The organism is Rhizobium sp. A37_96 (assembly GCF_053521765.1).
In genome coordinates this window covers 106,496-164,166 of the sequence record NZ_JBNWDS010000008.1, presented here as the reverse complement: position 1 = coordinate 164,166, position 57,671 = coordinate 106,496, and the positions used below count along the sequence as shown (strand labels likewise).

Annotated in this window: 50 protein-coding genes (2 of these 50 running past the window's edge); 36 read left to right on the top strand and 14 right to left on the bottom strand. The window is 60.2% G+C overall.

From position 1 onward, the window contains the following. A protein-coding gene (locus ACQZ6J_RS20795) for a type I secretion system permease/ATPase (protein ID WP_449085442.1) crosses the window boundary here: on the top strand, positions 1-1,376 show its 3' portion. Its footprint begins 364 nt before the window's first position; the window shows 1,376 of its 1,740 coding nt (coding positions 365-1,740); the start codon falls outside the window, past its left edge; its stop codon occupies positions 1,374-1,376. Beyond that, the gene (locus ACQZ6J_RS20790) at positions 1,373-2,683 is read left to right on the top strand and encodes an HlyD family type I secretion periplasmic adaptor subunit (RefSeq protein WP_449085441.1); all 1,311 of its coding nucleotides are present in this window, start codon (positions 1,373-1,375) and stop codon (positions 2,681-2,683) included. The genes ACQZ6J_RS20795 and ACQZ6J_RS20790 overlap by 4 nt, the downstream gene beginning before the upstream one ends. 112 nt (positions 2,684-2,795) lie before the next feature. On the opposite strand, the gene eglC is transcribed toward ACQZ6J_RS20790, so the two are convergent. Both eglC and ACQZ6J_RS20780 read right to left on the bottom strand, forming a co-directional pair. Continuing rightward, complete coding sequence (gene eglC / locus ACQZ6J_RS20785) at positions 2,796-4,232, bottom strand: endo-1,3-1,4-beta-glycanase EglC (RefSeq protein WP_449085440.1); 1,437 nt, start codon at positions 4,230-4,232, stop codon at positions 2,796-2,798. 404 nt (positions 4,233-4,636) lie between these two features. Further along, the gene (locus ACQZ6J_RS20780; RefSeq protein WP_449085439.1) at positions 4,637-4,966 is read right to left on the bottom strand and encodes a hypothetical protein; all 330 of its coding nucleotides are present in this window, start codon (positions 4,964-4,966) and stop codon (positions 4,637-4,639) included. 787 nt (positions 4,967-5,753) lie between these two features. Between ACQZ6J_RS20780 and ACQZ6J_RS20775 the strand changes: the two genes are divergently transcribed. The 4 genes from ACQZ6J_RS20775 to ACQZ6J_RS20760 all read left to right on the top strand — a co-directional run bounded on the left by ACQZ6J_RS20775 (position 5,754) and on the right by ACQZ6J_RS20760 (position 11,164). Further along, positions 5,754-6,857, top strand: a complete 1,104-nt coding sequence (locus ACQZ6J_RS20775; protein WP_449085438.1) for a porin — start codon at positions 5,754-5,756, stop codon at positions 6,855-6,857. Positions 6,858-7,280: 423 nt separating this feature from the next. Beyond that, complete coding sequence (locus tag ACQZ6J_RS20770; protein ID WP_449085437.1) at positions 7,281-8,066, top strand: sugar dehydrogenase complex small subunit; 786 nt, start codon at positions 7,281-7,283, stop codon at positions 8,064-8,066. Positions 8,067-8,068: 2 nt separating this feature from the next. Continuing rightward, entirely contained in the window at positions 8,069-9,715 is a 1,647-nt protein-coding gene (locus tag ACQZ6J_RS20765) for a GMC family oxidoreductase (protein ID WP_449085436.1), read from the top strand. A 3-nt stretch (positions 9,716-9,718) separates the two neighbouring features. Further along, positions 9,719-11,164 carry a c-type cytochrome gene (locus tag ACQZ6J_RS20760; protein ID WP_449085435.1) on the top strand — a complete coding sequence of 482 codons (1,446 nt, stop codon included), beginning with the start codon at positions 9,719-9,721 and terminating at the stop codon, positions 11,162-11,164. 209 nt (positions 11,165-11,373) lie between these two features. On the opposite strand, the gene ACQZ6J_RS20755 is transcribed toward ACQZ6J_RS20760, so the two are convergent. Then, positions 11,374-11,814, bottom strand: a complete 441-nt coding sequence (locus tag ACQZ6J_RS20755; protein WP_449085434.1) for an Lrp/AsnC family transcriptional regulator — start codon at positions 11,812-11,814, stop codon at positions 11,374-11,376. A gap of 160 nt (positions 11,815-11,974) precedes the next feature. Between ACQZ6J_RS20755 and ACQZ6J_RS20750 the strand changes: the two genes are divergently transcribed. The 5 genes from ACQZ6J_RS20750 (at position 11,975) to ACQZ6J_RS20730 (ending at position 18,314) form a co-directional block, all read left to right on the top strand. After that, positions 11,975-15,022: an aminotransferase class III-fold pyridoxal phosphate-dependent enzyme gene (locus ACQZ6J_RS20750; protein ID WP_449085433.1), complete on the top strand. Its 3,048-nt coding sequence runs from the start codon at positions 11,975-11,977 to the stop codon at positions 15,020-15,022. Between the two features lie 364 nt (positions 15,023-15,386). Then, entirely contained in the window at positions 15,387-16,172 is a 786-nt protein-coding gene (locus ACQZ6J_RS20745) for an ABC transporter substrate-binding protein (protein ID WP_449085496.1), read from the top strand. Positions 16,173-16,235: 63 nt separating this feature from the next. Continuing rightward, complete coding sequence (locus ACQZ6J_RS20740) at positions 16,236-16,883, top strand: amino acid ABC transporter permease (RefSeq protein ID WP_449085432.1); 648 nt, start codon at positions 16,236-16,238, stop codon at positions 16,881-16,883. Between the two features lie 10 nt (positions 16,884-16,893). Further along, the gene (locus ACQZ6J_RS20735; RefSeq protein WP_449085431.1) at positions 16,894-17,553 is read left to right on the top strand and encodes an amino acid ABC transporter permease; all 660 of its coding nucleotides are present in this window, start codon (positions 16,894-16,896) and stop codon (positions 17,551-17,553) included. Then, positions 17,550-18,314, top strand: a complete 765-nt coding sequence (locus ACQZ6J_RS20730; RefSeq protein WP_449085430.1) for an amino acid ABC transporter ATP-binding protein — start codon at positions 17,550-17,552, stop codon at positions 18,312-18,314. Before ACQZ6J_RS20735 ends, ACQZ6J_RS20730 begins: the two co-directional genes overlap by 4 nt. Positions 18,315-18,622: 308 nt before the next feature. Here ACQZ6J_RS20730 and ACQZ6J_RS20725 read toward each other — a convergent pair whose 3' ends face one another. Continuing rightward, positions 18,623-18,940, bottom strand: coding sequence for an ArsR/SmtB family transcription factor (locus tag ACQZ6J_RS20725; protein WP_246725830.1), 318 nt, complete (start codon positions 18,938-18,940; stop codon positions 18,623-18,625). Between the two features lie 161 nt (positions 18,941-19,101). Between ACQZ6J_RS20725 and ACQZ6J_RS20720 the strand changes: the two genes are divergently transcribed. From ACQZ6J_RS20720 to ACQZ6J_RS20700, 5 genes are all read left to right on the top strand, one after another. Then, positions 19,102-20,325, top strand: a complete 1,224-nt coding sequence (locus ACQZ6J_RS20720) for an MFS transporter (protein WP_449085429.1) — start codon at positions 19,102-19,104, stop codon at positions 20,323-20,325. Positions 20,326-20,784: 459 nt separating this feature from the next. After that, positions 20,785-21,345, top strand: a complete 561-nt coding sequence (msuE, locus tag ACQZ6J_RS20715) for an FMN reductase (protein ID WP_449085428.1) — start codon at positions 20,785-20,787, stop codon at positions 21,343-21,345. A gap of 58 nt (positions 21,346-21,403) precedes the next feature. Continuing rightward, positions 21,404-21,580 carry a hypothetical protein gene (locus ACQZ6J_RS20710; RefSeq protein ID WP_163988630.1) on the top strand — a complete coding sequence of 59 codons (177 nt, stop codon included), beginning with the start codon at positions 21,404-21,406 and terminating at the stop codon, positions 21,578-21,580. A gap of 65 nt (positions 21,581-21,645) precedes the next feature. Beyond that, the gene (locus ACQZ6J_RS20705) at positions 21,646-22,230 is read left to right on the top strand and encodes an RBBP9/YdeN family alpha/beta hydrolase (RefSeq protein WP_163988886.1); all 585 of its coding nucleotides are present in this window, start codon (positions 21,646-21,648) and stop codon (positions 22,228-22,230) included. A 112-nt stretch (positions 22,231-22,342) separates the two neighbouring features. Beyond that, positions 22,343-23,002 (top strand): peroxiredoxin, encoded by a 660-nt coding sequence (locus ACQZ6J_RS20700; RefSeq protein ID WP_163988632.1) that lies wholly within the window; start codon positions 22,343-22,345, stop codon positions 23,000-23,002. Positions 23,003-23,065: 63 nt separating this feature from the next. Here the strand turns inward: ACQZ6J_RS20700 and ACQZ6J_RS20695 are convergent, their stop codons facing one another. Further along, the gene (locus tag ACQZ6J_RS20695) at positions 23,066-23,968 is read right to left on the bottom strand and encodes a LysR family transcriptional regulator (protein WP_449085427.1); all 903 of its coding nucleotides are present in this window, start codon (positions 23,966-23,968) and stop codon (positions 23,066-23,068) included. 195 nt (positions 23,969-24,163) lie between these two features. On the opposite strand from ACQZ6J_RS20695, the gene ACQZ6J_RS20690 reads away from it, so the two are divergent. Beyond that, a complete protein-coding gene (locus ACQZ6J_RS20690) occupies positions 24,164-25,198 on the top strand; it encodes an aldo/keto reductase (protein ID WP_449085426.1) in 1,035 nt (344 codons plus the stop codon). Between the two features lie 82 nt (positions 25,199-25,280). Here ACQZ6J_RS20690 and ACQZ6J_RS20685 read toward each other — a convergent pair whose 3' ends face one another. Further along, positions 25,281-26,312 (bottom strand): aldo/keto reductase, encoded by a 1,032-nt coding sequence (locus ACQZ6J_RS20685; RefSeq protein WP_163988635.1) that lies wholly within the window; start codon positions 26,310-26,312, stop codon positions 25,281-25,283. Between the two features lie 257 nt (positions 26,313-26,569). On the opposite strand from ACQZ6J_RS20685, the gene recX reads away from it, so the two are divergent. Both recX and ACQZ6J_RS20675 read left to right on the top strand, forming a co-directional pair. Continuing rightward, positions 26,570-27,109, top strand: a complete 540-nt coding sequence (recX, locus tag ACQZ6J_RS20680) for a recombination regulator RecX (protein ID WP_432444384.1) — start codon at positions 26,570-26,572, stop codon at positions 27,107-27,109. Positions 27,110-27,212: 103 nt separating this feature from the next. After that, a complete protein-coding gene (locus ACQZ6J_RS20675; RefSeq protein WP_449085425.1) occupies positions 27,213-27,788 on the top strand; it encodes a DUF922 domain-containing Zn-dependent protease in 576 nt (191 codons plus the stop codon). Between the two features lie 55 nt (positions 27,789-27,843). Here the strand turns inward: ACQZ6J_RS20675 and ACQZ6J_RS20670 are convergent, their stop codons facing one another. Both ACQZ6J_RS20670 and araD read right to left on the bottom strand, forming a co-directional pair. Beyond that, complete coding sequence (locus tag ACQZ6J_RS20670) at positions 27,844-28,569, bottom strand: ribonuclease activity regulator RraA (RefSeq protein WP_449085424.1); 726 nt, start codon at positions 28,567-28,569, stop codon at positions 27,844-27,846. An 18-nt stretch (positions 28,570-28,587) separates the two neighbouring features. Continuing rightward, a complete protein-coding gene (gene araD, locus ACQZ6J_RS20665) occupies positions 28,588-30,324 on the bottom strand; it encodes an L-arabinonate dehydratase (protein ID WP_163988642.1) in 1,737 nt (578 codons plus the stop codon). 212 nt (positions 30,325-30,536) lie between these two features. On the opposite strand from araD, the gene ACQZ6J_RS20660 reads away from it, so the two are divergent. From ACQZ6J_RS20660 to nadC, 5 genes are all read left to right on the top strand, one after another. Continuing rightward, the gene (locus tag ACQZ6J_RS20660; protein WP_163988644.1) at positions 30,537-31,229 is read left to right on the top strand and encodes an FCD domain-containing protein; all 693 of its coding nucleotides are present in this window, start codon (positions 30,537-30,539) and stop codon (positions 31,227-31,229) included. A 108-nt stretch (positions 31,230-31,337) separates the two neighbouring features. Next, entirely contained in the window at positions 31,338-32,240 is a 903-nt protein-coding gene (locus ACQZ6J_RS20655; protein ID WP_163988646.1) for an NUDIX hydrolase, read from the top strand. A 69-nt stretch (positions 32,241-32,309) separates the two neighbouring features. Further along, a complete protein-coding gene (nadA, locus tag ACQZ6J_RS20650; protein WP_449085423.1) occupies positions 32,310-33,281 on the top strand; it encodes a quinolinate synthase NadA in 972 nt (323 codons plus the stop codon). After that, positions 33,278-34,819, top strand: coding sequence for an L-aspartate oxidase (locus ACQZ6J_RS20645; protein ID WP_449085422.1), 1,542 nt, complete (start codon positions 33,278-33,280; stop codon positions 34,817-34,819). The genes nadA and ACQZ6J_RS20645 overlap by 4 nt, the downstream gene beginning before the upstream one ends. A 1-nt stretch (position 34,820) precedes the next feature. Then, the gene (gene nadC, locus ACQZ6J_RS20640; protein WP_449085421.1) at positions 34,821-35,678 is read left to right on the top strand and encodes a carboxylating nicotinate-nucleotide diphosphorylase; all 858 of its coding nucleotides are present in this window, start codon (positions 34,821-34,823) and stop codon (positions 35,676-35,678) included. A 41-nt stretch (positions 35,679-35,719) separates the two neighbouring features. On the opposite strand, the gene ACQZ6J_RS20635 is transcribed toward nadC, so the two are convergent. Together ACQZ6J_RS20635 and ACQZ6J_RS20630 are read right to left on the bottom strand one after the other, a co-directional pair. Further along, positions 35,720-36,496 carry an SDR family oxidoreductase gene (locus ACQZ6J_RS20635; RefSeq protein ID WP_449085420.1) on the bottom strand — a complete coding sequence of 259 codons (777 nt, stop codon included), beginning with the start codon at positions 36,494-36,496 and terminating at the stop codon, positions 35,720-35,722. Between the two features lie 218 nt (positions 36,497-36,714). Then, positions 36,715-37,575, bottom strand: a complete 861-nt coding sequence (locus ACQZ6J_RS20630) for a MurR/RpiR family transcriptional regulator (RefSeq protein WP_449085419.1) — start codon at positions 37,573-37,575, stop codon at positions 36,715-36,717. Positions 37,576-37,811: 236 nt separating this feature from the next. Between ACQZ6J_RS20630 and murA the strand changes: the two genes are divergently transcribed. The 11 genes from murA (at position 37,812) to ACQZ6J_RS20575 (ending at position 52,183) form a co-directional block, all read left to right on the top strand. After that, a complete protein-coding gene (gene murA, locus ACQZ6J_RS20625) occupies positions 37,812-39,068 on the top strand; it encodes a UDP-N-acetylglucosamine 1-carboxyvinyltransferase (RefSeq protein WP_449085418.1) in 1,257 nt (418 codons plus the stop codon). After that, positions 39,065-39,955, top strand: a complete 891-nt coding sequence (locus ACQZ6J_RS20620) for a BadF/BadG/BcrA/BcrD ATPase family protein (protein WP_449085417.1) — start codon at positions 39,065-39,067, stop codon at positions 39,953-39,955. The genes murA and ACQZ6J_RS20620 overlap by 4 nt, the downstream gene beginning before the upstream one ends. A gap of 270 nt (positions 39,956-40,225) precedes the next feature. Next, the gene (murQ, locus tag ACQZ6J_RS20615) at positions 40,226-41,149 is read left to right on the top strand and encodes an N-acetylmuramic acid 6-phosphate etherase (protein ID WP_163988660.1); all 924 of its coding nucleotides are present in this window, start codon (positions 40,226-40,228) and stop codon (positions 41,147-41,149) included. Between the two features lie 81 nt (positions 41,150-41,230). Then, a complete protein-coding gene (locus tag ACQZ6J_RS20610) occupies positions 41,231-42,751 on the top strand; it encodes an ABC transporter substrate-binding protein (protein ID WP_449085416.1) in 1,521 nt (506 codons plus the stop codon). A 129-nt stretch (positions 42,752-42,880) separates the two neighbouring features. After that, positions 42,881-43,840: an ABC transporter permease gene (locus ACQZ6J_RS20605; protein WP_449085415.1), complete on the top strand. Its 960-nt coding sequence runs from the start codon at positions 42,881-42,883 to the stop codon at positions 43,838-43,840. After that, a complete protein-coding gene (locus tag ACQZ6J_RS20600) occupies positions 43,840-44,679 on the top strand; it encodes an ABC transporter permease (RefSeq protein ID WP_449085414.1) in 840 nt (279 codons plus the stop codon). Before ACQZ6J_RS20605 ends, ACQZ6J_RS20600 begins: the two co-directional genes overlap by 1 nt. Then, positions 44,676-46,415, top strand: coding sequence for an ABC transporter ATP-binding protein (locus tag ACQZ6J_RS20595; protein WP_449085413.1), 1,740 nt, complete (start codon positions 44,676-44,678; stop codon positions 46,413-46,415). Before ACQZ6J_RS20600 ends, ACQZ6J_RS20595 begins: the two co-directional genes overlap by 4 nt. Before the next feature lie 21 nt (positions 46,416-46,436). After that, positions 46,437-47,456 (top strand): serine hydrolase domain-containing protein, encoded by a 1,020-nt coding sequence (locus ACQZ6J_RS20590; protein WP_449085412.1) that lies wholly within the window; start codon positions 46,437-46,439, stop codon positions 47,454-47,456. A 10-nt stretch (positions 47,457-47,466) separates the two neighbouring features. Beyond that, positions 47,467-48,582, top strand: a complete 1,116-nt coding sequence (locus tag ACQZ6J_RS20585) for an anhydro-N-acetylmuramic acid kinase (protein WP_449085411.1) — start codon at positions 47,467-47,469, stop codon at positions 48,580-48,582. 108 nt (positions 48,583-48,690) lie between these two features. Then, positions 48,691-49,641: a transglycosylase SLT domain-containing protein gene (locus tag ACQZ6J_RS20580; RefSeq protein WP_449085410.1), complete on the top strand. Its 951-nt coding sequence runs from the start codon at positions 48,691-48,693 to the stop codon at positions 49,639-49,641. 271 nt (positions 49,642-49,912) lie between these two features. Next, complete coding sequence (locus ACQZ6J_RS20575) at positions 49,913-52,183, top strand: FdhF/YdeP family oxidoreductase (RefSeq protein ID WP_449085409.1); 2,271 nt, start codon at positions 49,913-49,915, stop codon at positions 52,181-52,183. A 98-nt stretch (positions 52,184-52,281) separates the two neighbouring features. Here ACQZ6J_RS20575 and ACQZ6J_RS20570 read toward each other — a convergent pair whose 3' ends face one another. The 4 genes from ACQZ6J_RS20570 to ACQZ6J_RS20555 form a co-directional block, all read right to left on the bottom strand. Then, positions 52,282-53,661: an aspartate aminotransferase family protein gene (locus ACQZ6J_RS20570; protein ID WP_163988691.1), complete on the bottom strand. Its 1,380-nt coding sequence runs from the start codon at positions 53,659-53,661 to the stop codon at positions 52,282-52,284. Between the two features lie 31 nt (positions 53,662-53,692). Next, a complete protein-coding gene (locus ACQZ6J_RS20565; protein WP_449085408.1) occupies positions 53,693-55,189 on the bottom strand; it encodes an NAD-dependent succinate-semialdehyde dehydrogenase in 1,497 nt (498 codons plus the stop codon). A gap of 119 nt (positions 55,190-55,308) precedes the next feature. Continuing rightward, a complete protein-coding gene (locus ACQZ6J_RS20560) occupies positions 55,309-55,803 on the bottom strand; it encodes an Lrp/AsnC family transcriptional regulator (protein ID WP_449085407.1) in 495 nt (164 codons plus the stop codon). 360 nt (positions 55,804-56,163) lie between these two features. Then, positions 56,164-56,757: an amino acid synthesis family protein gene (locus tag ACQZ6J_RS20555; protein WP_449085406.1), complete on the bottom strand. Its 594-nt coding sequence runs from the start codon at positions 56,755-56,757 to the stop codon at positions 56,164-56,166. Between the two features lie 167 nt (positions 56,758-56,924). Here ACQZ6J_RS20555 and ACQZ6J_RS20550 point away from each other — a divergent pair, with 167 nt between their 5' ends. After that, positions 56,925-57,671: the beginning of a helix-turn-helix domain-containing protein gene (locus tag ACQZ6J_RS20550; RefSeq protein ID WP_449085405.1), read on the top strand. 1,059 nt of this gene lie beyond the right edge of the window; only the first 747 of its 1,806 coding nucleotides appear in the window; the start codon lies at positions 56,925-56,927; the stop codon falls past the right edge of the window.

Below are 57,671 nucleotides of genomic sequence, written 5' to 3'. Positions count from 1 at the left end.
TCCGCGATCTCGAGCAGATCCGTTCGTTCCTCTCCGGCAACGGCTCGACGGCGCTTTTCGATCTGCCATGGGTGCCGTTCTATCTGATCCTGTGCTTTCTGTTCCACTTCTGGATCGGCTTCACGGCCTTGTGCGGGGCGTTGTTGCTCGTCAGCCTTACCGTCCTTGCCGAAATGCTGTCGCGTCGACCGGCTCTCGAAGCGGCACGGTCTTCGGCACTCCGTCTCGGGTTTGCCCAAGCAGCGCGCCGGAACTGGGAGGCTGCCATCGCCATGGGATTTGCCGGTCGTCTCACCGCGAAATGGGCAGCGATGAATGATGAGTATCTTGGCCATCAGGCGGCCGCGAGCGCCGTTGCCGGAGCGTTGACCATCGCTGCCAGGATGGCGCGCATGATGCTTCAATCCGGGGTTCTCGCCGTCGGGGCGGTCCTCGTCATTCGCCAGGAGGCGACGGGAGGCATCATCATCGCCAGTTCGATCCTTGTGAGCCGAGCCCTGGCGCCCGTCGAGCTCGCGATCGGACAATGGAAGGGGTTTATTGCCGCTCGGCAGGGCTGGACGCGACTTGCGGCGCTTCTTGAGGCTGCGCCGGCAGAGCGGCCGACCTTCGCGTTACCGCCGCCGTCGCGGGAGCTCAGCGTGGAGAACATCAGCGTTGCATCCCCCGGCGGTCGCGAGCTCATCCTGCGGAATGTCTCGTTCAAGATATCAGCCGGAACGGTGCTCGGAGTGATCGGTCCGAGTGCATCGGGCAAATCGTCTCTGGCGCGAGCGATTGCCGGTCTATGGCCGATTGCCATCGGCACCGTGAGGCTCGATCGTGCCGCTCTTTCGCAGTGGGATACCGACGAACTCGGCGCACATGTCGGCTATCTGCCGCAGGATGTGGACCTCTTTGACGGCTCGATTGCCGAGAATATTTCACGTTTCGCGGCAGAGATGCGCCCGGAGCCGATCATCGCCGCAGCGAAGGCAGCAGGCGTCTACGACATGATCGTCAAGCTTCCCGAAGGCTTCGACACCAAGATCGGTGAGGGCGGATCGCGGCTTTCGGCCGGTCAGAGGCAGCGCATCGCCCTGGCGAGAGCACTTTATGCCAATCCGTTTCTGGTTGTGCTCGACGAGCCGAATTCGAATCTGGATGCGGAAGGTGAAGCGGCGCTGACGGTGGCCCTTGAAGGAGTGCGGGAGCGTGGGGGGATTGCGATCGTCGTTGCCCACAGACCAAGCGCCCTGGCGGCTGCCGATACGGTCATGATCGTTGCCGGTGGTCAGATTCAGGCATTCGGCCCCAAGAAAGAGATCCTCGGGCCGCCACCCAAACAGGTTGGAATGGCACATTTCGCAGTCGCCGGCGGGGAGACGCGTGGATGACAGCAAGGGTTTCACCATCGACCGACCGCGCGATCCGCCGCCTGTCCCTGCTGGTGGTCGCTGCCATCCTGCTGTTGTTCGGCGTCATGGGCGGCCTTGCAACGGCGACCAGGATTTCCGGTGCCGTGATTGCCTCGGGCAGCCTCGTCGTGGACAGCTACGTGAAACCGGTCAAGCATCTGAAGGGCGGAATCGCCCGTGCGATACTTGTAAAGAACGGCGATCACGTTGCCGCGGGCCAGGTGCTGGTTCGCCTTGACGACACCCAGACCAGGGCAAATCTTTCCATCATCCGCAAACGGCTCGACGAGCTCTCTGCCCGTACCGCGCGTCTGGCATCGGAGCGTGACGGCAAGAGCGACATCGCTTTTCCGGAGGATCTGCTTTCGTCGGCTGGAAGTGCAGATGTCGCTTCTATTCTGGCCGGCGAACGGCAGCTCTTTCGTGATCGTCAGGCATCGCGCGAAGGTCAGAAATCGCAACTGCATGAGCGCATTCAGCAGCTGAAACAGGAGATCGAGGGGCTCGTGGCGCAGGAGCAGGGCAAGCGTCGGGAGATCGCCCTGATCGGCAAGGAGCTGGGCAGTCTTGAAGGCCTGCTCCATCAGGGCATTATTTCGGCGACAAAAGTCTACTCCCTGCAGCGCGAAAGCGCCTCTCTGAACGGCGATCTCGGCAATCTGGTTTCATCCATCGCCCAGACGCGGGGCAAGATTGCCGAAACCGAATTGCAGATCCTTCAGGTCGATGCCGATCACAGCTCGGAGGTTTCCGATCAGCTACGTCAGGCGGAAAGCGATCGCGGCCAGTTTTCCGAGCGGTTGATCGCAGCCGAGGACGATCTGAAACGGATCGACATCAAGGCGCCGCAGGCGGGCATCGTCGATCAGCTGAGCATTCACGCCGAGGGCGCAGTCGTCTCGCCGGCCGAGGCAATCCTGCAGATCGTTCCCGACAAGGACGCGCTCGTGGCGGAGCTGAAACTGGCGCCGCAGGATATCGACCAGATTGCCGTCGGGCAGGCGGTATCGTTGCGCTTTCCTGCCTTCAATCAGCGAATAACGCCTGAACTGAACGGGCATGTGGATACCATCTCCGCGGATCTGGCGACGGATCAACGCTCTGGCCAGAGCTATTATGTCGTGCGGGCAAAGGTGACGAAGGGGGAGTGGGAGAGGCTCGGACGACTGGCGCCACTGCCCGGCATGCCAGTGGAAGCCTTCCTGCAGACGGGCAAGAGAAGCGTTCTGGCCTATCTGACAAAGCCGATGACCGATCAGATCAGGCGAGCTTTCAAGGAGGATTAGGGCAATTCCGGGTGCGCCCGGCGCTGTTGTCCGAAGTGGCGCACCGGTTACGACAAAGGGGCGGTCCGCAAGACGGCCGCCCCTTTGTCATTTCATGCGTTTCTTTGTTTGCTCAGATATGCCAATCCGTCGCATGGGCGGATTGGGCCGAAGAGGCGAGCTGGGCGGCATGATCGTCGAGAGAATAGGCCTTGATGTAGTCGATCTTCATCTCGGATCCATGGGCAAGTCCGTCCGTCGGAGTGCCCGCCACCCCGCCGACGGCGAGATCGACCAGCATATACATCGGACCATGCATGTCGGCCGGCGTATCGGCGTGGGCGACGGCGACGTCGTCGAAATACCAGACGATCTGATCCTTGTCCCAGAGCACGCCGTAATTATGGAAGCCGTCGGTACTCGGCACTTCGACCGGGATCGAATTCATGGTGTGTGTGCCGGTGGCATCCGAATGAACGGTGACATTGACCGTGTTGGGGTTTTGTCCTCGCATCTCCACCACGTCGAGCTCCGGCGGCCAGGAGCCATCCTCCGGCAGCAGCCAGAAAGCCGGCCAGACGCCTTGGTCATGCGGCATCTCCGCGCGCATTTCAAAATAGCCGTATGTCTGCGAGAAACTGGAATGAGTGGTCAGAATACCTGAGGTGTAATCGTGGTTTTCGACGGTCGACTTCAATGCATCCGGCGTTTGTTTGGCCGTGATGGTCAACACGCCGTCGGAGACGGAAAACGGGTTTGCGGATGCGGTTGGCGCATAGGAGGGATTGACGTACCATTGCAGTTCGTCATTCAGGCTGCTGCCCTTCTCCGGCGCCCAGGAATATTTCGCATCCCAGGTGCCCTGCGTTCCCTCATGCAGTGAAAGACTATTGAAATCGTCGGAAAAAGTCTGGGTCAGCGATGACCTGTCGAGCCCCAGCTGGAACTGGTCTTCGTGAAGGTCGGAGACTGTCTTGTTGGCAAAGACCAGGCTCTCGCCATTGCCGAGATCGAGCCGGACATCGGCGCCTTCCTGTGTGGAATGGCTGACGACCTGGTCGAACGACGTCAGACCATATTGATTGAGCCGGACCTTGTCGTCATCGCTGAAATCGGTGATGAGATCGCTGCCATTCCCCTTGGTGATGATGAAGGTGTCTGCCCCGCCGCCGCCTGTCAGCACGTCATTGCCGGCGCCGCCATCAATGGTTTGGCTACCGCTGCCGCCGGTGATGATATTGTCGGCATCGTTGCCGTAGGCATGACGATTGTCGCCCGTGACCGTCAGATTCTCGAAATTGGCCGGCAGCGTGTAATCCATCCATGTGTTGATGGTATCGATGCCGCCATTCGGCGCTTCAGAGGCGTGGTTGATGCTGGAGTAGAGATAGTAGATATCGTCGCCTGTGCCGCCCGTCATCGTCACGTTGACGGAGGCGTCGCCCCACATGGAGTCATTGCCGGCTGTGCCGTAGAGCACAGGTCCGGAGCCGGTGGCGGAGAAGAAGCCTGTCGATGTGCCGCTATAGTAGAGTGGTTGTCCAAGAGCATTCAAAACTGAACTGGGCATGATAAACCTCTTCCTTCGTGCCGGACGACCTCCTCCGTCGCGCTAATATGTCTCCTCGCTCATATGCGTCAGATAGCGTGCTTTGTTCTTCTGCCCAGTCCCGGCGAGAAGTTTTTTCGCCCCAGTACCCACGACAGTTTAATGGGTTGCCAAAAGCACGAGCGGGAGGTTGGAGAGGCGATCGCTCACCGCGTCTCCAGGCCGGATTTTAAAGAGAGGCCTTCACCGTTGCGGCGATGGCCGGGTTTAGCCAGGTCGTGCAGATGTCTTCATGGGTTTTGCGATCTTGCGCTGCGTCGAACGATGCCGACCGGAAAATCCGTCACCCGCATCGGCCGGATCGCCTCCGCCCCCCGTGTCGTTTCGCCGCCATTTCAATGCTCGTTTCCGGCATGATGGCGGGATCACTTTTCAGCGAGTAGACCACCGTTCGGAGCCACCAGTTCGGCATCCAGACGATTATATGTCGCCTGCACCATATCGAGGTCGTTGAGGCGGCTGACAACAGCCAGCTCGATCATCACATTCGCGATTGCAGAATCGATGCGCAAGCGTAACGCGGTATATTTTTCGACAACCAGGGCAAGTGCGGATTCCGCATCGCCTCCAAGCGCAAAGTACAAATCCAGCGCTTTGTCGAGAAGGATTGCGCTACGGTGAGACGATGTTTGCGAGCCAATATCGCCTTCGCTCTGCACCACCAGCGCAACCGCTTTGTTTTGTAGTTCACTCATCTGAGACATCTCGCACGCTCTGGAGCCAATCTTTGCCGAAACTGCCCGTCGCTTGGGCAGCGGCACTTTCCGGACTGTATCTAGCGCACGAAGTTTAACGCGAAGCTGACGTCGGTCTGCACGAAGCGAGAACACCGGATTGGAGTGACGAGGTGGAAGGCTCTCCCGATTGTACACCTTGGCAGCCATGGTTTTGCACAACAATGCCCGGTGCGTAGGCCGCGCGCCTCATCACTCCAGCCTAAGCAGGAGCCTTGGAGTAGTCTCAAGGCTCATGCCCTCGCCTTCGTCACAGCCTGCAGCTTCGCCGAACACCTCAAGGCGCTGCAGTGGAGAACGCTGAACTGCCCTATCAGGGCGATCTGCGGCGCTCGGACTGAGCAAGCGTCAATCTTCAAGATTAATCCGATGCTTCAACCTCGCCGAAATCTCCCAGCGCGCCTAAATTTGGCAACAGCAATCTCATTCGTCAGTCTGGCGCCATCGATTCCGATCTCTGGCCCATGTCCTATGTTCAAAGATCGGCTGCCGCCTATTGCGATTAAAGTAGCCGGTGATCAATTCACCCTGTGATTGTGTCATTTTCGCAACGGCGTGTGATTTCCAGCGGCATTCACAATAGTTCGGTGCCCTTGGTATCTTGTCAAATCAGCGAAGCAGGTTCAGGAAATAATTCGCGGGGCTTACTACTTCGCACCTGATTATAGGGAACGTGAACGGGATGGGGTGGGGAATGCCGACTTTCGGCTTGGTATCTCATACCCAATCAAGAAAGATTGGAGTTATTATGAACATCAAGAGCCTTCTTCTCGGCTCCGCTGCTGCGCTGGCAGCAGTATCTGGTGCTCACGCGGCTGACGCTATCGTTGCAGCTGAGCCGGAGCCGCTGGAATACGTCCGCATTTGCGACGCATACGGTGCAGGCTACTTCTTCATCCCGGGTACCGAAACCTGCCTCAAGATCGGTGGTAAGGTTCGTACTGAAGGTGAGTGGTACAACGCTTACAACCGTGACAGCAAGCAGGGCACGCTGTGGCACACTCGTGCCGAGCTGAACGTCAACACCGCGACCGACACCGAATACGGTCCGCTGAAGACCGAAACCATCGTTCGCTGGGACTGGAACGACGGCGGCTCCACCTCCACCAACCTGCTGTGGTCCTACATCAGCCTCGGCGGCTTCACGGTCGGTAAGAAGGACTCCCAGTACAACCTGTACATCGGTTACGCTGGCGACGTCATCAACGACGACGTGATCTATGACGGCCCGTACGAACTCAACCAGTTGACCTATGAATACGACGGCGGCAACGGCTTCTCGGCTGTGATCTCGCTCGAAGACAGCAACTCCAGCGGCTCGGGCGCTGCCTACGGCGCAAGCTGGGCAACGGACGACAAGGCCAACCATTACGCTCCTGACGTTGTTGCCGGTGCCGGCTTCAAGTCTGGCGCATGGGGCTTCAAGGTCGTTGGCGGTTACGACTCGATCAAGTCGGAAGGCGCGATCAAGGCTCGTGTAGACGCTGACTTCGGTGCATTCTCGGCCTTCTTGATGGGCGGCTGGAACACCGACGGCGACCAGCTCAACAAGTACGCAGGTACCAACCAAGACGTTTCCGCTTGCACGGCGCCGAATGGCACCGTCAATGCAGCGAAGTGCGGCTGGGGTGACTGGGCTGTTTGGGGTGGCGTTGGCGTTCCGGTCAACGAAAAGCTGAAGTGGAACCTGCAGCTCGCCTACACCGACTCGAAGATCTTCGAAGCCACCACGAACCTGAAGTTCAACCCGGTGAAGGATCTCCTGGTCGAGCCGGAATTGACCTACGTCCACTACGACTATGCCAAGGACGATACGGTTTCTGGTATCCTGCGCTTCGAACGCAATTTCTAATTGATAGTTCCGGGCCTGTACCGGACCAAGGGAGCCCGACATACTTGTGTGTCGGGCTTTTTTCGTTGACCAGTCGACGTCTGGTCGAAGAAAAAGGCCGCCTCGTTTTCATCACGCACTCGGGCTTTGATATTTTTGCCGAATTCGTGCTCAGGCGAGTGTCGCCATGAGCTCAATCATTCCATTGAGATTTGCCATTGAGATTTGACCGGGCACGTTGGAATGAACCCGTGTGGCGAGACCACAGGGCCGCGTCAAACTAAGCCTCCGTTGAGCAAGCAGGGTTCCCAATTCTTGCAGGGACCAAGCTTATCTCACTAAGGTGGCCCCAGCGCCCACTGATAGTCGCCATCCCGCTTTAACGGGTTGCATGCGCTGCCGGCTTGCATTTTCGCAAGGATGCCTTCAGGTCGGGTGCGATCCTTGCTTGAACACGGCAACATTTTAGACATTTGCGAAATTCATTTGGGCAAGGAACAATCATTCCTAGAATCGATATTGACGTTAATCGGCGCAGGGATGACAAACGGAGTTGCATTTCGACCCCGCCCCATTGGACGTCGTGCCGAAAACAAACTGATTAGGCTCAAGAGATACGGCCGAGCAGTTCCCACTCGGTCAGTTCAGCGGATGACCATGATAAAAGAACAGTATGACCAGGCCGGATCGACGGAAAGCAATGCCGTTCCCAGATATCTGAAAACCACGCGCCGCCAATTGCTGGCTGGTTCTGCCTTGTTGCTTGCCGATCTGGCATTCCATACCCCGGCACTGGCTGAAACGGAATCATCTGCCGCAGACGCGGCCTTTCTGACGCTGTCGCTTAGGATAACGGGCAAAGATCAGCTCTCGCCGGCCACGGCAGGCCGGATTCTTGCAGCGCTTGCAGCGGACGATCCGGCTTTACCGGTGAAGCTTGAAAAGCTGAGCAAGCTTTCGACCTCGGCCATCTCTCCAGCGGCCCTCAAACAGGCGGCTGCAACCGTCGGTCTCGATGGCCTCGTGATGGTAATCGTATCTGCCTGGTATACCGGGACGATCGACACCAAGGCCGGACCCGTTGTTGTCGCCTACAAGGATGCCCTGATGTATCAGCCGGTCGCCGATGGTTTGACCGTGCCGACCTATTGCAACCGGGGACCTCTCTGGTGGAGCGATCTTCCTCCACAAGTCACCCGCATCCCGCAAAACAATCCGAAAGTGCTGTAATCATGACATCTCCTGTTTTCTCAAATGGCGATGCGACAGCGGACGTCGCTATTGTCGGATCCGGCGTTGTCGGCGCTCTGATTGCCGAGCAGCTGGCAGCTGCAGGCCATGCCGTTCTCGTGCTGGATGCCGGCTTGCGGATCGAGCGCGCACAGGCTGTGGAAAACTGGCGCAATATGCCGTTCAAGAACCGCGCCGGCTCGGATTTTCAGGGATTGTATCCGCAGTCCAAATGGGCGCCGGCGCCGCTTTATTGGCCTGAGAACAACTATGTCGAGCTGTCCGGGCCCGACGGCAAGGGTTTCAAGCAGGGTTATCTTAAAACGGTCGGTGGTACGACCTGGCACTGGGCGGCTTCGTGTTGGCGGCATCTGCCCGTCGATCTCAAAATGCGCTCGACCTATGGTGTCGGCCGTGACTGGCCGATTTCCTACGACGAACTCGAGCCCTATTACTGTCGCGCGGAGGACGCGATGGGAGTTGCCGGCCCCAATGATCCGGCGCTGCAGTCGCCGTCTGAACGCAGCAAGCCCTATCCGATGGACATGGTTCCCTGGAGCTATGGCGACAAGCGCTTTGCCGAAATCGTCAATGCGCATGGCTATCGTTCCGTCCCCATCCCGCAGGGGCGCAGCACAAAACCCTGGAAGGGACGTCCGACCTGCTGTGGCAACAATAACTGTCAGCCCATCTGTCCGATCGGTGCCATGTATAACGGCATTCATACCGTCCTGGCGGCGGAAGAACTCGGCGCGGTCGTGCTTTCCGAAGCGACCGCCTATAAGATCGATACCGACGAGAACAATCGCATCACCGCCATCCATTGGTACGACAACGAACATCGCTCGCACAAGGTAACGGCAAAGACCTTTGTCGTCGCCTGCAACTCGATGGAATCGCCTCGCCTGCTATTGGCGGCGGCAAACGACCGTAATCCGGCGGGCATTGCGAACTCGTCCGATCAAGTTGGCCGAAACATGATGGATCATTCCGGATTTCACTGCTTCTTCCAGGCGGCCGAGCCTCTCTGGATCGGCCGCGGACCGGCGCAGAGCAGCTGTCTCGTCGGCCCGAGAGACGGCACCTTCCGCTCCGAATATTCGGCCAACAAGATGATCCTGAACAATATCACGCAGGTGACGACGGCAACGTCGGCGGCACTTGCCAAAGGTCTTGTCGGCGAGGAGCTCGATGCGGAAATCCGCAAGCGGACGATCCACGGTGTCGACCTTTCGATCAGCCTCGAGCCGCTGCCGGATCCGAAGAACCGGGTCACGCTCAGCAAGACCAGGCGCGATCCGCACGATATCCCCTGTCCTGACGTCTACTACGATGTCGGCGACTACGTGCGTAAAGGCTTCGACGCGGCGAGCCGCCAATTGCAGGAAATCGGCCAGTTGTTCAGCGCGTCGGACTTCCAGATCACCACGTCCCTCAATGCAAACAACCACATCATGGGCGGATGCATCATGGGCAGTAATCCGAAGGATTCGGTCGTTAATGGCGACTGTCGTGCCCACGATCACGTCAATCTGTGGATTCCCGGTGGATCGGCCATACCATCGGCAAGCGTCGTCAACAGCACGCTCACCATGGCTGCTCTTGGCATCAAGGCGGCAGACGATATTTCACGCGTGCTGAGGGCGTGAACCATGAGGATATCATCTCTCATCGTTTCGATAGTCTCCGCTCTTGGCACAATTGGCTCCAGTGCGCAGGCACAGACGCTTACCGATGCGGCACTCGTCGAAAGGGGGCATGCTGTTGCCACGGCAGCTGATTGCATGGCATGCCACACGGTGCCGCGCACGGGCAAGCCTTTTGCAGGCGGCTATGCAATCGTCTCTCCTTTGGGAACGATCTACTCGACGAATATCACTCCGTCAAAGACGTCGGGCATTGGCGGCTATAGCGAGGCCGAGTTCTCCCGCGCCGTTCGCCAGGGCATCCGCAAGGACGGCGCCCATCTCTACCCGGCCATGCCCTATGATTCCTATGCGGGCATCACCGACGAAGATATGCACGCGCTTTATGCTTACTTCATGCACGGCGTCGAACCGGTGGACGAGGTGTCAAAAGAGCAGACGGCGCTGCCGTTTCCGTTCAACCTGCGCTTCTCCATGGCGTTCTGGAACGTGCTCTATGCCGGCACGACACCTTTTACTCCAGTTGCAGGCGTCAGTGCCGAGATCAATCGCGGCGCATATCTCGTCAATGTCCTTGGGCACTGCACGTCCTGCCACACGCCGCGAAACGTCCTGATGGGGGCCATTCAAAGCGAAGCACTTGCCGGAGGCTTCGTTGGCCCCTGGTATGCGCCGAATATCACCTCCGATCCTGTCAGTGGTATCGGCGGCTGGACGCCGGACGAACTGGTCGCCTATTTGCGTACCGGGCATGCCAAGGGGAAGAACCAGGCGGCCGGTGGCATGGCAGAAGCTGTCCAGAACAGCCTGCAATATTTGCCTGAGAGCGATCTCGCCGCGATCGCGGCCTACTTGAAAAGCACAGATCCCATCCGAGACAAGACTGAGGAGCGGGCTGCCTACGAATTCGGCTCCCCGCATAGCGACGAGGACAGCATTCGCGGCACCTATCCACCGACAGCGCACGACAGCCTGGCAAGCGGCAAGGAACTTTACAGCGGTTATTGTGCCAGCTGCCATCAGCCAAACGGGGCTGGTAGCGACGATCAGGCCTATCCATCCCTGTTCCACAACACGGCAACGGGTTCGATCCGGCCCGCCAACCTCGTGGCTGTGATCCTTTACGGCATCGATCGGGAGGTTGATGGAAAGGAAGTGCTGATGCCGGGCTTCGGCAAGCAGTCTTACGTGACGCCTTTGACGGATCGGCAGATCGCGGATCTGTCCAACTACGTGCTGCAGAATTTCGGAAACTCCCAGGCGAATGTGACACCCGACGACGTCGCGATGGCCCGGACGGGTGGCCCGAAGCCCATCCTCGCAACCGTTCAACCGTTCATTCTTCCAACATTGGTCGGGATTGCCATTGTCATTATCCTGATCGCCGCCGGCTGGTTCATCGGCAAGCGCAGGCGGCGGTTGGTAGCGCCGGCTGGGGCAGCCTCCAACTGATCTGATCGCAGGCAGATGGTTGCGGCGGCGAGGTTGATGAAGTTTTCGACGTGGATGGTCCCGCGGTCGGCGCGCGTCGCCATAGCAGGAAGTGCTTCATCCGGCCGAAGCAACGCGCGATGGGATTGATGTAGATGACTTCATCTTGCACGATCGGTTTGCGGGATGAGGCGTGAACAGCCCATCGGGCATGTTCATGATCTTTTCGGTCATCTCGATTCGCGGTCGATATCTCGGCGCAGCACGACCGCCGTTGTGATGTCTTCAACTGTCTCATGGCTGGCGATCATGTCACGGACCTGATTGAGGTCGTTGATGGACGAAGCTTCCAGCTCGACAACCAGATCGAGCTGGCCGCTCACGGATGAGACGCGACGTACCTCGGGGTGACGAGCGAGCAGGTCGAGCAGGCCGAGCGCCGGCGTACGCTTGAGGCTGACAAGAAGGATCGCGCGAATGACGTTGGCATCGATCTCGCCAATGTCGGCGCGATAGCCCCGGATCACCCCGCTGCGCTCGAGATTGGTAACGCGCTCGCTCGTCGCGCTCCTCGACAGTCCGATCCTGCCAGCAAGGGCCTTGACCGCGATGCGTGCTTCCCTCGACAGGATTTCGAGTATTTCTCGATCTTTGGCGTCAAGGTCACGCATGGTCTTCTCGCTTTGAAGCCAGACATCTGTCGGCCTATTCCGACAGTGTGCTGGTTCGATCCGACGGGATACTTGTTCGATCCGGCAGGATACTTGATGCCTGAAAACCGTTTGCGTGCCAAGCTGTCGGAGAGAAAAATAGCTTGGAAAAACAACACCTATGACTGATCTTTCCCATCCGGCTCCTCAACTGTCCGCAGGCGATGCCGAGAAGCTTGCCAAAGAAATATTCGGCGTCTCGGCCAAGGCTTCGCCACTCGACAGCGAGCGTGACCGCAACTACCGACTGAAAACCGAGGCCGACGCCGGCTGGATCCTGAAGATCGTCAACTCCAGCGAGCCGAGGATCGAGAGCGAGTTCCAGACCGCGCTTCTGCATCACCTCGCCGATGCCAATTCGGAGCTTGTTGTTCCGCATCTGAAGGCAAGCCTATCTGGCGATTTTCTGGCTTCCACGGTGGCCCCGAACGGCGAGACACATGCCCTGCGCCTGGTCGGCTGGCTGGCGGGCACGCCGCTTGCCGAAGTCGGCAGGACATTCGAGCTGATGCGCAGCCTTGGCCGAGCGCTCGGCGAACTCGACCGTGCGCTGCAGGGCTTCATTCATCCCGGGGCGTTGCGCGAGCTGGATTGGGATCTGCGTCATGCGGCGCGAGCGCGTGCACGTCTGCATTTTGTCCGCGATGCAGAAAAGCGGGCTATCCTCGAGCGCTTCATCCAGCGCTTCGAAACCTTGGTCGAACCCAAACTCTCACGGCTGCGGGCGCAGGTCATCCACAATGATGCCAACGACTGGAATGTCCTGGTAGATGAACAGGACAACCAGAGAATCTCGGGCCTGATTGATTTCGGCGATGCTGTTCATACTGTCCTGATTGCAGAAGTCGCCATTGCCTGCGCCTATTCCATTCTGGATATGGATGATCCGATTGGCGCTGCCGCGGCACTTGCCTCCGGTTTCCACGAAAAGTATCCTTTGCAAGCTGCCGAGATCGACGTCCTGTTTGATCTTATCGCCATGCGCCTGGTCACGAGCGTCACCTTCTCTGCCTCCCGTCACGATCAGACCGATGACAATCCATATCTTGCCATCAGCGAAGCACCGGCATGGCGATTGCTCGAAAAGATGGATGCGATGAATTCGCGGCTTGCCACCGCCGTTCTGCGCAAGGCTTGCGGCTTCGATGCTGTGGATGGCGCAGGTGCCGTCCGCCGCTGGATATACGACAACAGGAAGTCATTCGCCGACATCGTGCGCCCCGCGCCGGCCACGATGAGCAAGGCGATCGTCCCATACGGCGACGCATCGCATGTCATGACTGTCGCTTCGGCCGAACAGCGCCCACAGGAGGCGACCAAATGGTGGGCTGATTTCGCCGATCAACACAAGGTCGAACTCGGCGTCGGCTCATGGGGCGAAAAAAGAACCGTTTACACGGACAAGGCCTTCGTATCGCGCTTCATTAAGGGCCAGCGCCGGATCCATCACCTTGGCGTCGATCTCTTCATGCCGGCGGGAACGCCCCTCTACACGCCCGTGGCGGGAATCGTCAAAAGTGTCGAGATCGAGCACGAGCCGCTTGGCTATGGTGGCCTCATCGCCATTGAGCATGCCCCTCAGGGCTGCTCTCCCTTCGTCACTCTTTGGGGTCATATGGCGCACGAGGCTCTTACCCGGCTGAAGCCGGGTCAGCGTCTGGAAGCAGGCGCGCTTGTCGGCCATATGGGTGATATCCATGAAAACGGCGGTTGGACGCCCCATCTGCATTTCCAGATTTCGACCGATATTCAGCTGACGGCAACCGAGATCATCGGCGTTGGGGAAACCGCCTATCTCGATGTGTGGGCAGACGTCTTCCCGGATGCGTCGACGCTTGCCGGTCTTCCGCCCGAGACCTTTGTCCAGGATGGCCTGACGAGAGAGGAACTGGTCGCCAAGCGCAAAGAGCTGCTGCTGCCCAATCTTTCGATTTCCTATTCCGAGCCAATCAAGTTCGTCCGCGGCGACGGTGTCTGGCTGATCGACAATTACGGCAGGGCCTATCTCGATTGCTTCAACAATGTCTGCCATCTCGGACACGCGCATCCCGAAGTCGTCGAAGCCCTGTCTCGCCAGGCCAGGCTCCTCAACACCAATACGCGCTACCTGCACGACAATATCGTCGAGTACGCCGAGCGCCTGACCGCGACATTGCCCGAAGGCTTGTCGGTTGCCTCCTTTGCCTGCTCGGGAAGCGAGGCGAACAGCCTGATGCTTCGCATGGCGCGCAACCACACCGGACGCAACGACGCGATCGTGGTCGACTGGGCCTATCATGGTACGACGCAGGAACTGATCGATCTCAGCCCCTACAAGTACAAGCGCAAGGGTGGCAAGGGACGCCCGGAGCATGTCCATGAGGCCGTCATCCCGGATAGCTATCGAGCCCCGGAAGAATGGCCGGCGGAAGAGCATGGCAAGCGCTTTGCCGAAAGCGTTGCCGAGCAGATTGAAGGCATGCGCAAAAAGGGACGGGCTCCAGCATTCTTCCTGGCAGAATCGATCCCGAGCGTTGCCGGCCAGGTCTTCTTTCCGGATGGCTATCTGAAGGAAGTCTATGCCATGGTGCGCGCGGCCGGCGGTCTCTGCCTTGCCGATGAAGTGCAGGTCGGCTTCGGCCGCGTGGGCAGCCACTGGTGGGCTTTCGAAACCCAGGATGTGGTGCCGGATATCGTTTCGATGGGCAAGCCGATCGGCAATGGCCATCCGATGTCGGCGATCGTCACGACGCGCGAGGTGGCGGACAGCTTCAACAATGGCATGGAGTATTTCAACACCTTTGCCGGCAATCCGGTTTCCTGCGCCGTGGGACTGGCTGTCCTTGACGTGATCGAGCGGGACAAACTGCGAGATAATGCACTCCATGTCGGCAATCATCTGCTCGATGGCTTCCGCAAGATGCAGGATCGTTTCGACATCATCGGCGACGTTCGCGGCCTCGGTCTTTTCCTCGGGATAGAGCTGGTGACCGATCGCAAGACAAAGGCGCCCGCAACTGATCTCGCCAGGAAGATCAATGACGGCGCCAGAGCGCGCGGTATCTTGATGGGAACGGAAGGGCCGCACGACAACGTCCTGAAAATGCGCCCACCCATGATCTTCAACCGGGCAAATGCCGATCATCTGCTCGATGTCCTGAATGCGAGCTTCGAAGCAGCCTTAAGGTAGGTCATCGAGCATTGGCAGGCCGCCTGAAGGCCGCGCTCCCGTTCCAGCAATGGTCGGGCGTGCGGCCTTTCGCTTTTCCAACGGCACTTGCAGATAAGCTCGCGGCTGCTGTTCCACCTGGGCGGCTTTTCTCATGGCGGCACGCGACTACCCGTCTTCCGTTTTGCCGCTTGTCTTCGTCAGGTATGCAATCGCGCCATGAAAAGCACTGGGCGACACAATGTCGGTCAATTCCGGCAATGTGTCAGGTACGCTGACACCTTGCTTGATGCTTGCCCAAAACGGCTATGCAAAACTCCGGCGGTGAAGGTTGCTGGGAAACCGACAAAACGAAACAAAATACCAACAGAGGAAACCTGACGTGTTGAAAGACAAGCTTACAAGGCTAATTGCTGCAGCGGCAGTCGCGATCGCAGCGACATTCTCCCTATCACCAGTTCATGCCGACGAGCTGAACACCCTCAAGGACTCCGGTGAACTGCGCGTCGCCATGAGCGGACAATACCCGCCCTTCAGCTTCACGAATGATCAGAACCAGGTCGTCGGCTTCGATGCCTCGATCGGAGAGACTATCGCCGAGCGCATGGGCCTTAAGGCCAAAATCGTAACCACACCCTTTGACGGGATCATCGCAGGCCTCCTGGCGAAGAAATACGATGCCGTTGTCGCTTCGATGACGATCACGCCGGAGCGGGAGAAGGCAGTCGACTTCGTCGGCCCTTATTATCACGCCGGTAGAGCGATCGTGGTGAAGGCGGATTCCTCCATCCAGAAGCTTGAAGACCTCAATGGCAAGACCGTGGGCGTTACGCTCGGGGACGCTCATGAGAAATGGGCAAGAGCCCAGGGCAATCTGACCGTTCGCTCCTACAAGGGCCTTCCGGAAATGCTCGTCGATCTCGATGCCGGCCGTATCGACGCCCTCGTGATGGACAGCGTTCCGGTCATGGTGGCGGTCAAGGAAACCGGACAGAAGATTCGCATTCTCGACACTCCGAATATCGAAGGCGGCCGCGTCGCTCTTGGCATTGCGATCCGGAAGAACAACCCGGAACTCAAGGCAAAGATGCAAAAGGTTCTCGACGACATGCTCGCTGACGGTGCCTACGAAAAGATCTCGATGAAGTGGATCGGTAGCGATATCCGCTAACGTGCATTTCACTATGGGCCGGATCTCTCCGGCCCATTCATCATGACTTTTCGGAGCGTTTCCATGGATTTGGCGCTAATGCAGCGCGTTCTCCCGTTTTTTCTGGAGGCCGCGTGGGTGACGTTGAGTATTTCCGTCCTCGCGATTCTGCTTGGCTTCGGCATCGCGGTCGTCCTTGTGGCAGGCAGGTTATCGGATTTCTTCGTCGCCCGGTGTCTCTCTCGAGCCTATGTCAGTGTGTTTCGGGGCACGCCCTGCCTTGTGCAACTGTTCGTCCTCTACTTCGGCGGCCCGCAAGTCGGGCTGGAACTTGAGCCATATTCGGCCGGGGTCATCGGACTTGCTCTCAACATCGGTGCCTATATGGCCGAATCCATTCGCGGCGCCATCGTCAATGTCGATCGCGGCCAGGCGGAGGCCGCGCGTTCGATCGGTTTTGGCCGCGCCCAGACCCTTTGGCTGGTGACTTTGCCGCAGGCCGCGCGCTTGATGATAAGGCCGCTTGGCGTGAACGCCGTTGCGCTGATCAAGGGCTCGGCTCTGGTCTCCACCATATCCGTTATCGAACTCACCTATACCGCCCAACGGTTCATCAGCTCGACCTACCGCCCCTTCGAAATCTTCTCTGTATCCGCAGTGCTCTACATCGTGATGGTCTATGCGGTTCGGTTCATGGTCGACCGCCTTGACCAGCATTTTGCGCCAAGGTGAGGACGTCCATATGCAAAATCTCGATTTCAGCGTCGTCACGCCTTACTTCGGTCTTCTGATGACCGGCCTCTGGTGGACGATCGTCATGTTCATCGCCTCGAGCATCCTCAGCCTCGCGTTCGGCATAGCCTTCGCGCTCATCGTCCTCTACGCGCCCGCGATAGCCGCCTTTCCCGTGCGGTTTCTCACCTGGCTCTTCATGGGGACGCCACTCCTTCTGCAGCTGTACTTGATCTACTACGGCCTCGTGCAGATCGGCATCGACATCCCAGCGCTTGGAGCCGGCATCATCGGCCTCAGCCTGCACTTTGCCGTCTACAATGCCGATGTCTTCCGCGCGGGGATACTTGCGGTCGACCCCGGCCAGATGGAAGGAGCACGCTCGATCGGCCTCAGCCGCGGCCAGGCGCAGCGCTATGTTGTCGTGCCCCAGGCGCTGCGCACGACGATCGCGCCGATCGGAAACAATCTGATTGTGCTTCTGAAAGACACCTCGCTCGTTTCCATCATCGGCATCGCCGAACTCGTCTACAGCGCTCAGCTCGCCATCAGCGAGACCTATACCCCTTTCGAATTTTATCTAACCGTTGCAGGCATTTACTACATGGCAAACCTCGTCCTCGAAGCCGGACTGCAATTTCTTGAAAACAAGGTGGAGATGTCACGATGAGCGCCGCTAAGCCGATGGTCGAAGTCAAGGGTGCCCGCAAGGCATACGGAGCACTGGAAGTGCTCAAAGGGATCGATCTTTCCGTCTCCCGCGGTCAGATCATTGCCATCATAGGTCCCAGCGGTTCGGGGAAGAGCACGCTTCTAAGATCGATCAATCATCTCGAAGCGCTCAATGGCGGCGAGGTCTGGCTCGATGGCGAACAGGTCAATCGCGCGCTGAAGGGAAGCGCATTCGAACGACACATCAATGCAGTGCGCCAGCAGATGGGCATGGTTTTCCAGCATTTCAACTTGTTTCCGCACCTGACCGTCCTTGAGAACATCACGCTCGGCCCCATCAAGCTCAAGGGCCTTACGAAGCAAGCTGCCCGCGAACTGGCGATGGAGCTCCTCTCCAAGGTAGGGCTTGCCAACAAAATCGACGACTACCCGTCGCGCCTTTCCGGTGGCCAGAAGCAGCGCGTTGCCATAGCACGCGCGCTGGCCATGCAGCCGAAAGTAATGCTCTTCGACGAGGCGACGTCGGCGTTGGACCCTGAACTGGTCGATGAGGTCAACGCCGTCATGAAGCAGCTCGCCGCCGAGCATATGACGATGCTGATCGTCACCCATGAGATGCGCTTTGCGGCCGAAGTGGCCGATCGCATCGTATTCATGGATGGCGGCGTTGTCGTGGAGGAGGGCGCACCGCAACAGATCCTGCAAATTCCCTCCCATGATCGCACCCGCTCATTCCTGAAAAAGCATCTTCATAATTGATCGAGGCCAGCACGACGCATTCGACGGAGGTAGCGCTCGCGGCAACGGGCCGACCTCGCCATGGCTCGGGCAAACCATCAAGGCGCTCGCGGCGGCCGAGGTTGATCAGGCTCGGGTCGCACGCGACTACCGTCAATTGGGGGAGGGACCTGCGAGGGGATTCAAACGCTGCTCCCACAGCCTGACGATGTTCTCGTCGGGCATGGGAGGGACGACGTCTTTAGCCCCTTGGTGGAAGGGAGCATCTGACGATGTTCCTTTGTGGCCGCTGACCTCAACGTTCTTGAGCCTCCGTCTGTGGAAGCGCGTCAGCCGTCAGCCGTTCCGGGATGCCATGCCTTTACCAAGCGGAGCAAGCCGGGAAATCGTGCCTCCAGATCCTCATTCCGCACGCGACTACGACGCTCCAGGCCGTATTGTCGCTGGCGTATGAGCCCCGCTTCTCGCAGCACTTTGAAATGGTGCGTCAGCGACGATTTCGGCCGGTCGAAACCAAACCATCCACAGGCGTGGTCATAGGCTTCCGACTCCAGAAGCAGCTTGTGGACGATGGTCAGGCGCAAAGGGTCAGCGAGCGCGCCCATGATGACATCCAGACGTAAATCGTCCGCCGCCGGTTCGGGCAACGGCGGCGGAAGTTCCTCGGAAGTGGGGTCGGTTCTGATTATCGCAAAGGTCATGACTGCTTTGTAGCACCAAGTACGATTCTTGTCGAACAGATATGTACGAATTAAATCGAACTATGCTAAGTACGATTTAATTCGTACTGTCCTATGGAGCCCCACTTATGTCGTCGCTAGAATCTTCTCATACCGCGCGTTCGCCCTTCGAGATCACGGCCCATTCACCATGGCGAATGTGGACGGCCGCCTGGATCATTACCGCGGTCTTCATTCTCTCCAACTCCGCCACCCCGCTTTATGTGCGATGGCAGGCGGCGATCGGCTTCTCATCGTCGACGCTGACCGTCATCTTCGCCGCCTATATCCTGGGCCTGTTGCTGACCCTGCTGGTCGCCGGACAGTTCTCCGACCGCTATGGGCGCCGTCCGGTACTCTTGCCGGGGCTGGCGGCTGCGATCTTCGCCTGCCTGCTGTTCGCCAGCGCGCATTCGGTACTCATGCTGATTGTTGCGCGCTTCCTTTCAGGCGTTGCTGTCGGTGTTGTCGTGTCGGCGGGTATGGCAGCGGTGGTTGACCTCGGTGGCCCGGAGCGCAAGCGCCAAGCTTCCCTGATCGCGTCTGTTTCCATGGTTCTTGGCGCCGGTCTCGGGCCGTTGCTGGCGGGCAGTCTCGCCTTGTTGCTGGCAAACGCCGTGATCCCGATCTTTGCCGTCGAACTTGCCGTTCTTCTGACGGCGCTGGTTGTGTCGCTGACCCTGCCGCTGACGCATCGCGGCACGGCCGCCGACCATAACTGGCGGCTGCACCTGCCGAGCGTTCCACACGCCAATCGTCGGCACTTGCTTTTCGGGATTGCGGTTTTCGGACCTGGGATCACCGCGACCTCCTTCGTGCTGGCTCTCGGGCCGTCTTTGCTGTCGCATCTTCTCGGCGTCACCAGCCCGCTGATCGCCGGAGGCATGGCCTGCTGCATGTTCCTGGCCGCGACAGGCGTGCAGTTCGCCGCTCGCCGGTTCTCTGTGCGGACCATTTTGCTGTGCGGGGCGACGGCGACGGTCCTCTCCATGGCAGGAATTGCGTTTGCGGTGGCATCGTCGAATGCCGCAACGCTGATTGTTGCGGCGCTTCTCGCCGGGAGCGGCCAGGGCCTTGGGCAACTCGGTGGTCTGACCCTTATCGGCCTGCATGTGCCGGGTAACCATAGAGCTGAAGCAAACGCCGTTCTCAACATTGGCGGCTACATTCCTGCTGGTTTGATGCCTGTCGCGATAGGGTTCATTATCGACGCCGTTGGCCTTTCGCTCGGTGCAACGCTGTTTGCAGCGGTGCTGGCTTTTATCGCCGTGCTCGGCGGGGCTTTGGTTTTCCGCAAACTCGCCAGGGATTGATGGTGGGTGAGCGTATCAATCAAGCGACGTGCTGCTTGATGTGATGATCGCCCTTCTGCTCGGCCCGACCGTTGGTTGTTGCCAATCCAACGGGCGTGGCCATTGGGAATTGTTTGGCCGCCATTCGAGGCGGTGCGAGCTGGCAAAGCTCTCTTCAGAGCGAGGCTCGTCATTGTGATCACAACGCAATTCGGTGCGCTCGAACCTTCTGCCAGGGATCCGGCTCCTCTCTTCCAACTCCAGTCTGGCAATACGCCGTCAATGTGACGCTACGACATATGTTGACGCTCAAGTTGCAGTCCAACACCGGCCAGGTGAGGCCTCATCCGAGAGGTTGCGTTGCTGGAAAGAGATTTCCGTTTCCGGCGAACTGAGAGATCGCTGTTTCTTTTAATCTACTATTTTTGTGGACAATATTCGCAATATCGAAAACGTGTTTTATCTTCTGAAGGGATGAGAATGAGCGCCCCCAAACTCGTCGGTATCGCCGGCAGCTTCAACCGGCCATCGAAAACCTACGCGCTCGTCCAGACTGTTACCGATCTGGCGAGCGAGCGTTATGGTTTTAAAAGCAGTGTCTACGATCTGCACGATGTTGGTCCTTCGCTCGGTGCTGCCCAGTGGCGCAAGGATCTCGATGATCAGGCGAAGGGCGTGATCGACGAGATCGTATCATCCGATGCTCTCATCATCGGTTCGCCGACCTTCAAGGGATCCTATCCCGGTCTTTTCAAGCACCTTATCGATCTCATCGATCCGCACGAACTGCGCGCCAAGCCGATCATCATCACGGCGACGGGCGGCGGAGACAGGCATGCGCTGATGGTCGAGCATCAACTGCGGCCGCTTTTCGGCTTCTTCATGGCGCATACCTTGCCGACGGCCGTCTACGCGTCGGATCGGGATTTTACAGACTACAAGGTCTCGGCGGAACCACTGGCTGGCCGCATCAATGAGGTTGTCGGCGAACTCGCCGCTTTCTTTCCGCATCCGGTAACGGTGCTTGCGGCAGCAGAATGAAGGGTTGATGGCGGTCGTGCGCGACTGTCTTGGATATGTCAACGGAATGGAGGGTTACATGAAGTGGAATGTCATCAGCCGCCTGAAGACGATTTTTGCGGCACCTGCGTTGCAGCGGACGGATCCTCGCAGCCCGTCCACTGATTGGATCGGCGTCGACGAGCGGGATCGGGAGCTCTCCGCTCGCGACTACGAGATCTATTACTGGTGCTCCACACCGGCGCCCTGGTACTGAAAGGATGCGCCATTGATTTCGTGTCGCGAGTTGAGCTCTCCAGCACTAATCGTCGCGAGGCTCCCATGACCAGAGTGCTGATTGTGCCCGGGCTGTTCGGTTCGGGTGAAGGGCATTGGCAGCGCTACTGGCTGAAAGATCATCCCGATGTCCGGCTTGTCGAGCAGGATGACTGGGATTTTCCCAATCTTGGCAGCTGGATGGCAAAGCTGGAAGCGGCGTTGGAAGAAGCCGGCGAGGCCTATATCGTCGCTCATAGCCTGGGCTGTGTGCTAACGGCAAAATTGGCCAGGCGGCCGGCTGCGCGAAGGATAAAGGGGGCGCTCCTCGTGGCACCGTGCGATATTCCGGTGACTGAGACGCTTCACGCCGGCCATCTCACGTTCGGCACGATGCCGACTGAAGCGCTGCCGTTTCCCAGCATTACGGTCGGAAGCCTGAACGACATCTACATGAGGCTTGACCGCCTCACCATGTTCGGGCGCCTGTGGAACACAGATGTTCGCAATATCGGCCTGGCCGGGCATATCAATATTGCCAGCGGGTTTGGACGGTGGCCGAGCGGCTATGGTTTCCTGGAAATGCTGAAGGCGCGTACCAGGCATCGCCGGCCGCAAGGATTTTCGACGGCAATTGCAGCTTCCATTTAAACGAGGGGCTTTTCATATTGAACGTTCGAAGCCATTGTGCGGCGGATTTTTTTGATCCCGCCCTCGGCCGCCATTTCAGGCGTGCAACGCGGCGGCTTTTGGAGGTAAGGCAATGAGTTTGCGCATCAACGATATCGCTCCGGATTTTACGGCGGAAACGACGCAAGGCAGCGTTCAGTTTCATGATTGGATCGGCAATGGCTGGGCCGTGCTGTTCTCGCATCCGAAGAACTTTACGCCGGTCTGCACGACAGAACTGGGCGCGATGGCTGGCCTCGAAGGCGAGTTCCGCAAGCGCGGCGTTAAAATCATCGGCATTTCGGTCGATCCGGTCGAAAGTCATGGTCGTTGGAAGAACGACATCAAGACGGCGACCGGTTTCGATGTCGATTATCCACTGATCGGCGACAAGGATCTTAAGGTCGCCAAGCTCTACGACATGCTGCCGGCGGGTGCCGGCGAGAGTTCCGAGGGGCGCACCCCTGCCGACAATGCCACGGTTCGCTCCGTTTTTGTCATCGGCCCGGACAAGAAGATCAAGCTCATTCTCACCTATCCGATGACCACAGGTCGCAATTTTGGCGAGATCCTGCGTGCGATCGATTCGATCCAGCTGACGGCCAAGCACCAGGTTGCGACGCCGGCAAACTGGCAGCAGGGCGAAGATGTCATCATCACGGCTGCCGTCTCCAATGAAGATGCCATCACCCGTTTCGGCTCGTTCGATACCGTGTTGCCCTATCTGCGCAAGACCCGCCAACCGACCGCCTGATCGAATTGGACGACTGAGGTTTGCGAATAATCAGGTGCGGCCTTAACGGCCGCATCGCTTTTTTCACAGACGTACATTTTCGCGCAGGAACTCCAGCAATGCGCGCACACGGGCCGGCAAAGGGCCGCCCTGGCCGATGTAGATCGCGTGGAATTCCTCGACATCGCCGGGATTGAGATCCTCCAGCACCGTCAACAGGCGGCCTGACGCAATATCCGACTTGACGGTGAAAGCGGAGAGGCGTGCGAGGCCGGCGCCATCAAGGGCGAGATGCCGCATGGCCTCCCCATCGCCCACTTGCAGGCTCCGCGCTGCAGGGATTGTCACAACCTCGCCGTCGATGCGCAGCGGCCAGCCTTCGATTGCCCGGGAATAGGCAAAGCCGATGCGGCAATGTTTCTCCAGCTCGGCTGCTGAGCGGGGCGCACCGTGCCTTTGCAGGTAACTCGGCGAGGCGACGATGACCTTGCGCGTCGCTCCAAGTTTGCGGGCCGTCAAGCTGGAGCTTTTCAGAGGCCCGGCGCGGATGGCCACATCGGCGCGCTCTTGCATCAGATCGACGATCCGGTCCGTGTGGAAAATCTCAAGCGAAACGTTCGGGTGAAGTGCCATGAAGGCTGGAACAAGCGGCGCCAATGCATGGTTGCCGAACGAGCCGCTGGTATTGATGCGGATATGTCCTGCAACCTGCTCTCCTGCCGAGGCATGACGCTCGGCCTCAGTAATGTCTGCAAGAATGGCAACGCTGCGCTCAAAGAAGACGCAACCCTCCGGTGTCAGCTGCAGTCGCCTCGTCGACCGGTTGATGAGACGCGCGCCGAGGCGCTTTTCCAATCGCGTGACGAGCTTGCTAACGGCGGACGGCGTCATGCGGAAGGCGGTGGCTGCGGCGGTAAAGCCGCCGAGTTCAACAGCACGGACAAAGACTTCCATTTCACCGGAACGATTGATCTCTTGACGGCTCATGATGAATTCAAATCATAAATCATTTTCTTTTCGGTAATCTATATCAGCTTGTTCAGAGGATCTATCTCTTTGGAACGACCGGAGTGGTTTACCGTCTTCGCGAAAGCTGTGGACCGCTTCATCCTATTGTTTTTACGCAAGTCCGGACGGAAAGCTGCGGCGCCGTTTTCCGGAGTTGTTCCAAGGAGACAGATGATGGAATACCGAAATCTCGGAGCTTCTGGCCTGCGTGTCCCCGTACTCAGTTTTGGCGCCGGCACGTTTGGCGGCACCGGACCGTTGTTCAGCGCCTGGGGCTCCACGAATGCCGAGGAAGCAAGGCGTTTGGTCGACATCTGCCTGGAGGCGGGAGTCAATCTCTTCGACACGGCGGATGTATATTCGGCTGGCGCTTCGGAGGAGGTGCTTGGCCGGGCGATTCGAGGCAGACGAGACGAAGTCCTGATCTCGACCAAGACGGCTCTTCCCATAGGCGACGGCCCCGCCGATTGGGGGACGTCACGCTCCCGGCTGATCAGATCGGTCGAAGCCGCCTTGCGTCGTCTCGGCACCGATTACATCGACCTGCTGCAGCTGCACGCCTTCGACGCATCGACGCCGGTCGAGGAGACGCTTTCCACGCTTGATGGGCTCGTGAAGGCGGGCAAGATCCGTTACATCGGCGCCTCGAATTTCTCCGGTTGGGAATTGATGAAGTCCCTGGCCGCTTCGGAGAAGCACTCCTATGTGCGTCATGTCGCCCATCAGGTCTATTATTCGCTTGCCGGCCGCGATTACGAATGGGAGCTCATGCCGCTGGGTCGCGATCAGAATGTCGGGGCACTGGTCTGGAGTCCGCTGGCATGGGGCAGGCTCACCGGCAAGATACGTCGTGGCCAACCATTGCCGGAGACCAGCCGGTTGCACGAGACTGCGACCTTCGGCCCACCTGTCGACGATGAGACGCTGTTCGATATCGTCGACGTGCTGGACGGGATTGCGGGTGAGACCGGCAAGAGCGTGGCGCAGATCGCGATCAACTGGCTCTTGAGCCGGCCGACGGTTGCAAGTGTCATTATCGGCGCCCGCAACGAAGAGCAGTTGCGGCAGAACCTCGGCGCCGTCGGCTGGACGCTTTCCAGGCAACAGGTCGAGGCGCTGGATAAGGCCAGCAAGCAGGTTGTCCCCTATCCATACTTCCCGTATTGGCGCCAAGAAGGTTTCGCCAAGCTCAATCCGCCACTGGTTTGACGCGGGCAGACAATATCGCGGACCACCGGAGCAGTCGCGCTTAAGGAAGCGGAGCAACGTTTGCTCCGCTGCCAAAACGCTTTCAGCGGCCACCCTCGATCTTGCGGTGGCGCTGGTTTCTGCCGCCTTCACCATAGGGATAGGCAGCCGATTGCGGCGCGCTGACCTCGTTGAGCCTTTGCGTCTCCGCGTCCGTAAGCGTCAGCTCAGCTGCCCCCAGGTTGTCTGCAAGCTGCGCAGACGTGCGTGCGCCAAGAATGACCGACGTGACCGCCGGCCGTGCTGCCGTCCAGGCGAGCGCTACCTGCGCCATGCTGACGCCGCGAGCTTTAGCGATCTCTTCGACGGTATCGATAATCGCCCAGGTTCGTTCCTGTGCGTTGCGGGCCGCATAGGACTCGCTGCCGCGGTTGGGGTTCTCACCGAGCCGGGTGGCGCCGGTTGGCGTTTCGTCACGCTTGTATTTGCCGGTCAGCCAACCGCCGCCCAGCGGCGACCAGGGCAGCAGGCCCATGCCGGCATCCAGGCAAGCATCGACGATCTCGAGTTCGATATCGCGGGCAAGCAGATTATATTGCGGCTGCAGCGTCACCGGCCGGGTGTATCCGCGGGCCTTGGCGATCTCGGCCGCCTTGGCAATGTGCCAGCCAACATAGTTGGAGAAGCCGTAATAGCCAATTTTCCCGGCACGCACGGCGTCATCGAGGAAGCGTAACGTCTCCTCAATCGGGGTCAATGCATCCCAGGCATGCATCTGATAGAGGTCGATATGATCGATGCCGAGGCGGCGCAAAGAGTCATCGAGAGCCTGGCCGAGATGCCGGCGCGAGAGCCCGATATCATTGGGGCCTTTGCCCATCGGAAAACGGCCTTTGGTGGCGACGACGGCCTGGCGGGCCTCGGTCGGACGCGCCTTCAGCCATCGGCCGATGATTTCCTCCGATTTTCCGGCGCTGTAGACGTCGGCTGTATCGATGAAATTGCCGCCCCATGCGAAATAATCGTCGAGAAGCCTATGTGACGCAGCCTCATCGGCTTCCGCGCCGAAAGTCATGGTGCCAAGGCAATAGGCTGTGACGACGGCCCCGCTTGGGCCGAGCTTGCGATAGTCCATTCCTGCCTCCTTTGAACGGAGCGCTGGTGCCCGATCGGCGAAACGGTCGGGAGAGCCGCAGGCTCCGTGATCCATAGCAATGTGGTGCTTGAGACGGCCTCCACCGTCGATGGGGGTTCGACGCTCGGCATTTTATTGCCGCGGCCGTACGCACACCATAGTCAATCATCCCATGATTACCAAGCGCATTCGTTGCCTGGATAACGCGGCTCGCGTAAAATTCTCCGTGATGATTCCCTTTTTGCCGATTGCCTTTCTTGATGGATGAAACGCCGACAAGCCGCATGCTCTCGTGGGCACGCAACTCCACCATCTATCGTCTCGAACGCCGGATGATGACCGAGAAGCAGCTGTCCGAGGCGATCGCCAAAAAGGCGAAACAGAAGTTCGAGGATATCAGCGATGCGCAGATCAAGGCGCTGGCCGATTTCGCCGTGAAATTCGCCTATGAGCTGAAAGTGCTCGACGATGTGGCCTATGCAGAGATCAGCACACGCTCGGCGGTTCGCTCCGGCAAGTCGAAGAAAGCCATCGCTTTCAGGCTGGCGTCCAAGGGCATAGACGGCGAGACGGTCGTCGCGGCCGTGGGGGATGTCGATGATCTCCATTCCGCCGTCATCTTTGCCAGAAAGCGTGGGTTTGGGCCTTTCCGGCGCGGCGACCTTGACGAGAAGCGCAAGGCAAAGGAATTGTCCGCCTTCGCCCGCAACGGCTTCAGCTTCGCCATCGGCAAACGGGTTTTCGAGATGGAGCGAGAGGACGCCGAGGAGGTGTTATACTCTGCTTCGGCATTCTGAGGCCTGACATTCATTGAAATAGCCAGGATCACCAGCTAGCTTGCAGCGCTTGGGCGTGGTGCGCATGGGGACGTTCGTGAAATCAGCTATTGGATTGCCGGCGATGGCACTTTTGATCGCTTTTCTGCCCATGACGGCGAATGCCGATTGGCAGCCGGTCGAGATCATCAAGACCTATTCAATTACCGGGACATCCGGCGCTCAACTCTACGATTCGATCGGCGAGCGCGGTCCGTTGCTCGGACCCAAGGTGAGGGCAATCGCCCATACCGATTTCAAGCTCACCTGGACCCGGAAATACGAGCCGCAACCGGACGGCGCCTGCACGATCACCGTCAACATCCCGAAGCTGGTCATCACCTACACCTTGCCGAAGCCCGCCGGGCAATTGCCGGCGCAGACCCGCAGCAGCTGGCAGAAATTTATTGCCGGCGTCGAGGCGCATGAGCGGGTGCATGGCGGATATATCAAGGACATGGTCAAGGAAATCGAGGCCATGAGTGTCGGTTTTTCCGTACCCGATGATCCGAAATGCAGCAGGATCCGCGTCGAATTGACGAAGCGTCTCGGCGAGATTTCCAAAAAGGAACGGCAGCGAAATGTCGATTTCGACAAGGTCGAGTTCAGCGACGGCGGCAATCTTCAGCAGCTCGTGCTCAAGCTGGTGCGCGAGGAATAGGCACTGAGAAATGCAGCCGGTCGCGTGCTCCCGGCTGCATTTGTTCGAAGCCGGATCAGCGGCCCTTTTGTTTCCGCCATTCGGCAAATTTCAGTTTCGGAGCCTCGCTGGTCGCCGGGTAAAGGCCAATGATGGTGGCGCCGTTCATGACCTCTTCGGTGACGAAGTCCTCATAGGCCGTCATTTCCACCGTCTCGTCGGCAATTTCGTCGGCCAGATGCGCGGGGATGACGATGACGCCCTCATTGTCGCCGACGAGTACGTCGCCGGGGAAAACCGACACATCGCCGCAGCCGATCGGGCCGTTGATTTCGATGGCCTGATGCAGGGTCAGGTTGGTCGGGGCGGACGGGCGATGATGATAGGAGGGGATGTCGAGGGCGGCGATTTCAGGGCTGTCGCGGAAGCCGCCGTCGGTGACGACGCCAGCCACTCCGCGCACCTGCAGCCGCGAGACGAGGATGGAACCAGCGGAGGCGGCGCGCGCATCCTTGCGACTATCCATAACCAGCACGAAGCCGGGCGGGCATTGTTCGACGGCAGCACGCTGTGGATGGTCCGGATTGCGGAAGACCTCGAGCGTGTTGAGGTCTTCGCGCGCCGGAATATAGCGAAGGGTGAATGCCTGTCCGACCATGTTTGCCTTCTTCGGCGAGAGCGGACGGACATCCTGGATGAACTGGTTGCGCAAGCCTCGTCTGAAGAGGGCGGTCGCGATTGTCGGCGTCGCCACTCCTATAAGCTTGTTGCGCGTCTCATTGCTCAGCACGTAGTTGCTCATACGATAGATCCTTTGCAATCAATAGATATCTGGTTCGCCCGGCGTCGGGCCGAAATCGGTTTCCAGGAAGTCGAAGTCGCAGCCGGTATCGGCCTGCGCAACATGGCGCGAAAACATCCAGCCATAGCCGCGGCCGAATTTTTCCGCCGGCCTGACCCAAGCTTCGCGCCGGCGCTGCAACTCGTCTTCGTCGACAAGCATGTCGATGCGCCGCGCTTCCAGGTCGAGACGAACGATATCGCCGTTGCGCAGCAAGGCCAGCGGACCACCAACATGGGATTCGGGCGAGACATGCAGGATGCAGGCGCCGTAGCTGGTGCCGCTCATGCGGGCATCGGAAAGACGTAGCATATCCCTGTGGCCCTTTTTAAGGAGCGCCTTCGGGATCGGCAGCATGCCCCATTCCGGCATGCCGGGCCCGCCCTGCGGGCCGGCGCCGCGCAGCACCATGACGTGGTCCGGCGTGATGTCGAGATTTTCGTCATCGACCGCCGCCTTCATGTCTGGATAGGTATCGAAAACCAGCGCCGGTCCCTGATGCTTGTGGAAACGCGGGTCACAGGCGGCAGGCTTGATGACGGCACCCGTCGGTGCAAGGTTGCCCTTCAGCACCGCGAGCGAACCCTCATGATAGACCGGATTGTCGAGCGAGCGGATTACGTCATCATTGTAGCATTTGGCACCTTCCAGGGTTTCGCCAAGCGTAATGCCGGAGACGGTCAACGCCGAGAGGTCGAGCTTGGAGGAGAGCTTTGCCATCAAGGCTCTAAGGCCGCCGGCGTAATAGAAATCCTCCATCAGATACGTCTTGCCGGTCGGCCTGATATTGGCAAGGACCGGCGTGGTGCGTCCGGCCCTGTCGAGGTCGTCGAGCGAAAGAGCGGTTCCGGCTCGCCGCGCCATGGCAATCAGGTGCACGACGGCGTTGGTGGAACAGCCGGTCGCCATCGCGACGGCGACCGCATTGTTGACGGCCGCCTGGGTGACGATCTTGGACGGCACAAGATCTTCCCAGACCATCTCGACGATACGCCTGCCGACGGCCGACGACATGCGAATATGATTGGCATCCGGTGCGGGTATCGAGCTTGCGCCGGGCAGGGTCAGGCCGAGCGCCTCGGCGATCGCCGTCATGGTGCTCGCCGTGCCCATGGTCATACAGTGGCCGTAGGAACGGGCGATCCCGGCCTCGACATCGACCCATTCCTTCTCGGAGATGGTTCCGGCGCGCCGTTCGTCCCAGAATTTCCAGGCGTCGGAACCTGAGCCCAGATATTCGCCGCGATAATTGCCCCGCAGCATCGGGCCGGCAGGCAGGTAGATCATCGGCAGCCCCATGGAAAGCGCGCCCATGACGAGGCCAGGCGTCGTCTTGTCGCAGCCACCCATCAGGACGGCACCATCCACCGGATGCGAGCGCAAAAGCTCTTCCGCTTCCATTGCCAGCATATTGCGATAAAGCATGGTCGTCGGCTTCACATAGCTCTCGGAGAGCGACAGCGCAGGCAGTTCCAGGGGAAAGCCGCCGGCCTGCAGGATGCCGCGCTTCACGTCCTCGACGCGGTGCTTGAAATGGGCATGACAGGGGTTGGCGTCGGACCAGGTGTTGAGAATGGCAATGACGGGCTTGTCCGTCCACTCTTCGGGTGCATAGCCCATCTGCATGGTGCGGGATCGGTGCCCCGAGCTTCTAAGGTCGTCCGGCGCAAACCATCTGGCGCTGCGCAGATCCGACGGCTTCTTCCTGCTTTCCATGGTAATCGAGCCTTGTTTTCGCATGTGGATCGAACCGAACTTGCCTGTGCAGACGGTTGCTTCGGTATGCCCGTCCGGTCGCCCAGTTCCTCACGGTTGATCCAATCCGGTGAAGTGGAGTTGGCAATGTCGGACTAAAGCACTAATGTATCAGTGCATCAAGTCACAAACTGTGCTTAATCAGCCCGGCGTTCCCATCAGAAAGGCTGCTCGTGAAGCTCAATCCGAAAGAATTCGCACTGGATCGATCCCGCCAGGTGGCGCCGCAGATCCTCGAAATCCTCAGGTCGCGCATTCTTTCCATGGGCTTGCCGCCGACGACCGTGCTGTCGCGGATGTCGTTGCAAAGCGAATTCAATGTCAGCCAGACCCCGGTGCGGGACGCCCTGATCCGGCTGGAAGAGGAGGGGCTGGTCGAGGTCTATCCGCAATATGCGACCGTCGTTTCGCGGATCGATATCCGCAACGCGACGCAGGCGCATTTCCTGCGGCTGTCGATCGAGCTCGAGGCTGTTTGTCGGCTGACGCTCAATTCGGCCGAGGAGACTGCGACCGCGCTGGAGGCGGTTCTGTTCCGTCAGAAGCGCGTGATGTCGCCGGAAACCTATGATCTCTTCGATTCGCTCGACAAGGATTTCCATCGGGTGCTTTACGAGCGGGCCGACATTCTCGGCTTGTGGTCGACGGTGAGGCGCCAGAGCGTGCATCTCGACCGGCTGCGCATGCTCAATCTGCCGATGCCGGGTAAGCTGGAGCAGATCATCGCGGATCACCAGGCGATCGTCGACGCTGTCCGCTCCGCCGATGCGCAGGTTGCCGTTGCCGCCTTGCGCAAGCATCTGTCCGGCACCTTGTCGATCATCGATCTCATCTGCGAGCAATATCCCGACTACGTGAGCCGGTAGTTCCGCGCTTTCGGGCCGTAGAGGGATGTGGAGGGTACAGGCGACCACATTGGCTTGCGTCGCGCTTCGTGCGACAAGATTGGCAGGGAAACAAATCATGGAGTTCGCTTGACCATCGGACTTGCACATGCAGAGCTGATCGCGGTTCTGACGGCTGTCACGGGCGGCGATCCGAGGGTCATGACGGTGCGCTCGGGCGATGCCCTGCCATCCGGTCCGTTCGAGCTTGGGCATCGCACCTTGCAAAGCGGGTTGCGCGAATGGGTTCAGGAGCAGACGGCCCATCCGGTTGGCTATCTGGAGCAGCTCTATACGTTTGCCGATCGCGATCGAAACAATGAAATTCTCGGCGGGCGCACGATTTCCATCAGCTATCTGGGGCTGGTGCGCGAGCAGGCAGCACCCGGTGCCGGTGCGCCGGGCTGGCATGGCTGGTACGAATATCTTCCCTGGGAAGATCATCGGAGCGGCCGACCGCCGATCCTCGACGCCATCGCCGCTCGCCTCGCGTCATGGATCGACGGGGATGCGATGCGCCGCGGCCAACGCCGTCGCCGTGCCGATTTCGACTTCGGGCTGAGTGGTGCCGCCTGGAACGAGGATCTCGTTCTGCAGCGCTATGAACTGCTCTATGAGGCGGGGCTCGTCGCCGAGGCGGGCTGCGATATCAAGCACAATTTCGGTACGCCGATGTTCGCCGATCATCGCCGCATTCTTGCGACCGGCATGGCGCGGCTGCGCGCCAAGATCAAGTATCGCCCCGTCGTCTTCGAACTCATGCCCGAGACCTTCACGCTGCTGCAACTGCAGAAAACGGTAGAAGCGCTGGCGGGCCTCACTCTGCACAAGCAGAACTTCCGCCGGCTGATCGAGCAGCAGGAACTGGTCGAGGAAACCGGAGGCACGGAAAGCGAAACCGGGGGCCGTCCGGCCAAGCTTTTCCGCTTCCGCCGTGCCGTCCTCGAAGAACGCGAATTCGCCGGAACGAAATTACCGCTCTCTCGCAATTGACATATGCTCACTACGAGAATATCTATTTGCGCATAATATGCTCAAACTGAGTATAATAAGGAGCCGGTCATGAATCTTCCCGTATCCGCATCCTCTCTTTATGATCGCGTCAGCCGCGTCATCCCCAAGGCCGAATGGCTGACGTTTCAGGATGATGTCGAGGCGATCCTCGAACTGAAGCGACGACGCAACGCCGTCATTCTCGCCCATAACTACCAGACGCCGGAAATCTTCCATGGCGTTGCCGACATTGTCGGCGACAGTCTCGCGCTCGCCCGCAAGGCCGCGGATGTGAAGGCCGATATCATCGTCCTTGCCGGGGTGCATTTCATGGCGGAGACGGCCAAGCTGCTGAACCCGGAAAAGACGGTGCTGATCCCTGACATGGAGGCTGGATGCTCCTTGGCGGAATCGATCACGCCCGAGGATATAGCCCTGTTGCGTCAGGCGCATCCCGGTGTTCCCGTCGTCACCTATGTCAATACCTCTGCGGCCGTGAAGGCTGCCTCCGACATCTGCTGCACCTCGGGCAATGCCCGCCAGGTGGTGGAATCGCTCGGCGTGCCGAAAGTGCTGATGCTTCCTGACGAGTATCTGGCGCGCAACGTTGCACGCGAAACGAATGTCGAGCTCATCGCCTGGCATGGGCATTGCGAGGTTCACGAGCTCTTCACGGCGGACGATATCCGCCAGCTTCGCGAGAATTATCCCGGCGTGACGGTGCTCGCTCACCCGGAATGCCCGCCCGATGTCGTCGAAGCGGCGGATTTCGCGGGCTCGACCGCCGTCATGTCCGACTATGTCGGCAAGAAGCATCCGTCGCGTGTCGTGCTTCTGACGGAATGTTCGATGAGCGACAACGTCGCGGTCCATCATCCCGAGGTCGAGTTCATCCGGCCCTGCAATCTCTGCCCGCATATGAAACGCATCACGCTTGGCAATATCCGCAAGGCTTTGGAAGAAGGGCGGCATGAGGTGACGGTCGATGCGGCGATTGCCGCCGACGCCCGCCGTGCAGTGGAAAGGATGTTGGCGATATGAGCGAGATTCTCGAAGGACTGACCGGCCGCACAGTCATCGTCGGCAGCGGCCTTGCCGGGTTGATGACGGCGCTGACGCTGGCGCCCGAGCCGACCGTGATCGTCACCCGCGCCCTGATTGGTGCCGAGACCTCAAGCGCCTGGGCGCAGGGCGGCATCGCCGCCAGCATGGGGAAGGACGATAGCGCGGCCTTGCACCTCGCCGATACCCTCGCCGCCGGCGACGGGCTCTGCGACGCCACCGTGGCGGCAAGGATCGTCGCGGAAGCCCCGGCTGCCATTGCCGCCCTGGAACGGGCGGGCGTCGAGTTCGATCGCAATGATGCGGGGGAATTGTCCCTCGGCCTTGAAGCGGCGCATTCGCTCCGGCGCATTGTGCATTCCAAGGGAGATGGTTCGGGTGCGGCTATCGTGCGTGCGCTTGCCGAAGCGGTCGCCCGCACGCCGTCGATCACCGTGCTCGAGGGCTACCAGGCGCAGCGGCTCTTGCTGGACGATCATCGTGTCGCCGGCCTGCTCTGCCTGACCGACAAGGGCAGCGTTGTGCTGCGATCCTCCCGCATCGTTCTTGCCACGGGCGGTATCGGCGGCCTGTTCGAGGCCACGACGAATCCGGTCGGCAATTTCGGCCAAGGTGTTGCGCTTGCGGCAAGAGCCGGAGCGCTGCTTGCCGATATGGAGTTCGTGCAATTCCACCCGACGGCGCTCGATAGCCGCCGCCGTCCCCTGGCGCTCGTCAGCGAAGCGGTGCGCGGCGAGGGCGCTCTTCTTGTCAACGAAAGCGGTGAGCGCTTCATGGCGGAGGTGGAGGGTGCCGAGCTTGCGCCGCGCGACGTCGTCGCGCGTGCCATCAGCGCCGAAATTGCTCGTGGCGGCCGGGTTTTCCTGGATGCCCGCGATGCGCTCGGCAACCGGTTTGCCACACGCTTCCCAATCATCGAAGCTCTCTGCCGCGAAGCGGGCGTGGACCCGGCGAGCGATCCTATTCCGGTGCGTCCGGCCGTTCATTATCATATGGGCGGCGTGGCGACTGACGAGAATGGCCGCAGTTCCGTGCCCGGCCTATGGGTCGTGGGAGAAGCGGCCTCCACCGGCCTGCACGGAGCCAATCGTCTGGCCAGCAACTCCCTGCTGGAGGCAGCAGTCATGGGGATGCGTGCAGCAGGTGATCTTGCGAGCGCTGATGCAGGCGCTGCAAGATTGCCGCATCGCCTTCCCGAGACGGTGGCGCCAGACCCTATGCCCGTCCGGCTGATTGTGTCGCGGCATCTCGGCGTCTTGCGCAATGCCGGTGCCATTCAGGGTGCGATTGCGGCTCTCCTGCCGCTTTACGAGAGTGACGGCCCGGCGAGCGATCCCGCGCTGGTCGCATTGTTGATAGCCGTCTTCGCGTCTCTGAGGACAGAGTCGCGTGGGGCCCACGCCCGCACGGATTTTCCGCTGAAGCTGCAATACGCGCAGCGACGCGTGATGAACCTTTCCGACGCACTGGATATCGCCAGGTCCGTCATCCCCTATTCCATCGCAAGGAGTGCCTGACATGACGCTTGCTCCCCTCCCGCGCCTGATCGTCGAACCGCTGGTGCGCAATGCCCTTGTGGAAGATCTCGGTCTTGCCGGCGACGTCACGTCTACCGCCGTCATCCCTGCGGCGCATCGCTCCCGCGTCGCCATGGTCACCCGCCAAACGGGCGTCGTCGCCGGTCTCGATGCGTCCGAACTTGCCTTCCAGCTCGTCGATCCCACCATCGTCATGACCCGTCATGTCCCCGATGGCAAGAAAGTCGCAGCGGGAGACGTCATCGCAACGATCGAGGGGCCTTCCCGCGGTCTGCTGACGGCAGAGCGGACCGCACTGAATTTCCTCGGCCATCTCTCCGGCATCGCCTCCGTGACGGGCGGCATTGTCGAGGCGATTGTCGGCACGAAGGCGTCGATTGTCTGCACCCGCAAGACCACGCCGGGTCTCCGGGCTCTGGAAAAATATGCCGTGCGCGCCGGCGGCGGCATGAACCATCGTTTCGCGCTTTATGATGCGGTATTGATCAAGGACAATCATGTCGCCATTGCCGGCGGCATCACCGAGGCTATCCGCCGCGCCAAGGCCGGTGTCGGGCATATGGTCAAGATCGAGGTCGAGGTAGATACGCTGGCACAGCTACGCGACGCCATTCAGGAAGGTGTCGATGCGGTATTGCTTGACAATATGACGCCGGACCAGCTGCGCGAAGCGGTCGATATCGTCGGCGGACGGGCAATCACCGAAGCCTCGGGCCGTATCACCCCGACAACCGCTGCCGCGATCGCTGCCTCCGGCGTCGATCTCATATCCGTCGGCTGGCTGACGCACAGCGCGCCGACGCTCGATATCGGGCTGGACTGGAAGGCGGCGGCCTGACGCAATCGCCACAAAAGCGCGCAGGTCGTCGGCTTGGTGTTTCAGACGACGACCGGCACCTGCGCGCCGTCCATGCTGATCACCACGCCGGTAACGTAACTCGCCCTGGCCGAACTCAGGAAAGCGACAACATTGGCGATGTCGGCCGGGCTCGCCATTCGGCCGATCGGGAGGCGCTTCAGAGCATCGGCAAGCGCTTCCTCCTGCGTTGAACCGCTGGCTTTCGCCGCCGCCTTCAGGCCTTCCGCCACACGACCCGTTTCCGTCAGGCCAGGGTTTAGGCCGACGACACGCACGCCTCTGCCGGCATAGGCATTGGCAAGCCCGACGCTTGCGAGCATCAAGGCGGCATTGGCCGAACCTCCCGCCAAATGGAAAGGCGAAGCAATCTTGCCGCCGTTGCCGATGACATTGATGACGGCACCCGACCCGCGTGCGCCCATGCGCTTGATGACGGGATCGATGGCGTTGATGTAGGAGAAATACTTCGCATCCATCGCGGCGCGCCAGATGGCCGGCGTCAGTTCGTCTACCGGCGTGCGCGCTGCGGCACCCGCGCTGTTGACGAGGATATCGATCGGGCCGATATCTGCCTCGACCTTGTCAACGACCGCAAGTGCCTGCGCGTCGGATGTCAGGTCGGCTGTATAACCGCGCGCACCCGAAAGGCTGGAGAGGGCGGCATCGATGTTGGACTGGGAGCGCGAGCAGATCGCGACCCGCGCGCCTTCCTGCAGGAAGAGTTCGGCGCAGGCATAGCCGATGCCTTTCGAGCCGCCTGTGATCAGTACGACTTTATCCTTGAGGCCGAGGTCCATGAAATCTCTCCGGTATGATTTGCCAAGGGGCGCCAAACTACGTCCCCAAACCATTGCCGTACAGGGCCGCTGTCGTCACAGCTTGTTTACCGGTTGCCGGCTTTTCGGCGGGCTGCTGCGGCAAAGCCGAGAAAAACGTACCGCAATTTTCCGTCACGCAATTGCGTGAGAATAATGAGATAGAGTGGCGCAGAGCTTCGGCGAAGAGCTGGGTCGCTCTATGAAAGACGTTTGGCCTTCAGCACGGAAACAGCCGTTTCGCTGTTATGGACATAGTCGTTGGCGTCTGGCTGACGCTGCACCAGCAGGATAAACAGCAAGTCGGTCAGCATCAGTTGTGCGTCGCGGGCGGTGATCGCCGAGGAGCGGACGCGATCCTCGTCGCCGACGGTATGGAGGCAGATGTCGGCGACGTGGGTGAGCGGGTTGTCCTGTAGTCCGGTGACGGCAATGACGGTTGCTCGGCGCTGACGTGCCAGTTCCGCAATCCGCAGGGTCTCGATACTGGCGCCGGAATAGGAAAGAGCAAAGAGCAGGTCGTTGGGGCCCAAAGTCGACGCGTTGGCCATCTGCACATGGCTGTCGCTGTCATGCAGCACATTGCGTCCGAGCTTCATCAACTTGTAGGAAAAGTCGCGGGCGACCAGGGACGAAGCACCGACGCCCGCCAGATGGATACGCCGGGCATCGTGAAGGGCTTCGAGCGCCTTTTCGATGTCGGTTTCGTTGTTGACCGAGATGGTCTGCTGCATCGCCTGCATCTTGCTGCCGAGCAGCTTCTGCAGGATCGTAAGGTAACCGTCGCCGACCTCGATGGTGCCGTGGATCATGCCGGCGGGCGCCTGCCACTCCTGCGCCTTGGCTTCACTGACGGCAAGTTTCAGTTCCTGATAGCCGGCATAGCCGAGCTTCTGACTGAATTTGACGACGCTCGACTGGCTGCGACCGGTTTCCGTCGCCAAGGCCGCGGAGGACAGGCGTAGCATCTGCTCGGGATTGTCGATGATGAACTGCCCGATCTGGCGATCGGCGGGAGCCATGGTTTCGAGCTGAGCGCTGATTTTCTTTAAGATCGACATCTGATCCTTTGGGGTCCCTTCGAGCCATCGGCATCAATTTACCGGCCGACACGAGCACGACGGAAAATAGCCTCCGGTTTCCGCTCGCAAACGTCCGTGCTGCTATTCAACATTATCACAACAATTTGGAATAAAAAATTCCAATTCCCGTTGACAGTATGGAATGGTCGAATAGTCTTTGCAGGATGAGCGACAGGCTCCGGCTGTTCTCGTTTTTTCCTCGACGGATTTTCATTATGGACAAACTTCGCATCTCCGGCGGCAGACGGTTGCAGGGCGCGGTCACCATCGCCGGCGCAAAGAATTCCGCATTGCCGCAGATCGCCGCAGCGCTCCTGAGCCCGCATCCGTTGGAACTGACGAACCTGCCCTTGGTGAGTGACGTCGAGAACATGCTGGGCGTCATCGCCCTGCACGGTGCCGAAATTGTCCGTGGGCCGCATGGCACGACGATCGATGCGCGCGACCTCGTCTCCAAGGAGACCTCCTACGATACCGTCAGGCGCATGCGCGCGACCGTGCTGGTGCTCGCGCCGCTGCTGGCTCGCTTCGGCCATGCGCGTGTTTCCCTCCCAGGCGGCTGCGCCATCGGTGCGCGGCCTGTCGATATGCACATAAAGGCGCTCTCGACGCTGGGTGCCGATATCGCGATCGAAAGCGGCCTGATCGTGGCTTCGGCTCCGAACGGGCTGAAGGGCGCGCGGATCGTGTTGAGCTCGCCATCCGTCGGCGCGACGGAAACGGCCATGATGGCCGCCTGCGCGGCCAAAGGCGAAACCGAGATCCTGAATGCTGCCCGCGAGCCGGAAGTCGCCGATCTCGCGGCATGCCTCGGCGCCATGGGCGCGCGGATCGAAGGGGCGGGGACGCATCGTATTCTTATCGAGGGCGACACGGGCTGGCATCCTGCCAGGCATCACGGCATCCCTGACCGCATCGAGGCCGGCACCTATGCGGTGGCGGCTGCCATCACCGGCGGGCAGTTGGAGCTCATTCATGCCCGCCTGGAGAATCTGGCCTCCGTCGTCCAGGTGCTCGAAGCCATGGGCGTCAGCGTCTGGCCGAGCGATCGCGGCCTGGTCGTCTCCAGGGACGGTCCGCTTAAGGGAGCCGATATCACCACGGAACCTTATCCGGGTTTTCCGACGGACCTGCAGGCGCAGTTCATGGCTCTGGCCTGCTGTGCCGAAGGCGCCTCGCTGATCCGCGAGACAGTGTTCGAAAACCGCTTCATGCATGTACCGGAGCTGATGCGACTTGGCGCCAACATCACCCTGCAGGGCACAACGGCGCTGGTTCGCGGCGGTGCGCCGCTCAAGGGCGCGCAGGTGATGGCAACGGATCTGCGCGCGTCCGTTTCGCTCGTTCTGGCCGCGCTCGTGTCGAAGGGCGAAACCATCGTCAACCGCCTGTATCACCTCGATCGCGGCTACGAGCAGCTGGATCGCAAATTGCGCCTCTGCGGCGCCGATATCGAACGGTTGACGTCATGACTGCAACATCGGGAGGCGCCGTTTATTTCCTCGGCATCGACGGCGGCGGCACGGGTTGCCGGGCGCGCATCGAGAACGCAGACGGTACGGTTCTAGGCCAGGGATTGTCCGGGCCTGCGACCACCCGTCTCGGGATTGCTGAGGCATGGGCATCGATTTCGCGCGCGTTCGATGCGGCCATCGAGGAGGCGCAACTGGGCGCCGGCGATCTTGGCCACATCCATGCCGGCGTCGGATTGGCGGGGATCGGCCGCAAGGGTGCACTTGCAGCTCTGAAGGCGATAGAGCATCCCTTCGCCAGCGTCGCTTTCATCAGCGACGGCGAGGGCGCCTGCCTCGGTGCGCATTCCGGTCGCGACGGCGCCATCGTCATTGCCGGGACAGGCTCCATCGGGCTCGGCCTGGTCGAAGGACGGCAATTGCGGGTTGGCGGCTACGGTTTTCCAATCTCGGATGAGGGCAGCGGTGCCTATCTCGGACTGAAGGTCGTGCAGCTTGCGTTGCGTGCGCATGATGGTCGCGAACAGAAGACGGCGCTGATGGCCGAGATCATGCAGCGCTTCCAGAATGATCCGATGGAGGCGGTCGCGTGGATGGATCGGGCATCGGCCACGGACTACGCGACATTTGCGCCCATGGTTCTGCGCCACGCCGATCAGGGCGATCCCATTGCGCGGCGGATTGTGCAAAGTGCTGCCGGCCATATCGATACGCTGGTTCGTACCCTGTTTGACAAAGGAGCGCCGCGGGTCTGCCTGCTTGGTGGTCTCGCGAGCCCGCTTGAGCCCTGGCTTGCGCCCGATGTGCGCCGCCGCCTCAAGCCTGTCGACGGCGATGCCGTGTCCGGTGCGATCATTCTCGCAAGAAGGGCTGTCGGCGGGCGCTGACGATAAATCGGCGTCGATGATCTGTCGTAGCTGCGATGGAATATTTTATTCCTGTATGGATTGACGTTAGGAATAAACGGCCATAATGTTAACCTAGGTAAACAGGGAATGGACGGGGAACGAAGCCGAAAGGGCCATCCTGCGTCCCGGCTGACTTTGGTCATCCGTCTTGCTGACAACCGATCTTTGCTGCGGTGCGCCCGATATCAAAATGATCGAGCTCGCCACTTTGACCTATTGATATCGAAGCGTTATTTCGCGAGCAGGCCCATGACAGAGCAGAAGTTGATATCCGAGCTGGAGCAGTTGGTTTCCGAAGGACGCAACCCGAACACGATGCATATCGATCTGTTGCCGACCTTCGATATCCTGCGCGAGATCAATTATGAGGATCAGACGGTGCCGGTCGCCGTCGAGAAAGTGATTCCGGCAATCGCCGCCGCCGTCAATCAGATCGTGGCCGCCTTTCAGAAGGGCGGTCGGTTGATCTACATGGGCGCTGGCACCAGTGGCCGGCTTGGCGTTCTCGATGCGTCGGAATGCCCTCCCACCTTCAGCGTGCCGCCGGATATGGTCATCGGCCTGATTGCCGGCGGTCCGGATGCGCTAAGGCGTTCGATCGAAGGCGCGGAAGACGATCCCGAGCAGGGACGCCAGGCATTGGAAGAGGTCAGGCTGACCCGGGATGACGTGCTTGTCGGCATCGCCGTCAGCGGTCGCACGCCCTATGTCATCGGTGGCTTGAACTATGCCAAGAGCGTTGGCGCCTTTACGGTTGCCTTGTCCTGCAATCCGAATTCCATCATTGCCGGCATTGCCGATCTGGCGATCTCGCCGGTGGTAGGCCCGGAAATTCTGACCGGTTCGACGCGATTGAAATCCGGCACGGCGCAGAAACTCATTCTCAATATGCTCACGACGGCGAGCATGATCCGCATCGGCAAGAGCTATCAGAACCTCATGGTCGATGTCAGCGCCAGCAACAAGAAGCTGGTAGCGCGCGCCTCGCGCATCGTCATACAGGCGACGGGATGCACGCAGCAGGAAGCGCGTCGCGTGCTCGATCTGACGGGTAACGATGTCAAGCTTGCCATTCTGATGGAAATTACCGGGATGGGCATTGAAGACGCCCGCGCGGCATTGCAAAACGCTGATGGATTCCTGCGCAAGGCCATCAACGCCAGGACTGCTTGAGACAACCGGCGCGGCATGCCGCATCGGCAATCAATGGGCCAAAATCGGCCGGGGACATTTAAAAAATTTGGAGGACTGACAATGAAGAGGAATTTTGGAAAGAAGCTGATTTCCGGTGCAGCCCTGGCCGTGGGGCTCGGCCTGGCGACTGGCGCGATGCCTGTGGAGGCGGCGACGTTGCGCATGGCCTGGTCGCAGGATGCGACGGGCCTCGATCCGCACAAGCAGACGGCGTTTTCCTCCATCCGCCTGCTGGAACTGATCTACGAGCCGCTCGTGCGTCTCGACGGCAATCTGCAGATCGTTCCCGGCATTGCCGAAAGCTGGCAGTTTTCGCCAGACGCCAAGCAATTGACTTTCAAGCTCAACGCCAAGGCCAAGTTCCAGAATGGGGCCCCGGTCACCTCTGCTGACGTCAAGGCGTCCTTCCAGCGCATTCTGGATCAGGCGACGGGTGCCGTCGCCCGCGCCAATTTCCTATCGATCGCGAGCGTCGATACGCCCGATGCCAATACTGTCGTTTTTAACCTGTCGCAGCCCGACGCTCCGATCCTGACCTCCATGACGAGCCTCAATGCGGCCGTCGTTCCGGCAAGCGAAATCACCGGGGGCACCATCGGCACGAAGGCGATCGGTTCCGGCCCCTTCAAGCTCGACAGCTGGGTTCCGAATTCCAAGGAAGTCCTGAGCGCCAACAAGGATTGGGCAGGCGGGGCTGTCGGTGTCGACGGCATCAATATCAGCGTGCTGCCGGACGAAACGGCGATCCTGGCATCGCTGCGCACCGGCCAGATCGATTTCGCGCTGCTGAACGATCCGCTCGTTGCAACGCTGGTGCCGAAGGAGCCGAAGTTGCAGCTCACCCGCACGCCGGTCCTCTCCTACAATGTCCTGCAGCTCAATCCCTCGCGCAAGCCGATGGATCAGTTGGCCGTACGTCAGGCGATCTCCTGCGCCATCGACCGCAAGGATGTGATGGATACCGCAGCTCTCGGCGAGGGCAAGGTAACGGGGCCGCTGACGATGCCGCTTTACGCGACGGACCCGGGCAAGCTCTTCTGCTATACGCGTGACGTGGCCAAGGCGAAGAAGCTGATGGCAGACGCTGGCTTTGCCGGCGGCTTTTCCGCGACCGTGATCGCTGCAACCGGCGAACCGCCGACGGCGACGGCTGAAGCGCAGGTCATCCAGTCGCAGCTCGCCGAAATCGGCATCAAGCTCGACATCAAGGTGATGGAACTCAACGTCTACGTCGATACCTGGCTGAAGGGCAATTTCGACATGGCCGTCGCGCTCAACGGCGGCAGTGCCGATCCCTATTCGATGTATAACCGCTACTGGACGAAGACCGGTAACCTGCAGAAGGTCGCCAACTACATCGACGATACGCTCGACAGCCTGATGCAGCAGGGCCGCGCCGAGACCGATCCGGCCAAGCGCAAGGAAATCTTTGCGGAATTCGAAAAGCATATCGCCGAGGTCTCGCCCTGGATCTGGCTCTACACGGCCTATGGCTATACGGCTGAGCAGAAGAACGTCGAAGGCTTCGTGCCGACGCCGACCGGTTCGCTGTTCGGTCTGAGTAAGGTGTCGATCAAGTAACGACGACCGGGGTCTGGAGCATTTCCTTTTCAATCGATGTCAAGGAAGTGCTCTATCTCTTTGTTTTTACGCAATTTCAGCCATGAGTTCACGTCTTGGTTTAGCTGAAATTGCTCCAGAGGAAATGCAATGGCATACCTGACGCGCCGGCTGATGATATTCCCGCTGATCATGCTGGGCGTGTCCATCTTCGTCTTCGTCGCCATCCGGCTGGTGCCGGGCGACGCGATCACGGCGATGCTCGGAACCAATGCGGGCCTGCTGACGCCAGAGCAGCGGCAGGCCCTGGCCGCCTATTTCGGCATCGATCAGTCCTGGCCCGTCCAGTATTGGCATTGGCTGCTGGGTCTGCTTCATGGCAATCTCGGAATATCCGTTACCTATGGCAAGCCGGTGCTCGACATCATCCTGGAGCGTTTTCCGCTGACACTCGAGCTTGCCTTGCTCTCCATGGTGATTGCGCTTGCCATCGGCCTGCCGGCGGGCGTCTTTGCCGCGACACGAAATGAAAAGCTGTCCGATCTTGCTGTGCGCATCGTCGCCATGATCGGACAGTCCACGCCGAATTTCGTTCTCGGGCTCCTGCTGATTTATGCATTGTCTGCCGGCTTCGGGATACTGCCGACCATGGGGGAATTTACGCCCATCTGGCAGGATCCGCTCGGCAATCTCGGCCAGATGATCCTGCCGGCACTGACGCTTGGCTTTGCCTTTGCGGCGTCGGTGACGCGCGTGGTGCGCTCGGCCATGCTCGACGTTCTCAGCGACGATTATGTGCGTACAGCGCGCAGCCGCGGCGTGCCGGCGCGTGGCGTCATCTGGCGGCATGCATTGCCGAATGCGCTGATCCCGGTGGTGACGTTGAGCGGCGTGGAATTCGGCTATCTGCTCGGCGGCGCGGTGCTGGTCGAGCAGATCTATGCCTTGCCGGGACTGGGCCGCATGGTGCTGGACGCCATCCTGCAGCGCGACTATGCGCTGGTGCAGGGCAGTGTGTTGTTCATTGCCTTCAACTTCATGATCGTCAACCTGATCGTCGATCTCGCCTATGTCGCGCTCGACCCGCGCGTGCGGCTGGGAGAAGGCTGATGCGGATCGTCAGAGCCATTTTCGGACATATGAGCGGCCGGATCGGCGGCATCATCGTCCTCCTCTATATTCTCCTTGCCATTCTCGGTGCGCTCGGCGTGACGCCGCATGACCCGTTGACGCAGAACCGGATCGACCGCCTGCACGCCCCGAGCCTTGCCTATTGGATGGGGACGGACCTCTTCGGTCGCGATGTCGCGAGCCGCCTGATGCAGGGCATCGGAGAATCCTTCACGGTTGCCGTCCTCTCTGTTGCGCTTGCGAGCCTGATCGGCACTCTGCTCGGCCTTAGCGCCGCCTGGTCGGGCAAGCGCTGGGATGGCGTCATCATGCGCACGATGGATGTGCTTCTCGCCTTTCCGGCGATCCTGCTTGCGCTTTTGATCATCGCTATCGTCGGGCCGGGCACCTGGACCAGCGTCGCGGCGATCGCGATCGTCTATACGCCGATCTTTACCCGCGTGGTGCGCGGGCCTGCCCTCTCGCTGAAGGGACGCGACTTCGTCGATGCGGCCCGCACTTTCGGCAGCAGCCGGTCCTATATCCTGACGCGGCATCTGCTGCTCAATCTCGTTGCACCCCTGACCGTGCAGGTGACGCTGGCGCTCGCCTGGTCGCTGCTGACGGAGGCGGGCCTTAGCTTCCTTGGCTTGGGAACGCAGCCGCCGGCGTCCTCGCTCGGCCTGATGCTGAGCGACAGTCGCAATCTCATGGAAACAGCACCCTGGCTGCTGATCTTTCCCGGCGTGACCATCATGATCTCCATTCTCGGCTTCAACCTGCTCGGCGACGCCCTGCGTGATATTCTCGATCCGAAGATGCGGAGGTCGACGGTATGACGCCGCTTCTTTCCGTATCCGATTTGCGCGTCGGTTTCGGGCGCAAGCCTGAGGCCAATCCCATCGTTCGCGGCGTCAGCTTCGATCTTGAAGCGGGCGAAACGCTGGCAATCGTCGGTGAGAGCGGTTCGGGCAAATCCGTCACGGCGCTGTCGATCAATCGTCTGGTCGATTTCGGTGGCGGCCGCATTACAGGCGGATCGATCAGGCTCAAGCGCGTCGACAACAGCATTCTCGATCTGACCAAGGCGAGCGAGGCGGAACTGACGAAGATCCGTGGCGGCGAGATCGGCATGATTTTCCAGGAGCCGATGACCTCCCTCAATCCGGTTTTGACCATCGGTACGCAGATCGAGGAATCGTTCAGGCTGCATCGAGGCCTGTCGGGAAGTCAGGCGAAGGCGGCGGCCAAGGATGCTCTGGATCGCGTGCGCATTCCCGATGCCGCGCGCCGTTTGAGCTATTGCCCGAACCAGCTCTCCGGAGGCATGCTGCAGCGGGTGATGATCGCGACGGCCCTTGCCTGCAATCCACGTCTTCTGATCGCCGATGAGCCGACGACAGCGCTCGATGTTACCGTGCAGGCGCAGATCATGGCCTTGCTTGCGGAATTGAAGCGCGAGACTGGCATGTCGATGATCTTTATCACCCACGACATCGGCCTTGTTGCCGGCATTGCCGACAAGGTGATGGTGATGCAGGCCGGCCAGGCGGTGGAGCAAGCTGAACTCAACCAGATTCTCGATCATCCCGCGCATCCCTATACCCGGCATCTCCTTCATTCGGTGCCGCATTTTGCCTCGGGACAGGCTGCCCGCACCGATTTCCAGCGTAACGACGATCCTTCCAAGGCGGCACTGAAAGTGGAAGGCCTGACCGTCCGTTTTCCGGTCAAGGGCAGTTTCCTGCGCCGATCGACGGGCGCTGTGCATGCGGTGGAAGGCGTCGGCTTTGATCTCATGCCGGGAGAGACGCTGGCGATCGTCGGCGAGAGCGGCTCGGGCAAATCGACCACAGCAAGAGCGATCCTGGGGCTCGTCAAATCGACGCGCGGCACCTTTACGACGAATGCCGGCAAGGCGGCAGATCGCACCGGCGCGGTGCAGATGGTCTTCCAGAACCCTTATGCCTCGCTTAATCCGCGCCTTCGCGTCGACAACATCCTGGCCGAACCGGTCATCGCATCGGGCGTTCGGGTTTCGGCCGGGACGCGCGAACGCATGCTCATGCTGCTGAAGCGCGTGGGATTGCCGGAGAACGCCCTGGAGCGCTATCCGCATGAGTTCTCGGGTGGCCAGCGTCAGAGGCTTTGCATAGCGCGTGCACTGATGCTCAATCCTTCCGTGCTGGTGCTCGACGAGGCGGTTTCGGCACTTGACGTTTCCGTTCAGGCACAGGTCCTGGAATTGCTGATCGAACTGCAGCGCGAATACGGGCTCGCCTATCTCTTCATCTCGCATGACATGGCGGTCGTGGAGCGTATCGCCCATCGCATCGCGGTGATCTATGGCGGGCAGATCGTCGAGATCGGCGATGCTGCCTCCGTCTTGTCGGAGCCTAAGCATTCCTATACCAGGCGGTTGATCGCGGCGGTTCCGACGGTTGCGCGGCGCAAGGAAAACTTCACGCTCGACACGCGCCAGGTTCCGTCCCTGGTGCGCCCCTTGGGCTTCGAGCCGGCCATTCCCGAGTGGCGTCGCTTCGCCCCGGATCATATCGCACTGGCGGAAGCCTGAGCACGGCCGAGGAGAGGCGAGATGGCGGCAGGGGGGAGCATGCAGTTTCAGGAGCGTTTCGATCGGGCCTTCGCGCCGCTCGAGCAATCGGTCGCGACGGCGCGCATTCCGGGCGGCGTGCTGGGCATGGTTGATCTCGACGGCAACCGACAGGTCCGGGCCATCGGCTCGGCGCAGAAGGTGCCTGATGTCAGGCCGATGCTGGTTGATACCTGGTTCGATCTTGCGTCGCTGACCAAGGTCATTTTCACCATGCCGCGCATTCTTGCGCTGGCTGAGGCTGGCACGATCGACCTCGATGCTCCCTTGATCGAACTTCTGCCCGATCTTCGCCAATATAGCGCCGAGGCCTGGGAGCGGAAGGTGACGTTCCGCCAATGCCTGGGTCACCAGACGCCGTTTCCTGCGGTCGAGCCGATCTACACCTATGGCCGCGACCCGGAGCTTCTGCGCACCTTCATCCTCCAGCGTGAATGGCGGGCCGGTCCGCCCGTCTATTCCGATATCAACTTCATCCTGCTGGGTTTTGCGCTCGAGCGCCTGGCCCGCAAGACCATTCGAGCCATGGATCCGGGACCGGGTTTTGCCTTCTCCGCCGAGCCGGAACTGGCCGCGGCGACGGAAGACTGCACCTGGCGTCACCGTATTCTGTCGGGTGAGGTGCATGACGACAATTGTTCGGCGCTGCAGGGTGCCGGCCACGCCGGGCTTTTCGGAACGGCGGCATCTGTCCTCGATTTTGCCGAAGGTTTGCTTGATGGCAGCGGTGCATCTGCAGGATCGATCGCCCTGATGCGAACACCACTTTCAGCAACACGTACCCATGGCTGGGAGCGGCCTCATGACGGCTGGCATGGCGGCGCTCTTTGTTCGGCCGGTACAATCGGGCATACGGGGTTTACCGGCGTGGCCCTCTGGGTCGATTTCGACCGGGGCCGGGCCTGGACCCTGCTCACGAACCGCATTCATCCGACACGCCACTTCGACAGCGGCATCCTGGCGCTTCGCCAGGCCGTCAGCGATCTCGTCAACGCAGCATAGGAGCCTGACCATGGAACCAATCTGGGCAGTCGGTCTGATGACCGGAACCGTCCTCGACGGTAATATCGATGTCGCCATGCTGAAGACGGACGGTGAGCGCGTCGAGGAATTCGGCCCCTATGTTCTGGCTCCCTATCCCAGCTGGATTCGGGAATTGCTGGAAGAGACGTTGCGGCAGGCAAGGGCATGGAATTTCGAAGGGCCCGAACCGACGATCTTCAAGGCAGCCGAGGAAGCTCTGACACGAGCTCAATCGGAGGCGGTAAAGGAACTCGTTGAAAGCAACGGCATGACGATGGCCGACATCGGCGTCGTCGGCTTTCATGGCCAGACCGTGCTGCATCGGGCGCCGCAGAAGGATCGGTTGGGGCAAACGCGCCAGCTTGGGGATGGCGAATTGATGCGGTCGATCCTCGGAACCAAGGTCGCCTATGACTTTCGTTCTGCCGACATGCGTGCCGGCGGGCAGGGCGCGCCGCTTGCCGCAGCCTATCATACTGCGCTGTTGCGCGGCGCGGGTGCCGCGGGCGAGGCCGCCATTCTCAATCTCGGCGGCGTTGCGAACGTTACCTGGTGGGACGGCGAGGGCAATTTCGTTGCCTTCGACACCGGCCCGGCCAATGCGCCGCTGAACGATTTCATCAAATCGCACGGGCTTGGAGAGATGGACCGGGACGGTGCGCTTGGAGGGGCGGGCACCGTCGACGAAGTGCGGCTCGAAACGCTGCTGCAGCACCCCTATATGACGGCACCCTATCCGAAGTCGCTCGACCGCTTCGACTTTGGCGCCTCCATGGCGGATGGGCTTGGCCCGGAGGATGGTGCCGCCACGCTTTCAGCCTTCACGGCGAGTGCCGTCGGCAAGGCACTTGATCTTCTGCCGCACCGGCCCAGCAAGGTCGTTGTCAGCGGTGGCGGTCGGCATAATCCGACGATCATGTCGATGCTCAGGAGTCGGGCCGGCGTCGAGCCGATCTTTGCCGAAGATCTGGGTTGGCGCGGCGATGCCGTCGAGGCGGAATGCTTTGCGTTTCTCGCTGTGCGCGTCTTGCGCGGTCTGCCGATCAGCTTCCCCGGCACGACGGGCGTGCCCGCTCCGATGCAAGGCGGGCGCCTCGCGCAATAGCGCCGAGCCAACAATCGCTGCCATGTCGGAGGTTTTCGCTGTCGTCCTTCGATGATATGAAGAGGCTGCGAATTTGCGATCGGTTGGTCTCGGACGGATATCGCTTCGATGGCAGGCAGGCAGTTTCAAGCGGGCTTCGTCGGCATCCTTGTCGCTTTCATGTTCGCGTATGCTATCGCTGTTTCGGCACCGCGTCCCGCGTTCGCGCAGCCGGAATGGAGCGTTGCGCCGCCTGATTGCGTCTCGGGACCGATGACAACGGAGACGGGCGAGACGCTTTGTCTGCGCAAAGACAGCTACAACCACGATCTCTGCGCAGCCATCGAGTATTTTGCCGGGGCCAACCATTTGCCGCCGGACTATCTGGCGCGGCTGGTCTGGCGCGAGAGCCTGTTTCGATCCGATGCGGTGAGTCCCAAAGGCGCTCGCGGGATCGCACAGTTCATGCCGGGAACGGCCAAGCTGCGCGGGGTCCGCGACAGCTACGATGCGCTTGAAGCACTCGGCAAGGCGGCGACCTATCTCGATGAGCTGCGCGACCGCTTCGGCAACCTCGGGCTGGCCGCGGCCGCCTACAACGCCGGTGAAGCCGGTCTCGTCAATTTCCTGAATTCCGGCGGACTGCCCTATGAGACGCGCAATTATGTCAGCGCGATTACCGCCCACAGTGTCGAGGAATGGCGGGACGATCCGCCCGATGTCGCAGCCCCTGTGCTGGACAAGGGCAAGCCCTTCGTCGATTCCTGCGTGGCGCTCGCCCAAAGCAGGCGCCTGAAGCCGGTCGCTCTCGAACAGGAGCGGCCATGGGCGCCCTGGGGCGCGCAATTGGCCGAGCATTTCCAGCTGGATGCCGCGCGAAGCATGTTTGCCGCAAACATCCGAAAATTGCCTTCGCCGCTCAATACGGAAAAGCCGCTGATCGTGCGTCAGAGCAATGCCGATTTCGGCCGCCGAATTCGCTACGCGGCGCGCATAGGGCGGCAAACGCGTGAGGAGGCGGATGCGGTTTGCTCTCAGGTCCGCCAGCAGGGAGGCTCATGCCTCGTCTTCAAGAACTAGAGCAATCCAGTAAAAGTGTAGAGCGGTTTCCCATCCGGAATCGCGTAAAATAACGGGATAGAGCGCTGTCGCGATCCGAGGAAAAGCGAAAAGGCTCTCGCGGTTCAGACGCCGCAAGTCGATTGCGCAGGGTCGCTTGCATTCCTCCGCGATCATGAGCGTGTTTCATGCGCCGCTGCCTGATTGGGCTTTACTCCCTGATGTTCCAAGCTTATTTCTTGTAGGCCCGACCTTTGGGAGGAAGCCGTTTGGGTAGCCAAAGGAGCGTATGATGGCGCAAAAGCGTGAAGTCCCTGGTATCCGTCCCTACAACAGTCCCGCCGGCGGCTGGGGAGCGCTGAAGGCCACTGCCAATGCCGTGCGCGAACAGATGGACGTTACCGAGGCGCCTGGCCTTCTCCTGCGCACCAACAAGCCGACCGGCTTCGATTGCCCCGGTTGCGCATGGCCCGACAAGGAGCACACCTCTACCTTCCAGTTCTGCGAAAACGGCGCCAAGGCCGTCACCTGGGAAGCGACGAACAAGCGCGTGACGCCGGACTTCTTTGCCGAGCACACGGTCAGCGAACTCCTGACCTGGAGTGATTATGATCTTGAGAATGCCGGACGCTTGACCCATCCGATGGTCTACGATCGCGGATCCGATACCTACCGACCGATCGCCTGGGAGGATGCATTTGCCCGCATCGGCGAGGTCATGAGAAGCATGCCAGATCCGGACATGGTCGAATTCTATACGTCGGGCCGCGCTTCCAACGAGGCCGCGTTCCTCTTCCAGATCTTCGCGCGCGAATACGGAACCAACAATTTCCCGGATTGCTCGAACATGTGCCATGAGGCGACGAGCGTTGGCCTGCCGCAATCGATCGGCATCGGCAAGGGCACGGTCTCCCTCGACGATTTCGATGAATGCGATCTGATCATCTCCATGGGGCACAATCCCGGCACCAACCATCCGCGCATGATGGGCACGTTGCATGAATGCTCGCGCCGCGGTGTGCCGATCATCGTGTTCAATCCGTTGAAGGAAAGGGCGCTGGAGCGCTTTGCCGACCCGCAAAGCCCGGTTGAAATGGCAACCTTCGGTTCGACCCGGATCGCTTCCTCTTATTACCAGGTCAAGATCGGCGGCGATGCTGCGGCGCTCAAGGGTATCATGAAGGCGGTTCTGGCGCTTGCCGAAACATCGAAGGATGTTCTCGATCACGCGTTCATCGCCGCACATACCATAGGCTTCGAGGCTCTCGTTGATGACATCAACCGGACCGAGTGGGCCGACATCGAGCGGGTTTCGGGCCTTGCCCGCGCCGATCTGGAACGGGTTGCTGCCATCTACGCCAAATCCAAGGCGACGATCGTCGCCTACGGCATGGGCATCACCCAGCATGCCAAGGGAACGGCCAATGTGCAGCAGATCGCCAATCTGCTGCTCCTGCGCGGAAATTTCGGCAGGCCGGGCGCCGGCATCTGCCCGCTGCGCGGTCATTCCAACGTGCAGGGTAATCGCACGGTCGGGATTACCGAAAAGCCGAATGCCGCGCTGATCGAGGGCATCGAACGTGCCTTCGGTTTTAAGTCGCCGGCTCATCACGGGCACGATGCGGTTGCTGCCATGCAGGCGATGGCGGAGGGCCGTTCCAAGGTACTCCTCTGCCTTGGCGGCAATTTTTCGATCGCGTTGCCCGATCCGGAGCTGTGTGCACAGGGCATGCGAAAGCTCGATCTTGCCGTCCATATGAATACCAAGCTCAATCGCTCCAATCTGTTGATCGGCAAGGAGTCCTTCCTGTTCCCCGTACTCGGTCGGACCGAGGAGGATATTCAGGCGACCGGTGTGCAATCGGTCACGATCGAGGATTCGATGTCGATGGTGCATGCCTCGCGCGGCAGGCTGAAGCCGGCGTCCGACCAACTCCGCTCGGAGCCGGCCATCGTTGCCGCAATAGCGCAGGCGTCGCTGCCGGGCAGCAAGGTCGCGTGGATGGAGCTTGTCACCGATTATGATCTGATCCGTAACAAGATCGAAATCGTTTATCCCGATTTCGCTGACTATAACGAGCGCATCCGCGTGCCGGGCGGTTTTCGTCTGCCGCTCGGACCGACCGAGCGCGTCTGGAAGACGCCCTCCGGCAAGGCGGAATTCAAGCTGTTTTCCGGCTTGAATGAAGACATTCTGCTTTCGGACGGGACCATCCTCAAGCTCGCGACGATTCGCAGCCATGATCAGTACAACACGACGATTTACGGTTTGGACGACCGTTATCGCGGCGTGTTCGGCCGTCGCGACGTCCTGTTCATGAATGACAGCGACCTGAAGGCGAAAGGGCTGGAGCACGGTGATCTCGTCGAGATCGAGACGGCGCTTCCTTCCGGCGTCAGGCGATTGCTGAAGCTGACCGCGATTTCCTACGATATCTCGCAGGGTTCCGTTGCGGCCTATTACCCGGAAGCCAACTGCCTGATCCCGATCGATTATCAGGACAAGGAAAGCGGCACGCCCTCTTATAAATCCATTCCGGTGCGCATCAGCAAGGCGGCATGATTTTCATGCAGCCTTCGAGATCGCGCGGCCCTTTGTCAACAACGGGTCGCGCGACCAACTGCGCAAAGCAGAAGGGGTTCTTCTCGCCGAGTGCCGGATCAGAGGTTTGAAAGCACGCTTTCGATGGCGCCGGCAGCTGCCTTGACGACCGTATCGGCTTCCTCGCGGGTCAGGCACAGCGGCGGCGCGAAGCCGAGGATGTCTCCCTGCGGCATGGCGCGACCGATGACGCCGCGCTCAAGCAGCGCTGCGGCCACCTGCGGGCCGATCTTCTTCGACGGGTCGAAGAACGTGCGATCGTCCTTATCCTCGACGAACTCGACCGCAGCCATCAATCCGTCGCCGCGCACTTCTCCGACATGCTTGTGGTCGCCGACGGCCTTGGCAAGCTCGGAGCGGAAATAGGTGCCTGTGGAGCCTGAATTCTCGACGATGCCGAGTTCATCGACCAGCTCGAGATTGGCAATGCCGGCAGCTGCGCAGATCGGATGGGCGGAATAGGTCCAGCCATGTCCGATGGCGCCCAGCTGGTCGGATCCTTGCACCAGAACCTGCCACATCTTGTCGGAGACGATGCTGCCCGACAGCGGTGCGTAGGCCGAGGTCAGCCCCTTGGCGATGGTAATCAGATCCGGCTTCATACCATAGTGATCGGAGCCGAACATCGTGCCGAGACGGCCAAAGCCGGTGACGACTTCGTCGGCGACAAGCAGGACGTCATATTTATCGAGAACGGCCTGGATCTTCTGCCAATAGGTCTTCGGCGGCGGAACGATGCCGCCGGTGCCGAGAATGGGTTCGCCGATGAAGGCGGCAACCGTTTCCGGACCTTCGGCGAGGATCATCTCCTCGAGCTTGTCCGCACAATATTGCGCGAACTGCTCCTCATCCATCGACCGATCGGCCCGACGGAAGAAATAGGGAGCTTCGGTATGGAGAATGGGCGCGCGCGGCAGATCGAAGGCCTTGTGGAAGAGTTCCAGCCCAGTGAGGCTGCCCGTCATGACGCCCGAGCCATGATAGCCGCGCCAGCGCGAGATGATCTTCTTCTTTTCCGGGCGGCCGAGAATATTGTTGTAGTACCAGATGAGCTTGATGTTGGTCTCGTTGGCATCGGAGCCGGAAAGTCCGAAATAGACACGGCTCATGCCCTCGGGCGCGCGGTCGATGATCATCTTGGAAAGCGTGATCGAGGCTTCCGTGCCGTGGCCGACATAGGCGTGGTAGTAGGCAAGGTTCTTTGCCTGCTCGGCAATTGCATCGGCAATTTTCTGCCGGCCATAACCGACATTGACGCAGTAAAGGCCGGCAAAGGCGTCGAGGCTCTTCTTGCCGCTGGTATCGGTGATGTAGACGCCTTCGGCGCCGGCGATGACGCGGGTCGGGGTTTCGCCGCGCGCATGCATTCCCATATGGGTCGAGGGATGGAAGAAATGGTCCCTGTCCCAGGCGTTCAGTTCGTTGCGCTTGTCCAACATGTTTATGATTTCCTTCTTCTGTATCGTGGCGTCAGGCTGTCGTGTCGACGCAGAGATATTTGAGCTCGGTGAAGGCCTCGATCCCGTGACGGGAGCCTTCTCGGCCGAGGCCGGATTGCTTCCAGCCGCCAAAGGGGATCGGGCCGCCGGTGATCTTCACGCGATTGACGGCGACCATGCCGAATTCGAGCATCCTGCCGAGCCGCAGCTGTCGTGCGCCGTTCGTCGTCACGACATAGGCGACGAGGCCGTATTCCGTGTCGTTGGCACGGGCGACGACTTCGTCCTCGCTGTCGAAGGCGGTCACGGCGGCGACCGGTCCGAATGTCTCGTCATGCATGATCAAGGCATCCGGCGAGGGGTCGACAAGCAAAGTCGGCTGGAAGAACAGCGAGCCGGCGGAGTGGCGTTTCCCGCCGGCCGCAAGCCTTGCGCCGTGCTTCAATGCATCGGCCACATGCTCTTCGACCTTTGCGACGGCACGCTCGTGCATGAGCGGACCGATGTCGACACCCTCAGTCAATCCGCTTCCGACCTTCAGGGCTTCGATGCGCCTGGCAAACGTCGCGACGAAGGCTTCCATGATCGGGCGCTGCACGAAGATGCGGTTGGCGGCAAGGCAATCCTGGCCAGAGGTCGCGAATTTGGCATTGACGGCGATATCGACGGCGCGATCCAGATCGGCATCGTCGAAGATGATCAGCGGTGCATGACCGCCAAGCTCCATTACCAGCCGCTTCATGCTCGTGGCGCATTGGCCCGCGATCAACTTGCCGATGCCGGTCGAACCGGTAAAGCTCAATGCCCTGACCCGGGGATCCGCGCATATGGCGCCGACGATGGGCGCCGCGTCGCCAGTCACCACGTTGAAAACACCGGCGGGAAGGCCGGCGCGCTCGCCGAGTTCCGCGAGTGCAAGCGCCGACAATGGCGTTTCCGACGATGGGTGCGAGACGACCGTGCATCCTGCAGCGAGAGCCGCCGCAGCCTTGCGCGTTATCATGGCTGCAGGGAAGTTCCAGGGCGTAACAATCCCGACGACACCCAAGGCCTCCCTGCGGACGAACATTTCGGCATCGGGCAGATGGCCGGTCACGCTTTCGACGTTGATCCGCTTGGCTTCCTCGGCATACCACTCGACGAAGCCTGCAGCATAGTCGATCTCGCCGCGGGATTCGGCCAGGGGCTTGCCCTGTTCCAGCGTCATGATCAGCGCCAGATCCTCGCGCGCCTCGAGCATGAGCTCACCCCATCTGCGCAGGATCGATGATCGCCGTTGCGGCAGAAGCGAGCGCCAGGCGGCAAACGCATCGGCCGCGGCATCTATGGCGCTCACGGTCTCCTGGCCGTCAAGGCTCGCGACCCAGGCAAGCGTCGCGGACGATGCGGGATCGGTGACCGCAAAGCTCCGGTTTGTCTTGCCGGCGACCCAGCGGCCCGCGACATAGGAAAGATCTCGCAGCAGGTGACGGTCGTTCAGCCGCGAAAGGGCTTCGTGATAGATGGCGCGAGCGTGGAGCGCAGTCATGGGCGGGCCTCTCTTTCCAGTTGCCCAATGCTGTCACGGAACGCGGCGAGAGATTGTCCATTGCTGGCAGGCAGAAGAGAGAAAGAACCCAAAGAGGGGGACGTCGATAGAGAGTTTCTCTACCCGTCGCCAGGAGTGTCTGCGGAAAGCAGTTCGGTGACCGGTAGTGTCGTCTCCTCTTTCACCGTCTTGGTCACGATATAGGTGAAGTAACGTTCGATGCCGACCTCACGATCGAGGAGACCGTCTATCAGGCGCTGATAGGCATCGATATTGGTTGCCATGATCTTCAAGATGTAGTCGACACCGCCGCCGACGGCCCAGCAGGCAACGATCTCAGGAGTAGCCGCGACAGCCCTCTCGAAGCGATCGAAGTCGGTTTGACGATGATTGGAAAGCGTGAGTTCGACCATGACGTTTGCGATCGGGGCGACGCGGCGCAGCGACAGGCGTGCATGATAGCCCGTGATGATTCCGGTCTTTTCCAGCTTTCGCAGGCGTAGCCAGCATGGCGTGGGAGATAGTCCGACCTTGTCGGCGAGGGCAAGTTTGGTGATGCGGCCATCGCGTTGAATGGCATCCAGTATCCGAAGATCGATTGCATCAAGTTTCATTTGAACGCTGCTTACGTGTCACTTGTCATTCTCAGACCAATGGCATTCGAAGACTGGCCTGGCAAGCATTGGATTCGCCCGGCGAAAGCGTCCCGCCGCGCATACTCTCGCCAGCCACTTCGGCCGCTATCGCGGGGGCCGCTTTCCTTTGAGGGGCTTGGCGCAAGAGAATGTCGATCTGCGCGCGAAGGTTTCGACGACGCCAGGCCTGGTGCCTGGCAATTTTCTAAGATCTCGCCGTGCTCGGAGGAGAGCAAGCCTTACCCATCCATCCCGACAGCAAGTGCCGCGGCCATGACGGCTGTCGCCAGATCAGCCGTATCGGCAAAGTGGATGCCTGTTTCCTTGGCCGGGAGGAGGTCAGCCAAGCGCGGCCTTTTCCGCCTCCATCTCGGCAATATCTTGAAAGCGATCGGCGATGCGCGCATGTGCGCGACCGTTGTCGGAGGCGCCGATGGCGACGATGATTTCGTCGGGGCCGGGCGCATCGGCTATCTGGAAGCTGGCGGTCAGGAAATGCGAGCGCTTTCCATTTTCGCTCTTGTGCATCATCGGTAGAGAAAGAAGCGCTCCCGGCGCATTGCGGGTATTGGCGAATTCCAGGTAGTTGGTGCCACCGATCGCCTCGCGGAAGGGATTTCCAAAACGTAGCGTGTGGATCATCGCCGATGCATGCTCGATTTCGCCGTTGACACCGACGGCCGCCGCTTTGCCGCATGCCTCGATCTTGTCCGCCGGCATCTGGCGCAGCAACCTGCTTGTCATTTCCTGGCTCAACTCGCCGGCAATGCGAATGATTTCCGGCCTCAGATTTTCGACGAAACCGCGGCCCGCCCAGGGATTGGGGATAATCGCGGCAACCACGACGATATTCACCGGACGCGGCGCAGCCTTGCCGCCTTCCACCAGCGTTTCTTCCAGGAAAGTGCAGATTTTTCTAATCTCAAGTGCCATGCCCAAGTACCGCTATAGAATGTTGAAGTCCGGTGCAGATTAGCGGGTGTGCCGCGTCGTTCATCCTCGATTTGGTGGAAATAGCCGGTAAAACTTCCACTGGAACGAAGTAGACTGGAAGGGCGCTGAGACGCATGATGTCGCTCCGGATTGGGAGAAACGGTCATTTGGATCAGACGTCGCAGATATTGTCCCTTCGTGATGTCGCCAGCCAGATCAACAGCGGCGGCAATCTCCAGACCATCCTCCAGCACCTCATCGCTGCCGCCTGCCGTCATGCCAATTGGGCGCTTGGCTCCATCATGGGGATCGATGCCGCCCATGGCTATGCGCATGTGATCGTTCGGCATGATCCGACGTTGATCGAACGGCAACTGCCGGACAAATGGGAACTGGCGACAAGTCCTTCTCTGATCGCTCTGCAGCGAAACGAACCCATCTATATCCGTGATGCGAGAGAATCCTCCGAATTTCCAGGCTACCGCAAGGAGGCGTTCGAGCGCGACTATCGAACCGTGCTGGTGATGCCGATGAACTGCAGGGACGCGGAGGGTCGGCCAATGGTACTGAGCGTCATCGCACGCCAGATCACCGACGTTTCCGCAGAAGATCTCGCTTTTCTCGGCACGATCATCCATCTGGGGGCCATAGCGGTCGAGCGCGAGCATCGGCTGGAGGCGGAGAAGCGGTCAGCCCAGAGGCTTGAGCGAGCATTGAAGACCCATACGTCGCTTCTTGAGCATGTCCTCAGCGACGGGTCCGTTTCGTCGCTGTCGGCCATGGTTGGAACGATGTTCGCCAATCCGCTTGTCGTCCTCGACTTTACGGCCAATCAACTGATTGCGGGCCGATCGCCATCGGCATCGCTCGATGACAATGCCTGGCAGGAAATGGCCACAAGCGGTCTCGCCAGA

What these genes read in the sequence shown, in the direction of transcription:
- ACQZ6J_RS20790 (WP_449085441.1), top strand. Translation starts at nt 1,373, where the DNA reads ATGACAGCAAGGGTTTCACCATCGACCGACCGCGCGATCCGCCGCCTG.
- eglC (WP_449085440.1), bottom strand. Translation starts at nt 4,232, where the DNA reads ATGCCCAGTTCAGTTTTGAATGCTCTTGGACAACCACTCTACTATAGC.
- ACQZ6J_RS20780 (WP_449085439.1), bottom strand. Translation starts at nt 4,966, where the DNA reads ATGAGTGAACTACAAAACAAAGCGGTTGCGCTGGTGGTGCAGAGCGAA.
- ACQZ6J_RS20775 (WP_449085438.1), top strand. Translation starts at nt 5,754, where the DNA reads ATGAACATCAAGAGCCTTCTTCTCGGCTCCGCTGCTGCGCTGGCAGCA.
- ACQZ6J_RS20765 (WP_449085436.1), top strand. Translation starts at nt 8,069, where the DNA reads ATGACATCTCCTGTTTTCTCAAATGGCGATGCGACAGCGGACGTCGCT.
- ACQZ6J_RS20760 (WP_449085435.1), top strand. Translation starts at nt 9,719, where the DNA reads ATGAGGATATCATCTCTCATCGTTTCGATAGTCTCCGCTCTTGGCACA.
- ACQZ6J_RS20755 (WP_449085434.1), bottom strand. Translation starts at nt 11,814, where the DNA reads ATGCGTGACCTTGACGCCAAAGATCGAGAAATACTCGAAATCCTGTCG.
- ACQZ6J_RS20750 (WP_449085433.1), top strand. Translation starts at nt 11,975, where the DNA reads ATGACTGATCTTTCCCATCCGGCTCCTCAACTGTCCGCAGGCGATGCC.
- ACQZ6J_RS20740 (WP_449085432.1), top strand. Translation starts at nt 16,236, where the DNA reads ATGGATTTGGCGCTAATGCAGCGCGTTCTCCCGTTTTTTCTGGAGGCC.
- ACQZ6J_RS20735 (WP_449085431.1), top strand. Translation starts at nt 16,894, where the DNA reads ATGCAAAATCTCGATTTCAGCGTCGTCACGCCTTACTTCGGTCTTCTG.
- ACQZ6J_RS20730 (WP_449085430.1), top strand. Translation starts at nt 17,550, where the DNA reads ATGAGCGCCGCTAAGCCGATGGTCGAAGTCAAGGGTGCCCGCAAGGCA.
- ACQZ6J_RS20720 (WP_449085429.1), top strand. Translation starts at nt 19,102, where the DNA reads ATGTCGTCGCTAGAATCTTCTCATACCGCGCGTTCGCCCTTCGAGATC.
- msuE (WP_449085428.1), top strand. Translation starts at nt 20,785, where the DNA reads ATGAGCGCCCCCAAACTCGTCGGTATCGCCGGCAGCTTCAACCGGCCA.
- ACQZ6J_RS20710 (WP_163988630.1), top strand. Translation starts at nt 21,404, where the DNA reads ATGAAGTGGAATGTCATCAGCCGCCTGAAGACGATTTTTGCGGCACCT.
- ACQZ6J_RS20705 (WP_163988886.1), top strand. Translation starts at nt 21,646, where the DNA reads ATGACCAGAGTGCTGATTGTGCCCGGGCTGTTCGGTTCGGGTGAAGGG.
- ACQZ6J_RS20700 (WP_163988632.1), top strand. Translation starts at nt 22,343, where the DNA reads ATGAGTTTGCGCATCAACGATATCGCTCCGGATTTTACGGCGGAAACG.
- ACQZ6J_RS20695 (WP_449085427.1), bottom strand. Translation starts at nt 23,968, where the DNA reads ATGAGCCGTCAAGAGATCAATCGTTCCGGTGAAATGGAAGTCTTTGTC.
- ACQZ6J_RS20690 (WP_449085426.1), top strand. Translation starts at nt 24,164, where the DNA reads ATGGAATACCGAAATCTCGGAGCTTCTGGCCTGCGTGTCCCCGTACTC.
- ACQZ6J_RS20685 (WP_163988635.1), bottom strand. Translation starts at nt 26,312, where the DNA reads ATGGACTATCGCAAGCTCGGCCCAAGCGGGGCCGTCGTCACAGCCTAT.
- ACQZ6J_RS20675 (WP_449085425.1), top strand. Translation starts at nt 27,213, where the DNA reads ATGGCACTTTTGATCGCTTTTCTGCCCATGACGGCGAATGCCGATTGG.
- ACQZ6J_RS20670 (WP_449085424.1), bottom strand. Translation starts at nt 28,569, where the DNA reads ATGAGCAACTACGTGCTGAGCAATGAGACGCGCAACAAGCTTATAGGA.
- araD (WP_163988642.1), bottom strand. Translation starts at nt 30,324, where the DNA reads ATGGAAAGCAGGAAGAAGCCGTCGGATCTGCGCAGCGCCAGATGGTTT.
- nadA (WP_449085423.1), top strand. Translation starts at nt 32,310, where the DNA reads ATGAATCTTCCCGTATCCGCATCCTCTCTTTATGATCGCGTCAGCCGC.
- ACQZ6J_RS20645 (WP_449085422.1), top strand. Translation starts at nt 33,278, where the DNA reads ATGAGCGAGATTCTCGAAGGACTGACCGGCCGCACAGTCATCGTCGGC.
- nadC (WP_449085421.1), top strand. Translation starts at nt 34,821, where the DNA reads ATGACGCTTGCTCCCCTCCCGCGCCTGATCGTCGAACCGCTGGTGCGC.
- ACQZ6J_RS20635 (WP_449085420.1), bottom strand. Translation starts at nt 36,496, where the DNA reads ATGGACCTCGGCCTCAAGGATAAAGTCGTACTGATCACAGGCGGCTCG.
- ACQZ6J_RS20630 (WP_449085419.1), bottom strand. Translation starts at nt 37,575, where the DNA reads ATGTCGATCTTAAAGAAAATCAGCGCTCAGCTCGAAACCATGGCTCCC.
- murA (WP_449085418.1), top strand. Translation starts at nt 37,812, where the DNA reads ATGGACAAACTTCGCATCTCCGGCGGCAGACGGTTGCAGGGCGCGGTC.
- ACQZ6J_RS20620 (WP_449085417.1), top strand. Translation starts at nt 39,065, where the DNA reads ATGACTGCAACATCGGGAGGCGCCGTTTATTTCCTCGGCATCGACGGC.
- murQ (WP_163988660.1), top strand. Translation starts at nt 40,226, where the DNA reads ATGACAGAGCAGAAGTTGATATCCGAGCTGGAGCAGTTGGTTTCCGAA.
- ACQZ6J_RS20610 (WP_449085416.1), top strand. Translation starts at nt 41,231, where the DNA reads ATGAAGAGGAATTTTGGAAAGAAGCTGATTTCCGGTGCAGCCCTGGCC.
- ACQZ6J_RS20605 (WP_449085415.1), top strand. Translation starts at nt 42,881, where the DNA reads ATGGCATACCTGACGCGCCGGCTGATGATATTCCCGCTGATCATGCTG.
- ACQZ6J_RS20600 (WP_449085414.1), top strand. Translation starts at nt 43,840, where the DNA reads ATGCGGATCGTCAGAGCCATTTTCGGACATATGAGCGGCCGGATCGGC.
- ACQZ6J_RS20595 (WP_449085413.1), top strand. Translation starts at nt 44,676, where the DNA reads ATGACGCCGCTTCTTTCCGTATCCGATTTGCGCGTCGGTTTCGGGCGC.
- ACQZ6J_RS20590 (WP_449085412.1), top strand. Translation starts at nt 46,437, where the DNA reads ATGGCGGCAGGGGGGAGCATGCAGTTTCAGGAGCGTTTCGATCGGGCC.
- ACQZ6J_RS20585 (WP_449085411.1), top strand. Translation starts at nt 47,467, where the DNA reads ATGGAACCAATCTGGGCAGTCGGTCTGATGACCGGAACCGTCCTCGAC.
- ACQZ6J_RS20580 (WP_449085410.1), top strand. Translation starts at nt 48,691, where the DNA reads ATGGCAGGCAGGCAGTTTCAAGCGGGCTTCGTCGGCATCCTTGTCGCT.
- ACQZ6J_RS20575 (WP_449085409.1), top strand. Translation starts at nt 49,913, where the DNA reads ATGGCGCAAAAGCGTGAAGTCCCTGGTATCCGTCCCTACAACAGTCCC.
- ACQZ6J_RS20570 (WP_163988691.1), bottom strand. Translation starts at nt 53,661, where the DNA reads ATGTTGGACAAGCGCAACGAACTGAACGCCTGGGACAGGGACCATTTC.
- ACQZ6J_RS20565 (WP_449085408.1), bottom strand. Translation starts at nt 55,189, where the DNA reads ATGACTGCGCTCCACGCTCGCGCCATCTATCACGAAGCCCTTTCGCGG.
- ACQZ6J_RS20560 (WP_449085407.1), bottom strand. Translation starts at nt 55,803, where the DNA reads ATGAAACTTGATGCAATCGATCTTCGGATACTGGATGCCATTCAACGC.
- ACQZ6J_RS20555 (WP_449085406.1), bottom strand. Translation starts at nt 56,757, where the DNA reads ATGGCACTTGAGATTAGAAAAATCTGCACTTTCCTGGAAGAAACGCTG.